Genomic DNA, 57,671 nt, shown 5'->3' on the forward strand with positions numbered 1-57,671 from the left:
TTATCGGCAACTTCACCTGACTGATCAATTTCAACTTGGCGATCTTCAAGTATTACTTCGCGAACGCTTGGCTCTTTTAGGTCCAGTTGAACGTCTGCGTAGAGGTAATGCTCAACATAGATTTGTAGCTTACCGTCTAACTCGTAGAGCGGCCCTGGAATAGTTTGCTCGCTAACGCCATCAATCACTGATTCGTTATGTGAACCGACCGCTGAGCCATCACGGTTAAATTGCGCAGAATAGTCTTTACCCGCCGTGATATGGAATATCGGTGCAGATAAACGTCCTTTATCGCCTTGACGCCACGCCTTATGCATCAAGATTTGAAAGCCCGCATGGTTGCGCAGTTTTTGCGCTTCAGCGTCTAATTGATAGCTTGAACGTGGTAGCATTTGCACGCCTTTGCGAGCGCGATAACTTGCATCACCAAAGCTGCCAACTTTTTCCATGTTGATCTGTGGCAGCGTGTTTGGCCATGACTCAGTTACTTGCTCTGCGTCCACTGCACGTTTAAAAATGATCACTTCAATATCGAACTGTCGTTGTGCCCAACTCGGCAACGACACGAAGAAGAGAAGCAGTGGGATCAGCTTTTTCATTACATCTCCATATACGGGTTTTCATCACCCGGAAATATTTAGTTTTGTTTTGGTAATAAATTTTGCTGGAATTCAGCCAGCATGTCAGTAACAAATTGAATTCTTTGACGCCTATCCACCAATGGTAGCGTAAACTTGAATTTAGTTGGACCTTCCATTGCGAATTTTTGTGGTTGAGACTGCAACAGTGTAACCAAGTAGATCGGATTTATGTCAGCGTCAGGATAGAACTCAATATATCCGCCCTTATCATGCGCTTCAATTTTCTTCACTTTGAGTTTCGCTGCAGCAAGTTTTAGCTCTGCGACAGCGAGTAAGTTCTTGGCTGCATCTGGCAGTAAACCAAAGCGGTCAATCAGTTCCACTTTTAGCCCATCTAGCTCATCTTTATCGGCAACGCTGGCGATTTGTTTATACATCGATAGACGAGTGTTGACGTCTGGGATGTAGTCATCTGGCAGCAACGCCGGGATGCGCATCTCAACTTCAGTTTGCTCACGCAGCAGATCATCAAGTGATGGCTCTTTGCCTTCTTTGAGTGCTTCAACCGCTTGCTCCAACATTTCCATATAAAGGGTGAAACCAACCGATTGAATTTGACCGCTTTGTTCATCACCCAGCAGCTCACCCGCACCGCGGATCTCAAGGTCGTGTGTTGCGAGGGTAAAGCCAGCACCTAAGTCTTCGAGCGAAGCGATGGCATCTAAGCGCTTAATCGCATCTTTGGTCATTGCTTTAGGATGCGGAGTCAGTAAGTAGGCATAAGCTTGGTGGTGTGAGCGACCCACACGACCACGCAACTGGTGCAGTTGAGCCAGACCGAGATGGTCGGCGCGATCCATGATAATGGTGTTGGCCGTTGGAACGTCGATACCAGTCTCAATGATGGTGGTACACACCAGCAAGTTAAAACGCTGGTGGTAGAAATCATTCATCACTTTTTCAAGTTCACGTTCGCGCATTTGGCCGTGAGCAACCGTCACGCGCGCTTCCGGCACCAGTTTTTCCAGATCCGAAGCGACTTTTTCTATCGTTTCCACTTGGTTGTGCAGGAAGTAGACCTGACCACCGCGCATAATTTCACGCAGGATAGCTTCACGCACCACCGCATCTTCACGTTGTCGAACAAAAGTTTTGATCGCGAGACGACGGGCAGGTGGCGTGGCAATAATCGATAAGTCACGCATACCACTCATCGCCATATTGAGCGTGCGTGGGATTGGCGTTGCCGTCAGGGTAAGAATATCGACATCAGCGCGCATCGCTTTCATCTTCTCTTTCTGACGCACGCCAAAGCGGTGTTCTTCATCAACGATCAACAGACCGAGATCTTTAAATTGGATATCGCTGGAAAGTAGCTTATGCGTGCCGACCACCAAGTCCACTTTGCCATCGGCAATATCTTGTAAGACAAGCTTCTGCTCTTTGGCTGTTTTAAAGCGCGATAGTACTTCGACGCGAATTGGTAAATTGGCAAAGCGGTCGCGGAAGTTTTCAAAGTGTTGCTGAGCCAGCAGTGTGGTTGGCACTAAAACCGCCACTTGTTTGCCGTTATCGGTGGCAACAAAAGCCGCGCGCATGGCCACTTCGGTTTTACCAAAGCCAACGTCACCACACACAAGGCGGTCCATAGCTTTGGCTTGGCACATATCCGACAGCACCGCATTAATCGCCATCGATTGGTCATCGGTTTCTTCAAATGGGAAACCGGACTTAAACGTGGCGTATTGACCACGGTCCAGCGCGAACTTGTAACCAGGTTTTAGCTCTCGTTTGGCGTAGACATCTAGAAGCTCGGCTGCGACATCTCGCACTTTTTCTGCTGCTTTGCGGCGAGCTTTCGCCCATGCTTCGCCACCGAGTTTGTGCAGTGGCGCGCTCTCTTCTGCACCGCCAGAGTAGCGGCTGATGAGGTTGAGCGATGCCACAGGTACGTAGAGCTTAGCTTCGTTTTGGTACTCAAGCGTGACGTATTCGGTCGTCATGCCGCCCGCCTCGAGCGTTTGTAGCCCCAAGTAGCGTCCGATACCATGGTCAATGTGTACCACAGGTTGCCCGGGTTTTAGCTCGGCAAGATTGCGGATCACCGCATCGCTATTAGTAGTTTTACGATCTTTACGGCGGCGTTGAATCACGCGATCGCCCAACAGATCGCTTTCACAAATAAAGGCTATCTGTTCATTACCGTATAAAAAACCATGTTCTGCAGCGCCCAGTACTAGGGTGAATTTCTCTTTATGAGTTAGCGCATCACAAAAGCTGGCACACTCAACTGGACGCAGTTTGATGCGTTGCAGTAATTCAAGCAGTGCTTCACGGCGACCTTCCGATTCGACCGAGAAAATGATTTTACCGGTGTAGGTTTCGCTAAACTGACGCAAAGCCGCCATCGGCTCTTTGTTTTGATGTTGAACTTTTAGCTCTGGCAGCGGTGAGATATTTGGGTTAACGCGCCCTTGCTTTTCGCTGACAGGGTCAATTGAAAGCGCAAGTTGTGGCAGCAACTTAAATTGGGCAAATAGCTCATCTTTTTTTAGCCACAGTTCTTCTGGTGGCAGCAACGGGCGCAGTGGGTCCACTTTGCGCTGATCGTAACGATAGTCGACATCCGTTAGGAAAGTATCAATCGCCGCTTCAATATTACCGACGGCCAATAGCTGGGTGTTGTCGGCAATGTAGTCAAACAAAGTTTCTGTGTGATCAAAGAACAACGGCTGCCAGTATTCGATACCCGATGGCCAAGTGCCTTTGCTCACCTGCATGTAAACCGACTCTGGTTCACGGCGCGCTTCAAAGCGCTGGCGCCAACGAATACGAAAATCTTCGATTGCCGCTTCACTTGTAGGGAACTCATGCGCTGGCAAGAGGCGAATTTCGCTCACATCTTCAATCGAACGTTGGTTTTCTGGATCGAAGGTGCGAATTGTATCAATCTCATCATCAAAGAAATCGATACGGAACGGGTCGCGTGAGCCCATAGGGAAGAGGTCGATGATCGAGCCGCGACTCGCATACTCACCTGGACCAAACACTTGGTCGGCGTGACGATAGCCTGACTTTTCTAATTGCAGGCGCAGCTTTTCTAATGAGTAGAGATCGCCCGTTTTCACCATTAAGGTGTGCTGCATCAAGAATTCACGAGGAGACTGGCGCTGCAGCAACGTGCTAATTGGCACTATGGTGATGCCTTCATTTTGTGTCGGCAGTTGATATAAGCGCGCAATACGGTCAGAAATGATTTCTTGGTGTGGTGAAAAATTATCGTACGGCAGTGTTTCCCAGTCAGGGAAAAGGGTGACACTCTGGCTGGAGAATTGTTCGAGTTCTTGTTGTAACTTCAGCGCAGTTTGTGGGTCTGGCGTCGCTAGTAGTGTGTGACCTTGGTGCTGCTCGGCCAGTTCAGCGATCGCGAGTGCTAACGCGGAACCAGGTAAATTACCGACCTGTTTTTTGTCGCCGGCACCGTTAGGATTAACTAGATTAAGTAATGATGGTTTTGACATGTGAATGTTATTTTTCGCGATTTAGTGAGCGCTGGCGTAATAGTTTTTGCTGTTGGTAAAGAGCTGCTTTGATGAGCAAGTCTTGGTCCTGATCGCGCAGCAGATCATATTTGATAGTGACAGTGTATTGGCTATCTTCATCCGTCTTGCTGCAACTAAATACCGAGCCATAGCAATAAATTGCCGAAGCGGGGTGGTCGAGAAACAGCTTCACACGCACTTTTTTCCCTTCGGTAATGGCTTGGTTGCACAGGTAGCTAAATTGGCTTGCACCAAAAGCAACGGTTTGATGTCGATAATCGTGATTGTCTTGCTGCGATAACATAAAGGTTAGCAGAAGATTGAGCTTAGCATTTTGTGTATCGAGTAAAGCGATGACGTGTTTGAAATCGTTGGACTTCAATTCGGCACGTGCCGCGTCGTTGAGTTGATCTAAGGAGCTAAACTCACTCGCCACCAAAAAAGGAGTGGGAATTTCGTCTTCAAATTGGGCGAAAGTTGGGTAAGTGTAATCGTCAGCCAAGGGTTCGACATTGACGGTCAATTGGTGATGAACAGTGAAGTATTCTTGGTCAGACATGAACTTTTCCCTCTATAGATGTTCTGATTATCGTCATACACAGCAACTAATCAAGGTATGTCATTGTTAAATCCTTATTTTAACTGTGAAATGACCATTTAGGACTATCAGCCATCTAAATTAATCGTTACAGTATTCGCAATTAAAAAGTATTGGTCTTTATTATGTTTCATCCAGTGTCGACCTTCATCGGCTTGCGCTACCTAAGGGGGCGATCCGGTGACAGGTTTAGTCGCTTTGTCTCTTATATGTCGACGGCAGGTATTACGATTGGTGTGATGTCACTGATCACCGTTTTATCGGTTATGAACGGTTTTGAATCTCAGCTGAAAGACAAAATTCTCGGCGTCATGCCGCAAGCTATCGTCTCTTCTGTTGATGGTAAAACGCCGCGCAGCGAAAGTGCGCCAGAATTTATTGCCAAGATGTCGACAGCCGGACATCCTGAGCCGATTGTGCAAAGTGAGGCCGTTATTCAAAGCGCGAAACAACTCAGCGCTGGATTGCTGGTGGGGATCAAACCAAGCGACCATGACCCTATCGAGCAACATGTGATAGCGGGCCGCTTGTCTAACCTTAAATCGGGTTCATACCAAGTTTTTGTCGGCAGCACTCTTGCGCGCTCAATGGATATTGGTCCGGGTGACAAAGTGCGCTTGATGGTAACAAGTGCTAGCCAGTTCACGCCGCTTGGGCGTATTCCAAGCCAACGAATTTTTACCGTGGCAGGCATCTACAATACGGGCTCAGATGTTGATGGCCAGTTAATGCTGACTCACATTGATGATGCGGCGCGCTTGATGCGCTTTAACCAACAAACCATGACAGGCTGGCGTTTGTTTTTTGATGACCCATTTGTGGTGGCCGATCTGAGTCAACAACCGTTGCCGCAAGGTTGGCAGTGGCAAGATTGGCGTGATCAGCGCGGAGAGCTGTTCCAAGCGGTGCGCATGGAGAAAAATATGATGGGTCTTATGCTAGGGCTTATCGTTGGTGTGGCAGCGTTTAATATTATTTCTGCACTGATTATGGTGGTGATGGAGAAACAAGCCGAGGTTGCGATTCTTAAGACGCAAGGCATGACCGATCGCCAAGTAATGAGTATTTTTATGGTTCAAGGTGCCAGTAGTGGCATCGTCGGCGCGCTAATTGGTGGCGGGCTCGGTGTGCTGCTTGCTAGCAATCTAAATAGCTTGCTTGAAGCTGCTGGCATTGCGCTGTTTTCTGTCGGTGGTTCTTTACCTGTCGTGATTAACCCGGTGCAAATTCTAGTTGTGATTACGTTGGCTGTGATGCTCAGTCTACTTGCAACTCTGTTTCCTTCTTATCGAGCATCGTCTGTAAAACCTGCTGAGGCATTAAGATATGAGTGATCTACTACAGTGTCATGATGTAACCAAAACCTACCATGAGGGAGCACTGGATACTCAAGTATTAAAAGGCGTCAGCTTCGAGCTAAAACGTGGCGAGTTAGTGTCGATTATCGGCACATCAGGCTCAGGTAAAAGTACACTGTTGCATGTGCTTGGCGCATTAGATGATGCCACCTCAGGTCACGTTACTTTTCTTGGACAAAACTTGGCGCAACTAAGCTCCAACAAACAAGCGAAGTTACGCAATCGTCATCTTGGTTTTGTTTACCAATTTCATCACTTATTGGCGGATTTTAGCGCATTGGAAAATGTGGCAATGCCGCTGTTAATCGGGGGCATGAAGGTTGCGGAAGCGAAGCAAAAAGCGCAGGCGTTGCTCGACAAGGTCGGCTTGTCGCATCGTGTTGACCACCGTCCATCTGAGTTATCTGGTGGCGAGCGCCAACGTGTCGCGATTGCTCGTGCTTTGGTCAATAGCCCAGATCTTGTGTTGGCTGATGAACCTACCGGTAACTTGGACCACAAAACCGCACTGGCGATTTATGATTTGATGCGTGAGCTTAATCGTGAGTCGGGCACAGCATTTTTGGTGGTAACTCATGATGGTGAACTGGCCTCCAAGATGGATCGCCAGCTACACATGCAAGATGGTCTACTTGTGAATGTGGAGGGAGCTTAGTGTTTTCTTCACTATCGCTATTTATCGGCGGTCGATTTAGTCGCGCTAAGCAGCGCAACAAGATGGTTTCGTTTATCTCACTTTCTTCAACACTCGGCATTGCGGTCGGTGTTGCAGTGATCATTATCGGTTTGTCCGCTATGAATGGCTTTGAACGTGAGTTGAAAAACCGAGTGCTGTCAGTGATTGCTCACGGTGAATTTGAAGGTGTGCGCGGTCCGATTGAAAACTGGCATGGAATGATCGACCAACTCGACAAGCACCCACAGATCGAAGCGGCAGCGCCTTACATTAAGTTGACGGCGCTGGCAGAAAAAGGGCAGCAACTGAAAGCCATTGAAGTGAAAGGTGTCGATCCCGCGATGGAATCGAGCATTTCTCATTTGGCGGACTTTATCGAGGGTGACAGTTGGCAAAACTTTCGTGCGGGTGAGAAGCAACTTATTTTGGGGCAAGGGGTCGCAGATCTATTGAAGGTGAAAAAAGGTGACTTTTTAACCTTGATGATCCCATCGACCGGCAGCACTAGCCAGGTGCAAACGCCACGTCGAGTGCGAGTCCAAGTCGCCGGTTTGCTGAAACTAAATGGGCAAATAGACCACAGCTTAGCCCTTGTGCCGCTGCAAGATGCGCAAAATTATGCACGTATTGGCGATCGAGTGACTGGCGTAGCGGTAAAGGTGACGGATGTGCTCAATGCTCGTAACATTGTGCGAGAGGCGGGCAACACGCTCAATGAGTATGTTTATCTGCGCAGTTGGCAGCAGAAGTACGGCTTTTTGCATCGCGATATTCAGTTAGTTCGCACGATTATGTATTTAGTCATGGTATTAGTTATTGGGGTGGCGAGCTTTAATATTGTCTCGACCTTGATGATGGCAGTGAAAGACCGCGCGGCAGAGATTGCGATTTTACGTACCATGGGGGCAACCGATGGCTTGATAAAACGGATATTTGTTTGGCAAGGCGTCTTCTCAGGCGTGCTGGGCAGTGTGGTTGGGAGCGTATTAGGCGTTGCAGTTGCGCTTAACCTCACAAGCTTAATCAAAGGGCTAGAGCAGTTGCTTGACCATCAATTCCTATCTGGTGATATCTACTTCGTTGACTTTTTGCCATCGCAAGTTTTAGTCGAGGATGTCGCTTTGGTGTCGTTGACGGCGATTATCTTGAGTTTACTGGCTACTTGGTACCCTGCTTCACGAGCGAGTCAGCTTAACCCAGCTGCTGTGCTAAGTGCGAAATAGCAAATACATTTTGGAAAACAAAAAAGGACCGCAAGGTCCTTTTTTAATGCTTGTTGATCAAAGCGATTGCGCTGATTTCTGAGCGATTGGTCAAGTTAACCATCGTAATTGGCGACGGTTAGACGAAGCGCTTATCGTGAGAAGCGCGAACGGCGTTGCTGCCAACTGCGCACTACGGAGTAGCGCCATAGCCCTTTGATACCGAAGTAACCCAGCATTGCTGATGTGACACCACAAATCATACAGCCCAGCAGAAATGGGGGACCGATAGTGCTCATTTGATGCAGGATAAAGTCCCACGAGAGTTCAAAATGAAATGGTTGCGGTGGTACGTGCATCACCCAAGCGCCAATCTTATAAGCAAAATAGAACAGCACAGGCATAGTGATCGGGTTGGATACCCAGACCAGTGCAACAGAAAGTGGCAGGTTTACACCACATAAGATAGCCAGACCTGCAGACATGATCATTTGGCTTGGTAACGGAACAAAGGCCATAAACAAACCTACCGCGAATGCACCAGCAGCAGAGCGTCGATTTAGACACCATAGGTTTGGGTTGTAAAGCACGTTGCCAAAAACCTTTAATGCCTTCTGACGTTTTATCACTTCGTGGTCAGGCATAAAGCGTTTGATAAATTTTCTTGGCATAAGGGAATATGACTCTCTTTGTAAATTATTGGACGTTGTCGTCGTTCGCAATACTCATCATAACCACTCCCCACTGGGTAGCGTTGCCGAAGTGGTTTTGGTCAGTTCCATGCCTGATTTGGCTCTTGCTTTGTTTAAAGTTTAGATGGCTAAGATGGGGATGTGGGTTAATTGTTGCACTGCTTGTAATTACAGTGAGAGGCAATTTAATCCACCACCAAATGAACACCCTGTTCAGCGCCGGTTCGGATCTTACCATAAATGCCGAAGTTGGCAGCCTTTTTAAACCAATAACTCATGGCTTTCAAGGGATAGCGATAATTAGATCAATTAATGGTCACGAAATAGATTATTTTTCGCGCCCGCGAGTCTACCTGACCTCGCCTCAGCCCCTAAGACTAGGAGATAAGATAACGGCACAAGTGAAATTAAAGCCAATTATTGGTGTTCTTAATCAAGTCGGTATTGACCGAGAAAAGAGTGCGATAGGGCGTCGAATTGTCGGGAGTGTGGTAGTAAAGACTAGCTCATTTTATCGAGTCAGAAGCGCCTATTCGCTGCGTCAGGAACTTTATTCTCGCGCGGTAAGTTTAACTCATTCCTCCGCTTTTCAGGGGCTGATTTTAGCACTTGGTTTTGGTGAGCGAGGACATCTTGAGCAAGCACGGCAGCATCAGCTACAAACCAGTGGCTTAAGTCATTTGGTGGCGATATCGGGGCTTCACGTTGGGATTGCATTTGGGTTTGGTTATTGGCTTGGTTTTCTGCTTATTCGCCTGAGGTTCAAGCTGGCTCTTTTGCCTTTATTGGTTGGCTTTGCTTGTGCTGCGGGCTACGCATGGTTGGCAGGGTTTAGCTTAACGACCCAACGTGCGCTGATACTCATTTCAATTTTGCTATTGCTGCGCCTCTTCGCTATCCATACCAGCTACCGGTATAAGTGGCTTTTAATGGTCTCTGCGTTACTTTTGTTCGATCCCTTTGCCGTTTACTCAAATAGCTTTTGGCTCTCTGTCATTGCGGTTGCCTTGGTGTTTATTTTACTTGGGCTTTTTTCTACTTATCAGGGTAAAAAGAGTTACAGCAAACTCAAACAGCTCCTTGGCTTACAGATTGGACTGGTGTTACTGATGACTCCAGTTGTTGCGCTGACTTTTCATGGGATTGGGCTTGTCAGTGTTGCGTATAACCTAATTTTTGTGCCTTGGTTTAGTTTCTGGGTTATTCCCTTAATCCTCACAGCTGTGGCTTTGCTCGTTATCACCCCGAGTTTAAGTGCAGCACTGTTTGAGCTGGCAAGTCTGAGTTTAGTGCCATTGGCAAAGGTATTGCCTTTTAGTGAATCACTGTGGCTGCCAATTTCGGCAAGCAGTGCGTGGTGGTTACTTTGTGTCGTTATTGTGTGGCTATGCCGACGCGGTCTCTCGCCTCGTTTTGTTTTATTGCTCAACTGTTCGATCTTAATGTCACTTTCAATGTTGTTCTTGCCAGAGCAAAATAAGTGGCGTTTACATGTGCTTGATGTTGGTCATGGGCTGGCAGCTGTTATCGAGCGCAATGGCAAGGCAACGCTTTTTGATACCGGCGCAAGTTGGGGGAGTGGCGATTATGTATCGTTGGTCGTGATCCCGTTTCTGCGTGCCAATGGCTTGATGCTTGAGCAAGTGATTATCAGTCATTTCGACAACGACCACGCTGGTGGTTTAGCTAGCTTGATGTCAGAGTTTCCGCGCGCAAAGCTGTTTGCAAGTCAAACTGAGGAATTACCAGATATTGCCCGCCAGCCTTGCGTTAAAGGGCAGAGTTGGCAGTGGCAAGAATTAACGTTTGTTGCACTTTGGCCTCCGCAGTTGGTTGAGCGTGCTTACAATCCTCACTCTTGTGTGGTGAGGGTAGAAGCAAGTTACCAGCAGAGTCTGCTACTAACCGGAGATATCGAAGTCATCGCCGAATGGACGCTGACAAGAGAGCCTCAACAACTTAGTGCTTCGGTGGTGCTTGTTCCTCATCATGGTAGTGCGACTTCCTCAATGGCGCGCTTTGTACGTGCCGTAGACCCACATCTCGCTATCGCCTCAAACGCATTTCAAGGGCGCTGGTCGTTGCCCAATGCAGAGGTTAAACAGCGCTATTTAACGCAAGGCGCAAATTGGATGGATACCGGCAATGATGGACAAATCTCAGTGACATTTGATACAGGCATGCCTGCAAACAAATTAGCGGTTGCAGGTCTAAGAGCGACTAAAGGCAAGGCTTGGTATAGGCAGATGCTGCGTAAGCGAGTAGAATAGAAAGAATATTGTAAAAAAGAATAAAGCAATTCTATGTCTCTTGATCAAGATGAAACTACGTGGCAAACCTTTAAACGTTTATGGGTCTACATTCGTGTATACAAATTAGGTTTAGCCGTGGCAGTTGTTGCGCTTGTAATTAATGCTATCGCAGATACCTACATGGTATCGCTGTTAAAACCGTTACTTGATGAGGGTTTCGGTAACGCAGAATCCAATTTTCTCCGTATTTTACCTCTAATTATTTTTGGCATGATGATCGTCCGTGGTTTAAGCGGGTTTGTATCGACCTACTGCCTAAGTTGGGTCTCCGGCAATGTGGTGATGGAGATGCGTCGCAGCATCTTTAACCAATTTATGCATATGCCAGTGGCTTACTTTGATAAAGAATCAACCGGTGGCTTGCTATCGCGTATTACTTACGATTCAGAGCAAGTTGCGGGCGCAACGAGCCGTGCGCTAGTCAGCATTGTGCGTGAAGGTGCCAGCATTATTGGTTTATTGACCCTAATGTTCTGGAACAGTTGGGAGCTATCTTTGGTTCTGATTGTTGTTGCGCCTGTTGTTGCGTGGGCAATCAGCTTTGTTTCTAAGCGTTTTAGAAAAGTATCAAAAAGCATGCAAGATGCGATGGGGCACGTTACCTCATCGGCAGAGCAAATGCTCAAAGGTCATAAGGTTGTTTTAAGCTACGGCGGTCAAGATGTTGAGCGTGTTCGTTTTGAATCAGTCAGCAACCGCATGCGTCAGCAATCAATGAAGCTAGTCGCGGCGCAAGCAATTGCTAACCCAGTGATTCAGCTGATTGCATCAGTTGCTTTGGTGACCGTGCTATTTCTCGCAAGTGTCGATTCAATTCGTGAAACCCTAACTCCAGGTACATTTACCGTAGTGTTCTCAGCGATGTTTGGTTTGATGCGTCCACTAAAAGCGCTGACTAACGTAACCTCAGATTTCCAGCGCGGTATGGCAGCAAGCCAAACCTTGTTTGCTTTGATGGATCTAGAAACTGAGCAAGATAACGGCAAATTTGCTACCGATAGCATCCGTGGTGAAGTTGAAGTTAAAGATGTGACCTTCACTTATGACGGTAAAGAAAAACCAGCGCTGCGCAATGTGTCGTTTACCATTCCACAAGGTAAAACATTGGCTTTGGTAGGTCGTTCTGGTTCAGGTAAGAGTACGATTGCTAATCTATTCAACCGCTTCTACGACGTCGACTCTGGCTCGATTTGTTTAGATGGTCACGATGTGCGCGATTACACCTTAGCAAACTTGCGTAGTCACTTTGCATTGGTATCGCAGAACGTTCATCTGTTTAACGATACGATTGCCAATAACATCGCTTACGCAGCGACAGAGAAGTACAGCCGAGAGCAAATTGAGCGCGCAGCGCGTCTTGCTCATGCGATGGATTTCATTGAGAAGATGGATGATGGTTTAGATACCATGATCGGTGAAAACGGTGCGAGCCTGTCGGGTGGTCAACGTCAACGTATCGCCATTGCGCGTGCATTACTGCGTGATGCACCAGTGCTGATTTTGGATGAGGCGACTTCTGCGCTTGATACTGAGTCAGAGAAAGCGATTCAAGCCGCACTGGATGAGCTACAAAAAGACAAAACTGTACTTGTGATTGCACACCGCTTGTCGACTATTGAGAAAGCGGACCAAATCCTTGTGGTGGATGAAGGTGAGATTATCGAGCGTGGTAACCACCAAGAGCTTATCGCACTACCTGATGGTGCGTACTCTCAATTACACCGTATCCAATTTGGTGCTTAAGCTGTGATTGAAAAAATCTGGTTTGAAAATCATCCATTAAAATACCTGCTGTGGCCGCTGTTGTGGCCACTAAGCAAGTTGTTCGGTCAGATTAGCCGCTCTCGTCGAGCCAGTTACCAGCAGGGCAAAAAAAGTGCCTACCGCGCACCTGTGCCAGTTATCGTAGTGGGTAATATTACCGCAGGTGGTAATGGTAAAACGCCAGTGGTTATCTGGCTGGTGGAGAAGCTACAAGAGTTAGGTTACAAGCCCGGCGTTGTGTCACGTGGCTATGGCGCCAAAGCGCCGAGCTACCCATTAGTTGTTGGGACTGAAACTTCGACAGCCCATTGTGGTGATGAGCCTAAGCTGATTTATAAACGCACCAATGCGCCAGTAGCCGTCGACCCAGTACGAGCGAATGCAGTACAGGCGTTGCTTCCTTTGGGCGTTGATATCATCATTACCGATGATGGTTTGCAGCACTACGCATTAGAACGCGACATTGAATTTGCGGTAGTGGATGGTAAGCGCCGTTTCGGTAATCAGCAACTTATCCCAATGGGGCCACTTCGCGAAGGCGTGGAACGTTTGGCTGAGGTCGATTTTATTATTACCAACGGCGGACAAGCCTTGGAAAATGAAGTCGCGATGACGTTGCAACCAAGTTTGGCAGTAAATTTGAAATCCGGTGAGCAAATGCCAGTAAGCCAATTAAAAGGATTGGTGGCAATGGCTGGAATTGGTCATCCGCCGCGGTTTTTTAATACCTTAGAGCATCTCGGTGCCGATTTGGTTTACAGCCAAGGGTTTGCCGACCACCAAGATTTTGCAGTATCACAATTGGCAGAACTTGCCGCTCGTGGTACACACCTTATTATGACAGAAAAAGATGCGGTGAAATGTGCAGATTATGCAGAAGATAACTGGTGGTACTTGCCAGTGTCGGCGTCATTTTGTGCGCAAGATGAACAACGTATCTTAGAACGAATTAAACAAACAAAGGAACATTATGGATCACCGTCTGCTTGAAATCGTTGCGTGCCCAGTGTGCAAAAGCAAACTGACTTATGACAAAGATAAACAAGAGCTGATTTGTAAGGCAGACCGCCTTGCTTATCCAATTAAAGAAGGTATTCCAGTGCTGCTTGAACCAGAAGCGCGCACTATGAGCATGGATGAGGGCAGATAATGTCGTTTACGGTTGTTATCCCAGCTCGTTACCAGTCAACTCGTTTGCCGGGTAAACCACTGGCTGATATCGCGGGCAAACCTATGATTCAATGGGTTTATGAGCAAGCGATTCAAGCTGGTGCGGATAATGTCATTATCGCTACCGATGATGAGCGTGTCGAACAAGCTGCAAAATCATTTGGCGCGCAGGTTTGCATGACCTCACCAAACCATGAATCGGGTACTGAGCGTTTGGCGGAAGTGGTCAAAGTGATGGGTATTGCTGATGACCACATTATCGTTAACGTGCAAGGCGACGAGCCGCTGATTCCACCGTCAATCATTGCACAAGTGGCTGACAACTTAGCTAATAGCCAAGCACCGATGGCAACACTGGCCGTTGAAATCAGTGATGAAGCGGAAGTATTTAACCCGAATGCAGTGAAAGTACTGACCGATAAAGATGGTTATGCGATGTACTTTAGCCGAGCGACGATTCCATGGGATCGCGATAACTTTGCTAATAACAACACCATTGCCCAGCCTCTACTGCGCCATATCGGTATTTACGCTTACCGCGCTGGCTTTATTAATACTTACATTAACTGGGAGCCAAGTGCTCTAGAGAAGATTGAGTGTTTAGAGCAGCTACGCGTACTTTGGTATGGTGAAAAGATCCATGTGGCAGTTGCGAGCGAAGCACCAGCTGCTGGTGTTGATACGCCGGAAGATCTAGAAGCAGTTCGCGCGATTCTTGGTCATTAATCAGCACGATTAACCGATAGAAAAAAAGCCAGCCTAATGATTTAGGCTGGCTTTTTAGTAACTAGAGTAGATAGGCATATACCAATCGAAGTCAGTCGACTACTTCGTCAGGTATTACTCTAGCTCCTTATCTTTCCCCATCGAAAGGATCCAGATGCAGATGGCGGCAACCACAGCAAAGCCTGACAGAATAATTACAGGCATGGCGCTATAACCGAGAATGTGCCAAATCACTGATTCAAGTGTACTCATTACGCGCTCCTTCTATTGCCAGCCTTCGACACCTTCCATGTCAGGAAGATGGTGTGAGATGCCTTTGTGACAGTCGATACAGGTCTTCTCGCCGTTGGCTAACGCGGTAGAGTGTTGTTTCGCGCCACGTGAACCTTGCTCAGAAAAATCCATGTACTCGAATTCGTGACAATTACGACACTCTAACGAGTCATTCTTCTTCATTCGCGCCCATTCTCGTTCCGCTAAATGACCGCGACGTTCAGCAAACTTCTCCGGAGTATCGATGGTTTTAAGCACGTAGTGGGCAAATAGCTCTTTAGATGCCTGCACTTTACGCACAATCTTATCTGTCCATTCATGGGGTACGTGACAGTCAGAACAGATTGCACGCACACCTGAGCGGTTAGAGTAGTGAATGGTTGGTTTGATTTCTTCCACGATTGGCGCATGGCACCCAGAGCAGAACTCTTCGGTGTTGGTTGCTTCCATACCCGTGTTGAATGCGCCCCAGAATAGAAGACCACCAGCAAAGCCCATAAATAACACCACCCCAACAGCAGCTTTACTTGGGCGAGTTAGTCGCTTCCAAAACGCTTTTAATAATTTCATAGATTAACCTCGTTAACTTAGTGTTCTGTCTACTTGAGCGATTGAACACGTTCGAAATCATTGTCTACTAGTGGTGCCGCCTCAGTTTGAGGTACGTGGCACTGCAAGCAGAAGTAACGTCGTGGGGACATATCCGCTAAAACTGCGTCTTCGCGGTTAACATAGTGAGTTACGCTAATCTTAGTCGCACCCATCTCTTTAGCATTTTTCCAGCTATGGCAAGCCAGACATTTATTGGCATTGAGTGATACTTCGTAATTACGAATCGCATGTGGGATCAATGGTGGCTGATACACATAGCTGCTGTCGACCGAATGCTCTTTAGGATAATCTTTGAATTGGTCTGCTGGACGAGTGTCCTCCAATAAGGTTGCACCGCGCAGTGATTCCAGTCCTCCTGTGCCACCAGGATTGTCTAATTCAGCAAAAACGCTGCCGCTGATGACGGCGCCAATTGCGAATAGGGCAAGCATTAGTTTTTTCATTTTAACTTCTCCGCCGTGTGGCTAAATTCTGATTGTGGTCGCGCTGGGCGCGACCAAGTATTGTGTTAAACGATCTTAGTGATCTTGACCGGACACTTCTTAAAGTCAGTCTGTTTAGACAGCGGGTCAGTCGCATCTAAGATCAGCTTGTTGATCAGAATTCGCGCATCGAAGAACGGAACGAAAACTAGCCCTTGCGGTGGCTTGTTACGACCGCGCGTTTCAACGCGTACACGTACTTCGCCACGTTTGTTTGACAGCAATACTTCTTCGCCGCGGCGAACGTTACGCGCTTTTGCATCATCTGGGTGCATGTAACACACCGCATCAGGAACCGCTTTGTACAGTTCTGGTACGCGACGAGTCATGGTGCCGGTATGCCAGTGTTCGAGAACACGACCGGTACATAGCCACATGTCGAACTCGCTATCAGGCACTTCTGGTGGCGCTTCGTAAGGCGCTGAAATGATCTTCGCTTTACCATCTTTGTTACCGTAGAAGTCCCAGCCAGAACCTACTTTCGCGTATGGGTCTGACCCTTCTTTAAAGCGCCACATGGTTTCTTTACCATCAACCACAGGCCAACGTAGACCACGTACGGTGTGGTAAACATCGTAAGGGGCTAGGTCATGACCATGACCACGACCAAAGGTAGCGTATTCTTCGAACAGACCTTTTTGCACATAGAAGCCAAAGTGGTGCGCATCGTCATTAAGATCTCGCGCTTCTTCTACTGGGAATTTGTCTACGTTACCGTTGCGGTACAGTACGTCGAACATCGTTTTGCCACGTAATTCAGGTGCTTTGGCTAATAGTTCTTCCGGCCACACTTCTTCAATCTTGAAGCGTTTAGAAAACTCCATTAGCTGCCATAAATCTGATTTCGCTTCGCCAACGGTTTCTACTTGTTGGTACCACGCTTGTGTGCGACGCTCTGCGTTACCGTAGGCACCTTCTTTTTCAATCCACATCGCAGTCGGTAGGATTAAGTCAGCAGCTTGCGCAGTCGCGGTTGGGTAAGGATCGGATACAACGATAAAGTTGTCCGGGTTGCGGTAACCTGGCAGACGCTCTTCGTTAATATTTGGACCCGCTTGCAGGTTGTTATTACATTGCACCCAGTAACAGTTCAGTACGCCATCATGCAGCATGCGATCTTGCAGTACCGCGTGGAAGCCTGGTTTTGGTGGAATCGTACCCTCTGGCAGTTTCCAAATTTTTTCTGTGATTTCACGGTGTTTTGGATTTGCTACCACCATATCTGCAGGTAGACGGTGTGCAAAAGTACCCACTTCACGAGCAGTACCGCACGCCGATGGTTGACCTGTCAGCGAGAATGGACTGTTACCTGGAGTGGCGATTTTGCCGGTCAATAAGTGAATGTTGTAAACCAAGTTGTTCATCCATACGCCACGTGTATGCTGGTTCATACCCATGGTCCAAAGTGACATCACTTTAGTGTTTGGATCGGCGTACTGCTTAGCCAGTTCAATTAGTTTTTCTGGTTCGACACCAGATAGCTCCGATGCTTTCTCCACAGTGTATGGCGCAACCGACGCTTTGTATTCTTCAAATGAAATGCTAGTTAGCTTGCCTGAGTTTGCATTTTTCGCCTTCACTTGCAGTGGATTATCATCACGTAAGCCGTAGCCGATATCGACGTCGGCTTGAGTGAAGTTGGTGTGCTTGTTAACAAAGTCCCAATTTACTGCATCGTTTTCGATGATGTAGTTGGCAATAAAGTTAGCAATAGCAAGATCAGATTGTGGTGTGAAAATGTAACCGTGATCTGCCAGTTCAAACGAGCGGTGATAGTAGGTCGACAATACGTTTACTTTCACATGTGGATGGCTTAAACGGCGGTCTGCAATACGCGTCCACAAAACAGGGTGCATCTCTGCCATGTTTGAGCCCCAAAGGACGAAAGCATCGGCATTTTCGAAGTCATCGTAGCAGCCCATTGGCTCATCAATACCGAAAGCGCGCATAAAGCCCACAACCGCTGAAGCCATACAGTGGCGTGCGTTAGGGTCAATGTTGTTTGAACGAAAACCCGCTTTCATAAGTTTTGATGCTGCGTAGCCTTCCATTACGGTCCATTGACCTGAACCAAACATACCAACACTCGTTGGACCTTTCTTCTCTAGCGAGGCTTTCCACTTCTCTGCCATCGTATCGAATGCCACATCCCATGATACAGGAGTGAACTCTCCGTCTTTGTCGTACTTACCATCTTTCATACGCAGCAGAGGCTGAGTGAGACGATCGTGACCGTACATAATCTTCGACAGGAAGTAGCCTTTAATACAGTTTAGGCCTTTGTTAACCGGCGCTTCAGGATCACCCTGTGTCGCAACGACTTTACCATTTTGCGTACCAACTAGAACGGAACAGCCGGTACCACAAAAACGACAAGGCGCCTTGTCCCAAGTGATTTTAGTTTGGTCTGAGCTGGCAATCAGGTTGGTCGCTGAAGCTGGTAGTGTGATACCAGCGACCGCTGCTGCTGATGCCGCTGCGTTTGCTTTCACAAACGCACGTCTTGTCATTTTCATACTTCACCCTCTACTTGGGAATGTTGTGATCCAGTGTTTGCTTGGTCATCGTCTAGGTCTCGCTCGATTTGGTGATAAACCATTACCGTGCTGACGACATGCGCTAAGTTATTTATTTTCTCGATAACGTCGGTAATAAAGCCTTCGCTTTGGGTTTCCAAAACAACGACAATTTTGCCCTCTGGGCTGTCACCGAAGATTTCGGCAGTATCAAATTGTTCGATTTGACTCTTCACGCTCTCTAGGTGCTCGGGCACGACGTGGACAATCAAACTTGATATATGAACTTCATTTCGGGGCATTAGCTGCTCTCTTTTTTCGGCGCGTTACGCGACTTGATTGCTCACATTGATAGATGAAGTCGGGCAGACGGCGACACACGCGCCGCAACCATTACACAGAGTTGTGTCGAGGTTTGGCTGGGCGACTCGCCCAACTTCTAAGCGAAACTGGATCGCCATGCTGTCGCACATTTCTCCACATGAACGACACTCAACATTCTGTTGTGCAAGACATTGTTGATTGATAGCTGCTTTTGCTTGCCAAGGCGTCTCTTGTTGGCTTTTAAACAACGATTCAGGACAGGCATCAGCACATTGATAGCAAAAGGTGCATTCATCAATGGTGAAGTCAACTTGCGGGAAGCCACCATCACCTTTGACAATAATGTTGGTTTCGCAGGCTTTCAGGCACTCGCCGCACTGAGTACAGAGGTCAGTAAATCTTTCAGGCGTCGTTAACCACGGCAAGCGTACAGAATCGTCTTGCGCTGCTTTGCGGGTGAAAAGACGCCTTCTTGAAAGATCGACCATTAAAGAGAATCCACAACGTGGGTTGTATTAAATGACCATTGCCATTAACAACCTTTCATTTATCAATAATTAAATTGTAGGATTTGTCATATTTGTATAAATACCTCCAAGGGGGTATTTAGGGAGGGAGTTTGTTTTAGATCAACTAATTCGATTGGGTTTGATCACATATTGGCGTTGGCGCTAAAATTCAAAACAAAGATAATTTGTCACAAATGGTTTTAACCATTCGAGGTTCGGTTGTTAAAAAGTATTAAAAAGTCGGTAACGGGAACGATTGCGAAGGCATTGTCATTAATTGTGCTGCTTTCAGTGGCGACGATCGGCTACGCGTTTGTGTTGTTGGCTTCGAGTTTAAATGACGCTGAAGCGCTCAACGTGGCAGGCTCAATGCGTATGCAAAGCTATCGACTCGCACACGACATTCAATCGCAATCCAGTGATTTTTCTTCACATATTTTCTTATTTGAGCGTTCAATCTATTCTCCGTCGATGAAAGCGCTGCAAAACTGGGATGTGCCAGAGGATATTACGCAGGACTACTACCAATTGATTATGCGTTGGCACGAGCTTAAAGAAGTGCTGATCAGCGAACAGCGCTCGCAGTACTTGTTGCTAGTTCCTTCGTTTGTTTCTCAAATCGATGCTTTTGTGTTTAAGCTGCAAGGTTTTTCCGAGAAGAAGTTGGTAGAGCTAGCTTGGGTTGGGGTCGTTGGCTTAGGTGGAATACTCGTTACCAGCTTGTTTGTAGTGCTGTTCGTCCGCCGTGAGATCGTTCATCCATTGAGAGCGCTGGTGGTGGCGAGTGAGCAAATTAAATCACGCTCTTTTGATGTTGAGTTGAATGTGGTCAGTGATAATGAGATGGGGATTCTCACTCGAACGTTTAACAATACGGCTAAAGAGTTAGGCAAACTGTACCATGGCTTAGAAAAGGCCGTGAACGAGAAGACTCACAAGTTGCAGCATGCCAATCAGTCTTTACAAGTGCTGTACAAGTCCTCCAGTGAGCTCACAGCATCGAGGATTACTCCGGATAACTTTGCGGCGATCTTGCAGCAAATAGTGAGTATTGAGGGGGTAAGTGCCGTCAAACTCGAAATTGGCGCGGGTGCTGAAAAACCGATGGTGCTCACCAAAGGTGAGTTGGACGAGCAGACCTCGTCGAGTCGAACGCTGACACTGGATGGTCAAGAGTTAGGTACTCTGTACTGGAATTGGTACCTGCCTTGTCCAGATCAAGACTTAATTGATAACTTTGTGCGCATTCTTTCCCGAGCGGTTTACTATAACCAAGCGCAGCGTCAATCTGAGCAATTATTGTTGTTGGAAGAGCGCGCGACGATTGCTCGTGAGTTACATGATTCATTGGCACAATCACTGTCTTATTTGAAAATCCAAGTATCGCTGCTGAAACGGATGATGAAAAAACTTGAGCAAAGTTCAGAACTTGATAAATCCAACGCGATTGTCAGTGATTTAGATTCCGCTTTGTCAGGTGCATACACTCAACTGCGAGAGTTATTAACTACCTTTAGATTATCGATTAAAGAAGGTAACTTTGATACCTCGCTAAAAGAAATGCTAGCTCAGCTTCAGGAACAAACCGAGGCAAATATTGTGCTGACCAATCAGCTTTCATCATTGGAGCTCGATGCCCATGAACAAGTGCATTTGTTACAGCTGATCCGCGAGGCGACCATTAATGCAATCAAACATGCCGATGCGACCAAAATCGAGATCTTTTGTACCGAGAGTAATGATGATGTCACGATCAAAGTGGTTGATGACGGAGTCGGTATTGAAAGCCAAGAAAGCAAGATTAACCACTATGGTTTGTCGATCATGCATGAGCGCGCCAGTCGCTTAAATGGTCAACTAACGATTAAAACCGCTAGCCAACAAGGCTGCGAAATAGAACTAAAATATCCAAGAATAAAGGATAACGACTTTGACACAATGTAGAGTAATGCTGGTCGATGATCACCCGTTGATGCGTCGAGGATTAAGCCAGTTGCTGAGCTTTGAAGATGAATTTGAAGTGATTGCTGAGGCTTCCTCTGGGGCTGAAGCGGTAGCCAAAAACCACGAAGTTGAGCCAGACTTGATCCTGCTCGATTTGAACATGAAGGGTATGTCGGGACTTGATACTCTCAATGCCTTACGTGCGGACAACTGCGATGCGAATATCGTCATTTTGACTGTGTCTGATAGCGCTGCGGATATTGACGCGTTAGTTAAAGCAGGCGCTGATGGTTATCTGCTTAAAGATACCGAGCCAGATGAGTTGATTGAGGTACTAAAAAATAGCCTTAAAGGCGATAAAGCTTACAGCAAAGAAGTAGCGCAATATTTGGCAGAGCGTGAAACGCAAGACGATGTGTTTGATGCCCTGACAGACCGCGAGATGCAGATCTTAAGGCAAGTTGCCAAGGGGTTGAGAAATAAGCAGATTGCTGACAATTTATTTATTTCAGAGTCGACGGTAAAAGTGCATATGAAGAGTTTACTGAAAAAGCTGGTGGTGCCATCTCGCACCGCGGCAACGGTGCTCTATCTTGAGCGTTATGGCGATTTAAAATAAGCAATAAAAAAGGTTCATCACCAGAGAGCGGGGATGAACCTTTAATCTATTCTGAGCGTTTGATGGGATGCTTAGCTAGATACCTGAATCGTAGTTATTGCGCTGCGGACAGGTACCAATAATCTCACGTCGACCGGATTCTTTTACTTCCTCCAGAATGACATCAAAGCCCCACAAACGGTAAAGATGTTTGAGCACCTCATTGTATCCTTCATGAAGTGGAATGCGATCATGCGGCACATATTGCAGTGTCATTGAGCGATCCCCACGTACATCAACATTAAACACCTGGATATTGGGCTCTAAGTTGCTGAGGTTATACTGCGCAGCGAGCTTCTCACGAATGGCCTTATAGCCCATATCATCATGGATATGACTCACCTCAATATAGTTTTTGCGATCATCATCGACGATGGAGAATAGCTTAAAGTCACGGATCAGTTTTGGTGATAAGTACTGACTAATAAAACTCTCGTCTTTAAAGTTGTGCATCGCAAAGTGCACCGCTTCTAACCAATCGCTGCCAGCGAGCTCTGGGAACCACTCTTTATCCTCATCAGTCGGCTCTTCGCAGATGCGGCGAATATCACGAAACATCGCAAAACCCAGTGCGTACGGGTTGATGCCACTAAAGTAAGGGCTGTTATAGGCGGGCTGTGCTACCACGCTAGTGTGACTATGCAAGAATTCTAGGATAAAGCGCTCTGAGACTACGCCCTCATCATAGAGATGATTCAAAATCGTGTAGTGCCAGAATGTTGCCCAGCCCTCATTCATCACTTGTGTCTGCTTTTGCGGATAGAAATATTGGCTGACCTTGCGCACAATGCGCACGATCTCGCGCTGCCAAGACTCAAGCAGTGGCGCATGTTTTTCAATAAAGTAGAGAATGTTCTCTTGCGGCTCTGTTGGGAAGCGCACTTTTTCACATTCTTCTTTATCTGCAGTTTTTGGTACAGTGCGCCACAAGTCGTTTACCTGAGATTGCAAATAGGCTTCACGCTCTTCTTGGCGGCTTTTCTCCTCGGCAATAGAGATTTTTTCAGGGCGTTTGTAACGATCTACGCCATAGTTCATCAGTGCATGGCAAGAGTCGAGCAGTTCTTCGACTTCTGAGACACCATATTTTTCTTCACACTCGGCAATGTATTTTTTGGCGAATAATAGATAATCGATGATTGAACCCGCGTCGGTCCAGGCTTGGAAGAGGTAATTACCTTTAAAGAAGGAGTTATGCCCATAACAGGCATGCGCCATTACCAACGCCTGCATAGTAACTGTGTTTTCTTCCATCAGGTAGGCAATACAGGGATTGGAGTTAATCACAATCTCGTAGGCAAGCCCCATTTGACCATGTTTATAGCCTTGCTCTGTCTGGATGAACTTCTTGCCAAATGACCAATGATTGTAGTTGATTGGCATACCGATACTCGAATAGGCATCCATCATTTGCTCAGAGGTAATCACCTCGATTTGGTTAGGATAGGTATCGAGTTTGTAGTGCTCGGCAACGCGCTTAATTTCAACGTGATAGCGTTCTAGCAAACCAAACGTCCAGTCAGGACCATCAGGCAACAGTTTATCGCTTTTCTTTGTAGTTGATTTTGTTGTCATGGAGCCTCCCTAAGCGTTTTCTTTTTTAAACAGCTCCCTGAACACAGGGAAGATGTCATCAACGCTACGAATATTCTTCATGGCAAAGTTAGAGAAAGAGTTCTCCAGTTTCTCGTACTCATGCCACAAGGTTTGGTGAGAACGTCGGGTGATCTCGATATAGGAGTAATATTGGCATTTAGGCAGTAGACCTTCTTGCAGCAAATCTCTGCAGCGTGGAGAGTCATCAGCCCAGTTATCGCCATCGGAGGCTTGTGCCGCATAAATATTCCACTGACCTACAGGGTATCGGTCAGAGACGATTTCATTCATCAATTTAAGCGCACTAGAAACAATGGTACCGCCTGTCTCTTGTGAATAGAAAAACTCATGTTCGTCGACTTCTTTCGCTTGAGTATGGTGGCGAATAAACACCACTTCGACGTTTTCATACGTGCGAGTTAAGAACAGATAGAGCAACACGTAAAAACGTTTGGCGATATCTTTGGTAGCTTGATCCATCGAGCCTGAGACATCCATTAAGCAAAACATCACAGCTTGGCTGGAAGGAATAGGGCGGCGTTCGTAGTTTTTAAAGCGCAAATCGAAGGTATCGATAAAGGGTACACTATCGATTTTTTTGCGCAGTGATGCGATCTCTTCTTTGAGGCGACGCTCTTCAATCAACTGTGCCGGTTCTTGGTTTTGAATGCGGTTAAGCTCTTCTTCCAATTCATGCATCATGCGGCGTTTGCCCGCTGTCATAGCGGTGCGTCGGGCGAGAGATTGCTGAAGTGATTTAACAATCGCTATATTGGCTGGGTTACCCGCCGTCTGATAACCAGCCCGGTGTGTTTTCCATTCGGTGATCTTGTTAATTTGGGTTTTGTCTAAATTGGGAAGTGCCAAATCTTCGAACAGAATATCCAGATATTCATCTTTGGAAATCTGGAACACAAACTCATCTTGACCTTCGCCATCTGGGCTCGCGTCACCCTCTCCGGTGCCTCCACCGCCGCCGCCACCTTTCGGGCGTTCAATTTTGTCGCCTTGGATAAATTGATCGTTACCCGGATGAACGCGCTCTTTCACCCCGCCTTGACCTTGATGAAAAATTGGCTCGCTAATGTCTTTGTGCGGAATAGAAACGTCTTCACCGGTTTCGGTGTTGGTAATTGAACGGCGGTTAACTGCATCAGCCACCGATTCTTTGATTTTTTCTTTGTGGCGACGAATAAAGCGCTGTCTGTTGACGGCACTTTTGTTCTTGCCATTCAGTCGTCTGTCAATAAATTGCGCCATGAGTCACCCCTTATTTGCTACATACACCCTTGGTGTTTGTATTCATCGCATCCAATCTCCTACCAGAGCGTGTGGCTCTGGTAGGTACTCCATGGGCAATCCCCTGCTAGCAGGAGATTTGTCTGCTGCTATTAAGATGATTTACGTACGCGTAGGTACCATTCCGAAAGCAAGCGTACTTGTTTCTCGGTGTAACCTTTCTCCATCATGCGTGCGACAAAGTCGTCGTGTTTCTTCTGATCTTCCGAAGACGTTTTCGCATTGAAAGAGATAACCGGAAGCAGTTCTTCAGTGTTGGAGAACATTTTCTTCTCGATAACGGTGCGTAATTTCTCATAGCTAGTCCAAACTGGGTTTTGACCATTGTTGTTGGCGCGGGCACGCAGTACAAAGTTAACGATCTCATTACGGAAATCTTTTGGATTGCTAATGCCGGCGGTTTTCTCGATTTTCTCTAGCTCATTGTTAAGTGCAGAGCGATCGAATAGCTGACCGGTTTCTGGATCGCGGTACTCTTGGTCTTGAATCCAGAAATCAGCGTAAGTCACGTAGCGGTCAAAGATGTTTTGTCCGTACTCAGAGTAGGACTCCAAGTATGCGGTTTGAATTTCTTTGCCGATAAACTCGACGTAGCGCGGTACTAGATAACCTTTCAAGAACTCAAGGTACTTGTCAGCGATATCTTGCGGGAACTGTTCACGCTCCACTTGCTGCTCAATCACATAGAACAGGTGTACTGGGTTCGCCGCGACTTCACTTTGATCAAAGTTAAACACGCGCGATAGGATCTTAAACGAGAAGCGGGTAGAGAGACCGGACATACCTTCATCAACACCAGCATAGTCGCGGTACTCTTGGTAGCTTTTCGCTTTTGGATCGGTATCTTTCAAGGTTTCGCCATCATACACGCGCATTTTCGAGAAGATGGACGAATTTTCTGGCTCTTTTAAGCGCGACAGAATGCTGAACTGCGCCAATAAATCGAGAGTGCTTGGTGAGCACGGCGCTTTTGATAGCTCTGAATGATCCAGCAGTTTCTGGTAGATTTTTACTTCTTCAGAAACGCGTAGACAGTAAGGCACTTTGACAATGTAAACACGGTCAAGGAACGCTTCATTGTTCTTGTTGTTACGGAAGGTTTGCCACTCTGATTCATTTGAGTGAGCGAGAATCATACCGTCAAACGGTAGGGCAGAGAGACCTTCAGTACCGTTGTAGTTACCTTCTTGTGTCGCCGTCAGCAATGGGTGCAAGACTTTTATTGGCGCCTTGAACATCTCAACGAATTCCATCAAGCCTTGGTTGGCTTTACATAATGCACCAGAGTAGCTGTATGCATCAGGGTCATCTTGTGAGTAGTGTTCTAGCATACGAATATCGACTTTACCCACTAGTGATGAAATATCTTGGTTGTTTTCATCACCTGGTTCGGTTTTGGCAACTGCAAGTTGATCGAGAATCGATGGACGAACTTTGACCACTTTGAACTTGGAAATATCACCGCCAAATTCATGTAAGCGTTTGGCTGCCCAAGGTGACATGATGGAGCGTAGGTAGCGTTTGTCGATGCCGTATTCTTGCTTGAGTAAATCGCCGTCCTCGTTCATGTCAAACAGACAGAATGGGTGATCGTTCACCGGACTACGTACACCATCGGCAGATAGTACATAAATCGGCTGCTGCTGCATCAATGCCTTGAGCTTTTCTGCTAGCGATGACTTACCGCCCCCTACAGGACCTAGTAAGTATAGGATTTGCTTACGTTCTTCTAGACCTTGCGCAGCATGTTTGAGATAGGAAACGATTTGTTCAATCGCTTCTTCCATGCCGTAAAAGTCTTTGAAAGTCTCGTAGCGTGAAATAACACGGTTGGAAAAAATGCGGCTTAGTCGTGGATCCTGAGCGGTGTCGATCACCTCAGGCTCTCCAATAGCCATCAATAAGCGTTCTGCTGCATTAGCATAAGCGCTCTTGTCATCTTTACACAGTGCTAAGAAATCTTGTAAAGATAACTCCTCATCCTTGGACGCTTCGTAGCGTGCTTGGAAATGGTCGAAAATGCTCATAATGATTTCCCCTCTGAACCTGTCAAACTGACAAACAACTCGCTAAAAATTACACATCCTTCATTAATTAAGACTAGTGGGGATTTCTAATTTTGCTTAAAAAATATGTGTTTATTTGCAAAATTATCGCTTAGTCCTTTACTCCCAATCAGCCTAATGTCTGAAGACAACCTTTTATACGGCTTGGCTCGATGGATAGTTTCAACTGCGTAGAGAATTCAAAAACTTGCCTGTAAAAAAGTCGTTTTGCCACTTTTCTTGCTGGGTTGAATAACAATACGTCATACGTTATCATTTGGTTTGTTTTTGGTGTATTGAATGGGAAAGGTTGTGAAAAATAAGTGGTTGCCTATCGTGGCGTTGATGTTGGGGTGTGGTTCTACGGCGGCACAGGCAAACGTGAGCCAATGGTCCTTGGGTGTTGGTGCTTCCTACTCACCGGCAGTGTATAAAGATACCCCTTCAAATAAAGCCGTTATTCCAGTGATTGGCTATGAAGGTACTCACTTTTTTATGCGTGGTTTTAGTGCCGGTTACCGCTTAAATCCGATCGGCTCGACGCATAATATCGTTTTTCGCGCTGCCTACGATCCGCGTACGCTAAAGCCGGGTGATTCAAATGACCCTGTAATCAGAGAAATGGACAAGCGTGATGCAACCATTTTTGGTGGAGTTAGCTATCAGTTGATCACCATGGTTGGTATGTTTGAAACCACTGCAGGGACTGATATTGGTGGGACTCATAATGGTTTATACGGTGAAGCGGCATGGCGTTTGCCGTTTCGTGGGCGCGGCTGGGGACTAACACCAAGTATCGGCTATTCGTACAATAGCGATAAAATTAACAACCACTTATATGGTGTCAGTGCGGCAGAGGCGCAGCGCGCTGGAATCGAGGCGTTTGATGCAGATTGGGATGGTCAGTATTTTATTGGGCTTTCAGGTTATATGCACCTAACACCAAACTTTCGTGTCGGGGGCGGGGTTCGCTATACCAATCTTGAGGGAGATATTGAGAACAGTCCGCTGATTGAATCTGGCATTAATACCGCGACCAACATTACTTTTGTTTATCTGTTTTAAGTTGGCGTGGTAAGAAAAAAGCTGCTCATGGGAGTAGCTTTTGAACAATTCTATTTTTATTTTTTATCAGACGCTTACGCGTTGAAGATCTGTTTTAGCTCGTTAGCACATAAGTGATATTGGCGTGGGCATTTGCGCCATGTTGCTAACATACGGCGGTATTTTTCCAACATTGGCATTTGCGCGTTGAAGTTATGCTCGCCTTTCTCAAATTGAGGGTAAAGACCTTCAGAATCCACCAAGAAACGTACGTAATGCACTAGCTTACACTCAGTGCCACAGTCAAAACCTAGGAACTGTAGGCGGCGTTGGTCAACGTCTTTACGCTCATGCTCTTCTAACATATTGTTAGATTCTTGCATCGCGTGATACATCTCCATAATGTCGATGATTTCGCGACATTCTTGCTCTTCGATACAACCAAAATCTTTGTTTAGCTCACGCATTTGTAATACATAACCGCGTTCGACGATTGTTTGTAAGCGCTTGTATTTTTGAGCGTTTTCTGGGTCCATCTGTGACATCAGGTAGTACTGGTTAGATAGAATCAAACGTTGAGCGTTTGTCATTTCCATTGGGGTGACCTCGTAAATCTAGTACATCTTTAATGTGCTTAGGTTAGCCTGTTGTTGTGACTTGAAACATGATCTCAACACATGTTTATGAGCAAAAATGAAAACTTTTTACTTATTTTTTGTGATAATGATTATAGATGTAATCACGGTCTGAGAAGGTTCTCAGCCATTCGGGTTTAAACACACTCAACACCGCGACAGCCATACCGTTTAGTAACCCCTCCGGGAAAGCCAGCAGTATGATAAAGATCAGATAATTGTCGACGATGGTAGTCCAATCATGCACATCAGTGAGCAATTGAAATAATCCGGTTGCGACTAGGTGAACACTGCCAGCAAGGGCACCGTTAAAGAAACCAGCGACAAAGATATAAACGAAGATATTGCGCGGAAGATAGCGATAGCTGAGTAGAAAGACAGCATAGCTGATTAAGATAGGGACCAAACAAGACAGCAGTAAATATTGCCCCATCGCGCTAATAGTTAACGAGCCGAACAGACTCAAGCTGAGAGTAATAGGAAAGCAGAGTAGGTAGGCGATACGCCAGCCGTACATCAGGGTTAGGCTAGTTAACGCGAGAAAGTGAATATCGAGACCCTGTTTAACTCCCGCCTCTGCAGACCATAGCAGGAAGAGAGCAAAGCAGGCGGCAAAGGTTAGATGTTGAAAACGACTTTCGCTTTTGAGTTTTGGGTAGAAGTTATCTCGTATGTCGCCAAAGCAAAGCGCAAGGGGCAGGAGGGCAAGTATCCACATCCACAGATTGCTTAGTTCCATTGCGCGCCTCCATTTTGCACTTTGTGTCACTTGGAATTGTTTTTCGCTAAATCGACATTGTCTCTATGCAGATATAGGCGTAACGTTAAGGTAGTCGCCTACAGTTTTTGCTCGTAGGCATTACATCGTTAAGTTCAAGTATGGTTTAACTATGAAAAAATCGATATTGGCGCTACTTTTCGCTTCTTGCTTTCACTATTCAGCGCATGCCTGCACGGGTATCTCGCTTTCAACAACCAACAATGATTATATTCAGGCTCGTACTATTGAATGGGGTCATAGTGACTTAAACAGTAAGTTAATTATCTCGCCGCGTAACTACTCTTACACATCCACTATGCCAGATCAAAAACAGGGCTTAAATTGGCAGAGCAAATATGGCTTTGCAGGCATTTCTGTTAGCGATGACAAATTTATTGCTGAAGGGGTTAACGAAAAAGGTCTTAGTGCCGGGTTATTTTACTTTCGCAACTACGGTTCTTTAGCCGAGTATCAGCCAAATGATCGTGCCAACAACATCACAGATATGGACTTTGTTCGTTGGATGCTTAGTCAGTTTGAAACCGTTGAACAGGTTGAAGCGGCGTTGCATAAAATCAAGATTGTCACGGTTTATTTTGATCAGCAGGGTAACCCTTCACCCACGGCTCACTGGCGCGTCTCTGACAAAAGCGGCAATAGCATTGTGATTGAGATTATGAATCAGGGTGAAATCCACATTCATAAAAACAGCGCTAAGGTGCTGACCAACTCACCAGACTACGCTTGGCAAGTCACCAACCTGAATAACTACATTAACCTGCGTCCGGGTAGCAGCAGCGATCAGCAAATCAATGGGGTCACCGCACGCTCTTTCGGTGTTGGTTCTGCTTTTGTCGGTCTGCCAGGTGATATCTCGCCACCATCACGTTTTGTACGAGCTGCGTTTTACGTTAATACTGCCCCAGAACTGAAAAATGGTCAGCAGGCAGTCTCGCAAGCTTTTCATATCTTGAATAACTTTGATATTCCAATTGGCAGTGAATTTAGTGACAAGAGCCACATTGCAGATTTGCCAAGCGCAACCCAGTGGACCTCGGTGATTGATCAGGGTAACGGTTTACTGTTCTACAAAACCATGCATGACAGTACGATTCGTCGGGTTGATTTAAACCAGCTAGATTTCACTAGCAAGGTTGAGCATAAGCAGCCGCTTGATAGCGGGAAGTTTCATTTTGAGGATGTCGAAATTAACTAATCTTGAAGTTAAATAATTTCGACTTTAGAAAAGCAACAAGGCACTTATTTAAGTGCCTTGTTCAATTTAAATCGTAGTCGAAGTTTGATTAGTACTTAACGTTTGGATGGTACTGCTCAAGAATCGATTTGATGTTTTCCATCGTCTCTTTTGGCGGCGGGTTTACGCCCTCTAGCGGGTATTCAAAGCCTAGCGCTTCCCATTTGTGTGCACCTAGCTTGTGGTATGGCAGTAGCTCAACTTTTTCGATGTTGTCCATGTCTTTAATGAATTCACCCAGCATGTGCGCGGCTTCATCTTCATCGGTGTAACCTGGCACCACTACGTAGCGAATCCAAGTCTTTTGACCTTTCTGATGTAGGTAGCGAGCAAAGTCGAGTACGCGACGGTTAGAAACACCGATAAAGTCTTGGTGAATCTCATCCTTCATATGCTTAAGGTCAAGCATAACCAGATCCGTTACTTCTAGCACTTCATCGACCACGTCGGTGTGCTTACGGATGTAGCCGTTAGTGTCTAGGCAGGTGTGAATACCTTCTGCCTGCGCTGCGCGGAAAAAGTCGCGAACAAACTCCGGTTGCAGCATTGCTTCGCCGCCTGAACAGGTAATGCCACCGCCAGAAGCTTTCATAAAGTGGCGGTAACTTTTTGCTTCGCTGATGATCTCTTCAACGGTCACATCTTTGCCGTCATGCGTATCCCACGTGTCGCGGTTATGACAATATTTACAACGCATTAAGCAGCCTTGAAGGAAGACAATAAAACGAATTCCAGGGCCATCGACAGTGCCACATGATTCAAAAGAATGAATACGACCAATTGTTGACATGAGCTCATCTCTTTAGCAATTATTTGAACGTTATTTTATTACAAATCACCCTGATTAAATAGGGTTATACGTGCTTCTTGACGAATAATTCCATCAAGATATGGCATTCGGCGAATCGTTAGCCGCTCTTAAGTGAGGGCGGGCATCACTACAAGAAAAAGAAGACTGAAAATGATGCATTTGCGTGGTAATCACTTAGGGCTTGTTGATAGTCTGCTGTGCGTATATTGGCACTAAAACTGGCTCCAAATTGATGGTTATACCAAGCAACTCCCATTACAGCACCGGCTTGTGTGTGGTCGAGTGTGATAGGGAAGTTTTGTTCATTTTCGATGCCAGGTCGGTTGCCTTCAAGCGTGATGTCGTTAAAGCGGTACATCAATTCAATGCCAGAATAAAGAAACCAAGCTTGTTTCGCGTTTCCTAGTGCACTAGGACGAAAGTTACGTTCACTATCAATATTTGCCGCGCCGAGGCTCCCCGTTAAATTTTCTCCCCATCTCAGCATCAGCCCTGATGAGATATCGCTGCGTAAATTGCCGCCATTAATCTCACTAATGTTAGAGATTTCAAATTGTGTTGAGTTGCTGCTGGACGCGCGATAGAGAGCATAATGATTGAGATATCCGAGATTAAAGACTAAACCTTCTTCAACCTGATAATCCCAGCCATTGGGGTATTCGGAATTGGTAATATTATGTACAAGACGCTGCGCTTTCGCAGCCAAAGAGTCTTCCCCAACCACGCCGAGCGTGACGTTATAACGTGCAGTGCGCTGAGGTAAAATGGTCAAATAGTTTAATTCACTGTATAGCAGACCGGCATAAGGGCGCTGATTGACCAGTGGTTCTGAGGCAAAAAGGTCGCGCGGGGTATACATTTTTTGCCCTAACATCACTTCGAATTTATCTAAAGATTGGGACGATAAGCTGAGCGAAGTGAGACGGTTGTCTAACGGGAGCTCGGCACTGGTGTAAGAGAGAAAAAGCCCGTTGGTGTATTCGCGGTCGACGCCGAATAGCCCGTCGTTATCAAAGGTAGCGGTTAGGGTAGGTTGGCTTGCAAAGCAAAAATGAGTCGATAACGCGCTAATTAGAACAAAACCACAAGCTGTTTTCATCATGCGCTGCTACCCCCTAGTATCAAGACCAATTGATGGCTTATCTAATTAATAATTATAGGTGCTGGAGCATGCTTATGTATTGATGGGCAAAGCAGAATTGAACTAACTATTGTGGTGAGTTCACAATTTAGTGTCGGACCGAGACAGATGTAAAAAAGCCCCGCTTACGCGAGGCTTTTATCAATCATTCAGCTGAGAATTATAGAGACTCAGTGAAAGTACGTGCGATTACGTCAGCTTGTTGCTCTGCAGTTAGAGAGTTGAAGCGTACAGCGTAACCAGAAACGCGGATTGTTAGCTGAGGGTATTTCTCAGGGTGCTTAACTGCGTCTTCTAGAGTTTCACGGTTAAGAACGTTCACGTTTAGGTGTTGACCGCCTTCGATGCCAGCTTCGTGGTGGAAGTAACCATCCATTAGACCAGCAAGGTTAGCGCGTTGGCTGTCTTCTTCTTTACCTAGTGCGTTTGGAACGATAGAGAAGGTGTAAGAGATACCATCTTTAGCGTGTGCAAACGGTAGTTTACCTACAGAAGTAAGTGAAGCTACAGCACCTTTCTCATCGCGACCGTGCATTGGGTTAGCACCTGGTGCGAATGGAGCGCCTGCGCGACGACCGTCTGGCGTGTTACCAGTCTTCTTACCGTATACCACGTTTGAAGTGATAGTTAGGATAGACTGAGTAGGGATCGCATCACGGTAAGTCTTAAGCTGACGGATCTTGTTCATGAACACTTCAACTAGTTCACAAGCGATGTCATCTACGCGAGCATCGTTGTTACCGAATTTAGGGTAGTCGCCTTCGATTTCGAAGTCGATAGCTACGCCATCTTCGTCACGAACTGGTTTAACTTTCGCGTACTTGATTGCAGATAGAGAGTCAGCTGCAACAGATAGACCTGCGATACCACAAGCCATTGTACGACGAACGTCACGGTCGTGTAGAGCCATTAGTGCAGCTTCGTAGCTGTACTTGTCGTGCATGAAGTGGATGCTGTTTAGTGCAGTCACGTACTGCTTAGCTAGCCAATCCATGAAGTGATCTAGTTTGCCCCAAACGTCATCGAAGTCTAGAGTTTCGTCTAGGATCTTAGGCATCTCTGGACCAACTTGGATCTTAAGTTTCTCATCCACACCGCCGTTGATAACGTATAGAAGAGTCTTAGCAAGGTTAGCGCGAGCACCAAAGAATTGCATGTGTTTACCAATGATCATTGGTGATACACAACATGCGATTGCGTAGTCATCAGACTCGAAGTCTGGACGCATTAGGTCATCGTTTTCGTACTGGATAGATGAAGTATCGATAGATACTTTAGCACAGAAACGTTTGAAGCCGTCAGGTAGCTGCTCAGACCAAAGTACAGTGATGTTTGGCTCTGGAGAAGGACCCATTGTGTATAGAGAGTTTAGGAAACGGAAGTTCGTACGAGTAACTAGTGTACGACCGTCAAGACCCATACCACCCATTGACTCTGTAGCCCAGATTGGGTCGCCAGAGAATAGATCATCGTACTCAGGAGTACGTAGGAAACGAACCATACGTAGTTTCATTACGAAGTGGTCGATCATTTCCTGAGCTTCAACTTCAGTGATCTTACCAGCAGCGATATCACGCTCGATGTAGATGTCTAGGAAAGTCGAAGTACGACCTAGAGACATTGCAGCACCGTTTTGAGACTTAACAGCAGCTAGGTAGCCGAAGTAAGTCCATTGGATAGCTTCTTGTGCAGTTGTAGCTGGACCAGAGATATCGAAACCGTACTTAGCAGCCATAGTTTTCATTTGGCCTAGAGCGCGGTGTTGCTCAGCGATTTCTTCGCGAAGCTGCATAGTCATCTGAAGATCTTCACCGTTCTCAAAACGCTCTTGTAGAGACTTGAATTGAGCCAGTTTGTCTTTCATTAGACGGTCGATACCGTATAGTGCAACACGACGGTAGTCACCGATGATACGACCACGACCGTAAGCATCTGGAAGACCAGTTAGAACACCAGACTTACGACAAGCTAGGATATCAGGAGTGTAGATATCGAAAACGCCAGCGTTGTGAGTTTTGCGGTATTCAGTGTAGATTTTTGAGATTTGAGGATCTAGTTCGCGATCGTACGCTTTGCAAGAGCCTTCAACCATGCGGATACCACCGTTAGGGATGATAGCGCGCTTTAGAGGAGCGTCAGTTTGTAGACCAACGATAGTCTCTAGATCTTTTTCGATGTAGCCTGCATCGTGAGCAGTGATGGTAGAGATAAGGTCAGTATCGAAATCAACTGGTGCGTGAGTTGAGTTCTCAATCTTGATACCTTCCATTACCTTAGCCCAAAGCTTGTTAGTTGCTTCAGTACCTTCAGAAACTAGGAAAGATTCGTCGCCTTCATACGGAGTGTAGTTCTTCTGAATGAAATCACGTACGTTTACTTCGTTTTGCCAATCACCTTGTGCAAAACCTTCCCAAGCTTTAGCAAATTGCTCTGCCATGACATACCTACCTTTTTAGTAGAAAAAACACGTACTGGTTTCGCCGCTGAGCCAGCTATCCTCGGTATGAGGAACAGTACACTCTTATTTAAAATAACAATATGTATAGCCTTTACTGATCGCTGTTTGTAATCGATCAAAAACCTATAGAAATTGTCATTACTCTTTATATGGAATCTTACCAGTTCAAATTCAAGGTTACACTAAAAAATTTTTGAAACCTTAAACTAAATCAACAAATACTAAAATTATTTGATAAAAGGGGCGCGATAATCGCGTCCCCTTCATTTATAGCTCAAAAATTATAGCAGTGCAGGGATACCGAACTGATCTTCAAGCATACCAACAGCAAGCATTGCAACTAGACAGATTACTAGTACGCCTACTGGGATTACGATTTTATCAACAAAGCCTAGACGAGCTGCACGCTCTTTGTCACCAATTAGACCGTTGTTGTCTAGTAGCATGGTTAGTGCCCAAGCTAGTACAGGGTTAACTACCGCAGAACCAAAGATACAGATACCTGCAGCTTGTGAGTCTTTAGAGTCTTTAACCATTTGCATACCCGCTTCTAGTAGAGGCAGAGATACACCTACTAGTAGTGCTACACGCATTACTGGTGGCCATACTGCTACGTCCATTGGGAAACCAAGGATAGCTACTGCCATTACGATTAGACCAAGAAGGATCGCACCACCTGGGATAGGACGCTTAGCGATCGCAGCTGGGATCATGTAAGTACCCCAAGATGAAGTGATGTTACCACCACCTACAGCTGTACCAACCATTTGACGGATAGAACACATAGTCATAGTGTCATCTACGTCCATAAGAACTTTTTCAGTCTTTTTAGGGTAGTTCAGTTCTTGGAAGATACGGTGACCTAGGAAGTCTGGAGACCACATCGCTACTGCAAGGATTGCGAATGGTAGAGACGCGATAAAGTGTTGCATGTTAGGTAGACCTAGCATCCAACCTTCTTCAGTGCTGCCCCACCAGTAAACTGGGTTTAGGTTAGGTAGACCTGTTTCAGTAACGAATTTGATGTCGAAACCAGCGCCAAATGCCAATGCAATTGCAAGACCTGTGAAAGCACACACAGGGATCGCTAGCCAACGCTTGTTCACTTTTGCAAGGTATGCGTAAAGAACGATAGTCACTGCTAGTACGATCAGACCTACGTAACCCATGCTGCCTGCTGCAACTGTGTCAGATTGTAGACCTACTGCCCACTCTTGAATCGAGGTGATTTGGCTCATAGTACCGGTTAGACCTAGGAAGATAAGCAAGCCACCTGCTGTACCTTCGGAGGTAAGGTTAACCAGTTTGGAACCACCTTTTAGGAAACTCAAGATCAGACCGAATACACCGATCAGGATAGCAAGAGCAAGAGGGTGCGCACCCGCTAGCGCGATAGTCGCGATAAGTGGGATCATCGGACCGTGGTTACCCGCAAGGTTTGCCTTCGGGTTAATAAAGCCAGATGCTAGAACACAGAATAGGAATGCAGGGATAAGCATCTCTACACGCGCAACTTCAATCGCAAACTCTTTACCAAGGTTTACGTGATCCCAAGCAGCTGTCAGACCTTCTGCCCAAGACATCATTACTGCTGAGTACATCGCGATGATGCCGATAGTACCCGCAAGAGCTGGAACTAAGTCCTCAAGCTCGAAACGGAAGTCACGACCAGGTAGGTTTAGACCAAAGCGGCGTGGCTTCATGATTTGAAGTTCGTGATCTAGGTAATCGGAACGTGAAGCAAATTCCGATGACGGACGATGCAGCTCGCGATAGCTCTTGTTTTCGATATCCGAATCAGAGTGCGGCTTATTGACTGCGTCTGACATAGATTCCTCATATTAAAAGTTAGTGATTTATTTTAAGTCGCTCGTTTTGTTTTTATTTAAGCGACTGCGTAAAACGTCTGTTCATATACCATTTACATCTTTCGCTGGGGCAGGGTTAACCAAATTTAATCAAATCATGAGCTTGTAAACTCAAGCCCGACAATTTTCTCTGGTACTTGCCTGCAGCTCCAAGCTGCCTAGGTATAGCTTCTTACAAGAAATCCTTTTTGCCCTTTAAGCGGCACGTACTGCATGTGCTTAAGAATAGACGAAGAAGCGGACAAAAAAGCGTCTATTGAGGCTTTTGTCCGTCGGGAGTTTAACGTGCTAACCCTTAAGAGTGATTGATTTAGATCACTTTATGAAAGAATGTGAAAGAAAACTACGCAACCTGGTTAAGGATTGACTGATTTAGGCGCTAAATACTGAAAATAGATTACGAAATGTAACTCAAACCAAACGTAATATTCATCTGTTGAACAAAAATGCAACATAAATTGGAGGCGAATTTGAGGGGCTATCTGTGTTTAATAAATGTTAAGTGAGTCAATTGTCATTTTCGCGACTAACTTCGTCCTATGCATGCAATTAAGTAGCAATAACTATTTTGTGCATTATTAGTCATATAAAGTAGTTATATATTGATTTTGTGTAGGTTAATAATTTGTTGCATGTTTAAGGGGTTAGTGCTAGTTTGATGGCAAATGGAAGGATCCATGCAATCAAGTCGTTAATTATTAAAGGCTTGACCAAGACAAAATTACAGGGAGTAGCAGCGCATGAATGATGTACCAGCGCTAAATATCAATAACTTGCATAAAACTTTCGGTCAAAACGAAGTTCTTAAGGGCATTTCTCTCGAAGCACATAAAGGTGACGTTATCTCCATCATTGGATCGTCTGGTTCAGGAAAGAGTACCTTTTTGCGCTGTATTAACCTCCTTGAAACCCCCACAGAAGGTGAAATTTGGGTCAATGGTGAATTGATCGAAATGAAACACAACCGCCAAGGTGAGGCGGTGCCTGCCAATGAAAAGCAAGTCCAGCGAATCCGTTCTCGTCTGGCGATGGTTTTCCAAGGCTTTAACCTCTGGTCACACTTAACCGTACTACAAAATGTGATCGAAGCCCCAGTTCACGTATTGGGTGTGCCTAAAGCTCAGGCGATTGAAAATGCAGAACTACTGTTAAAGAAGGTTGGGCTGTATGAGCGAAAAGATTACTACCCAGGTCACTTGTCAGGTGGTCAACAACAACGTGCAGCGATTGCTCGTGCCTTAGCGGTTGATCCTGAAGTGATGCTGTTCGATGAGCCAACGTCGGCGCTTGACCCTGAGCTGGTCGGCGAGGTACTTGGCGTAATGCGTGATCTTGCTGAAGAAGGTCGTACCATGTTGGTCGTGACCCACGAAATGGCATTTGCTCGCGACGTATCTAATCACGTGATGTTTCTTCACCAAGGACTAGTTGAAGAGCAGGGCGATCCCGCGAAACTGTTTACCAATCCAGAATCAGAACGATTACAACAATTTATATCGTCAATTTATTAACTGCCTTAACGAGATAATCGCTAGGCAGAGCAACACAACATCAAGTAATACAATTAACTAATAAACACTATAAATCACAGGAGTATGGAAATGAAAAAGTGGTTAGTAGTAGCGGCACTTGCAGCTACAACAGTGACAGGCATGGCACAAGCGAAAGAATGGAAGACGGTTCGTTTTGGTATTGAAGGTGCGTACCCTCCGTTTAGCTGGACAGAAGCGGACGGCTCTCTTAAGGGCTTTGATGTGGATATGGCCAACGCACTGTGTAAAGAGATGGAAGTGAAATGTAAGATCGTCGCGCAAGATTGGGACGGCATTATTCCATCGCTACTGGCTCGTAAATACGATGCGATCATTGCGGCAATGTCGATCACTGAAGAACGTAAAAAGAAAGTCGACTTCACAGGCAAATACGCGCTGATCCCTAACCAATTTATCGCTAAAAAAGGCGCGGGTTTAGATTTTGACAACCTAGACGGCGTGAAAATCGGTGTACAACGTGCAACAACTCACGATAAGTACCTAACGGACAACTACGATAATGTTGAGATTGTTCGTTACGGCTCATTTGATGAAGCTTACCTAGATCTTGCTAACGGTCGTATTGCTGCGGTACTTGGTGATGCATCAGCGCTGGAAGAAGGCGTACTAAATGCCAAAGGCGGTGAAGGTTATGAGTTTGTTGGTCCTTCTCTGACAGATCCGAAATGGTTTGGTGAAGGTTTTGGTATTGCGGTTCGCAAGCAAGACAAAGACCTGACTGAAAAGCTGGATGCAGCTATTCTATCTCTACGTGAAAAAGGCGTTTACCAAGAGATTGCAGCGAAGTACTTCAAGTACGATGTATACGGTCAATAATTAGTTTATTGGCTTAGAGCGACCGTTGACGTGTTCCTAGAGGTAGTCAACGGTCGATTTAGAGTTTAGGGAAAGGAACTCACCTATGCTGGATCTTCAAGGATATGAAGCCTCTATTTTAAAAGGGGCACTGGTCACTATCGAAGTGGCGCTACTATCCCTTTTGCTTGCCGTTGTGTTAGGCATGCTTGGTGCACTGGCTAAGCTTGCTCCTTATCGCTGGGCGCGCGCAATTGCGACTCTTTACACCACTATTATCCGTGGTATCCCAGATTTAGTCTTGATGATGCTGATCTTCTTCGGCGGACAAATTCTATTAAACAACAGCCTTTACTCCATTAATGAGTGGCTCAATGAGTGGTTTACCTCAAGCAACCCAGATCACGAGTGGGTTTCTTATCTGCCGGATTATATCGACGTGAGCCCGTTTATTGCTGGTGTTTTAACTATTGGCTTTATCTTCGGCGCTTATATGGCTGAAACATTTCGCGGTGCCATTATGGCGGTCGACAAAGGCGAATTAGAAGCTGCTAAAGCGTATGGCATGAGTTCTACATTGGCATTCCGTCGAATCTTGTTTCCGCAAATGGTACGTCACGCGTTACCCGGTTTTGGTAATAACTGGTTAGTGCTACTGAAAACGACGGCCTTAGTGTCAATTATCGGTTTAGAAGATATGGTGCGGGTCAGCGCACTGGCTGCGGGCTCCACCAAGATGCCATTTACCTTTTACATGGCAGTGGCAATTATTTTCCTATTTTTCACCAGCGTTTCGACCGGTTTACTCAAGTTAGTTGAGCGCAAGTTCAGTATTCACGCGAGGTAGAAAAATGGATTTTTCATTAATTATCGAAAGCTTCCCCGTTTACCTTGAAGGCTTGTGGACTACGTTTTGGTTGGTTGGTTTAGCTCTGGCCCTTGGCTTGATGGTGGCGATCCCACTCGCTATTGCACGCAATAGCCGTAACTACTTGCTGATGGCGCCAAGCTGGGCGTACATCTACTTCTTCCGTGGCACGCCGCTTTTGGTGCAGCTTTACCTAATTTATTACGGTATGGACCAGTTTTTCCCAGTTAAAGACACCTTATGGGAAAATGCATGGTTCTGCGCTCTAGTCGCATTTGTGTTAAACACCTCTGCCTACACCGCAGAAATCATTCGCGGTGCAATTAACGGTTTGCCCAAAGGCGAAGTCGAGGCAGCCAAAGCGTATGGCATGAGTAAGTTTATGACTTATCGCCGCATTATTTTGCCAAGTGCACTGCGCCGAGCATTACCTGCTTACAGTAATGAAGTGATCTTTATGCTGCACGGCAGCGCGGTGGCCGGTATTGTCACTATCATCGATTTGACGGGCGCAGCTCGTTTGGTGAACTCGCGCTACTACGCGCCATTTGAATCTTTCCTCACCGCAGGCTTGTTCTATATGGCGTTGACGTTCATCATTCTGTGGATATTCAAAAACGCAGAGAAGCGTTTCTTAGCTTATCTCCGACCGTTGTCCTAACACAAAAACAAAGCCCCTCAACAGAGGGGCTTTTACTACATACCTTTTGCTACATACCTCTAAATAGGCTTTGCTGCGCACGGCTAACGGGTAGTTTGTGATTGAGCATTTTGACAAACATCCTGCCAGTAAAATCTTTACTCACTTTATCAATCGCGGCGACTCTCACCACCGTTGAGCGGTGGATCTTCCAGAACTGCTCGGGGTCGAGTTGGCTAAGCAGCTCTTTAAGAGGGGTGCGGATCAAATACTCATTCTCATCGGTATAAATCGAAACGTACTTCTCTTCAGCTTTAAAATAAAGCACATCATTGACCGCGATAAGATGAATATCGTCAGCTTGGCTTGCCTTAAGCCAGCTTAGGTATTGCTCGCGTTTTGGTGTCAATTGGCTGATTTGCGCCAATAGCTGATTAATATCAGGTGCTTGTTGATTACCATTAGAATTTAAACGCTGTTGAAGTTTTTTGCAGCAGCGCTCTAGGCGCTCTTCATTAATCGGCTTGAGCAGATAGTCGACTGCGTTTTGCTCAAAGGCTTGAATTGCGTACTCATCATAAGCGGTAACAAACACCAACAAAGGTTGCTGCGCCAAGCGACTTAACTCTTTAGCGACGGCTAAGCCATCTAATTCTGGCATGCGAATATCGAGAAACACCACATCGGGTTGGTGCTGGGCAATTTTTTCCAATGCTTGCACGCCATCTCCGCACATATCGACAACTTCCAACTCAGACCAAAGGTCGGCGAGGCTGCGATCTAAATGATGGCGCAGTAGGGGTTCGTCGTCGGCGATAATTGCGGTGATCGTCTTCATCGTTGTGGCGTTCCTTTTACTAGCTGGTAACCAATTTTTGTCTGATATCGAGAGGTATTGAGAGTGAAACACAAAACCCACCTTGTTCAGGCTGGGTTACGGCAACGCTACCCCGTTGGTCATAAAGACCTTTGACTCGTTGCTTGATGTTACTTAAACCCACGCCGTGCCCCTTGGTATTTGGCGTGTTGCTGAGCCCAATGCCATTGTCACTGACTCTCACAATCATATTGTCGTTTTCAGCAAAGATTTGTACCGTAATAGCACCGCCTGCCGCTTTGGGCTCAATGCCATGCTGGATTGAGTTTTCCACTAAGGGTTGGATCAGCATTGGCGGCAAAATCGTGTGTTCGAGTGCAGTGTCAACCTCGATGTTAAATTGCAGTCTGTGGTCGAGGCGCACTTTTTGAATCGCCAAGTAAGCTTCCAATTGGCGCACTTCATCAGCGACGGTGGTTTGAGATAAACGGGAGTTTGCCAGCGTGGTGCGCAAAAGTTCGGTGAGCTTATCGAGCATCATGCGCGCTTTCTCGACATCTTGTGACATCAGTGCACTGATATTCGCCAAGGTATTAAATAAAAAGTGCGGTTCAATTTGGCTCTGCATTTGCATTAGTTGGCTGAGGATCAGTGCCTTTTCTTGCTCAGCTTGCTTACGTTTAGTCTCTTCTAATAGTTTATCGGCAATTGCCATTTGTTCTCGGTTGTAGAAATAGTAAAAACACATCCCAGAGAATACGATACCTAGCATCACCACAGGCAGCAGCTCAGACAGATTAGAGCCGAAATAGGTATTGAGCCAGAACCAAGCGTTGAGCGAGCCTAAAACAATCGACATCGTCAGCGACAAGGCTGTTTCGATCATAGAGTGTAGACTGGGGAACACGTTATTAAGAAAAAATGAGGATAGCAGAGCGGAGTAACCATAGCCGAAACTGGTCATGACATGCACATAAGCCTCGCCACCCCAGACCGTATAAGTGGTGACGGCGACGAATAGACAAAACAAGCTGGTAATAATGAAATTGCGCCAACGGGGGCAAATGACTAAATTCGACACGTCCACTAGAATTTTCCTTTAATCGTAAAAGTTAGTGTATGGCTTTGGTTAACCTGGGCGTAAGCAGAATTACTTTTTCCGCTTAAAAATCGTGCAGTGAATTCCAAATCTATTGATAGATCACCGTTATCAATCCATTGATATGTAAGCCATTGTGTCGCAATGACTCCGCCATCTTGTGGAGAGATAAGCAGGTCCAGCTTCGGTGTGACATCGCCAAGCCAAGCCCAACCATCGCCACTTTGCCATTGCAGCCATGTTTGGGTATTCCAGCTCCAGTGCAACATCACGCTGTGCTGGGTCAAATTATAATGGCTTAGCCCTTGCGCATAAGAGGTGGCGATTGGGTAAGTTTGCGCTGATCGTTTTAACCCTTGTCCTTGCTCAATGGCATGCTGCCATTCACTGTCGCTCCATGCGCGGCTGTCATACCAATATTCGCCAATAAAACTATGCCCACTCATTGCGGTATAGGTAAAACCTGCCAATGCCTGCCATGCATCGCCAACTTGGGCAAGCTTAACTGGTGTGAATAGCTGGTTGGGCTGAGCAAATTGCATGCTCTGTTTTTGCCACAACGCTTCAGTGTGAAATTCCCAAGCGAGTGATGGCACTGTCACCCAACTTGCACCAAGCGCACCGCGTCTAACATCGTCATAGTAGGCGATAAACTGATATTCATTATCGCCGTGTAATTGGTAGCGGCGCACGCCAACACCTTGCTGCTGAGTGGCTTGATCAAACTGCTCAACCTTATTGTCAGTCCAGTGGGAATTGGTATAGAGCAGCGACCATTCACCAGTGGCATCAAAGGAAGAAAGTGCGGCGACCATCGCACCTTCTTCAACGCTAAGCCCAATGGGGTTTTGCCGATACGGCTTAAACATATCCAGTGGGCGGTAAGCATAGCTGACGCCATAGTCTAGGCGAATTTTTCCTAGCGAGAGATCGTAGCTCTGCGTGCCGAGTTCAACGCCACCTTGCCAAGCCAGTTCGCGCACAATCAGTTGTGAATCGCTCTCTTCAAACCAAGTGTGGTTATCGGATTGGTAGAGATCTTGGCTATAGAGGGTGCCGATCCCGCTCCAGTTTTGGTATGCAAATTCAACATCAAGCAAGGCGTCCAACTGGGAACGCTGCTCAGTGCTTGGTTCAATAAAAGCACTGCTGGTGAACTGTTTCTGACTTGCCGATACTGCCCAATCCCAATTTAAATAGGTCTCTTGTGCTTGCGATAGTACCGGGCTAGCGGCGAGTAGGGCGCCAAAAAACAGGCGTTGCATAGCTACAGCTCCGTGGTGTTATTGCGTGCTAAAAAGCTTGGGTTGTAATACTTATCAGCTAATTGCCAAGGCTCAATCGATTGGTACTCAATCACGGTTTTTTTGCTGCTATGAATAGCATCAAACAAGCTCATTGCAGTTACTGCGAGCTGGTTATTGCGCACACCTCGGATGAAAAAAGCTTGTTTAGCCAGTTTGCCTGAGCGGAGATACAAATCTGCTTTGATTGGAAAGCCGGTACCTTCTTCTAACCAAAGGTCAATTTTTTGATAGCTCGCGCTGCTGGTTTTCGCCTCTAACTCAAGCTGATGAGTAGGGTATGACAGATCATTGTCATCGGTTACTTGGGTATCTTTGACCCAAGTGCCGACGTAATCTTGGCTCCAAGTCAGTGAGCTAATATCACCAACCGATGCTTCACCAAGTAACTTTTGCATTGGCGTAATGCGAATAGGGCGGCGGCTCTTTGGCATTTGTAGCCAAAAGTTATCTTGCAGCATTAGCATTTTTTGCCCAGCTTCGACTGCGGATTTAAACACCACTAATGACTCGCCATCAGGGCGCGAGTACACATGGTAGTGGCGGGTTTTGGTGAGCTCGCCAGTCTCAAATAGAGAGACAACTGAAACTACCTTGGCGGCATCTTCGCCGAGACGATAGTCGTCCGCTTTTTCCAGCAATTGACTGACATCCAAAGGGGTGAGCGCGGCAATAGCTGGCGTGGCAACAAGGGTAAGCAAACAGCTGAGCTTGATAGCGCGAGTGAACAGTTTAGTTAGGTAATGTTTAAACATGAATCAATGCCTCAGTGATGGGTTTGTTTACGCCTTTGCGCGCTGAAATAAACGCAGCAATTAAGCAGATGGTTATCACGCCCGCTGATGCTACGATGGCGAGTTCAGCTGAAAAATAAATCGTCAATGGGTAGCCTTGGCTCATCCCCGGAGGTGGTGGCATTTGGATATCCGCGAGCATCAAAAACAGCGTGAGCAGTGCGGCGCTAGCGGAGCCAATTAGGCTACCTATAAGAGCCATGAGCCCAGCTTCACGTGAGAAACCAGCGATGATTTCAGCAGGGTAGCTGCCTAGCGCTGACAAAGTCCCTATCTCACGTGTTCTTTCCGTGACAGACATCGTCATGGTGTTAAACAGAGAAACAAACACCACCATCGCCATAATTGCGCCAATGATGCCAAAGATACGGTCATATAGGCTTTTCACGTTTTGGTAGTAGAATGCACGCTCGTACCAAGGTGTCAGCTGCATGCTTTGCGTTTGGCTTTCAATCAGTGTTGCGATTTCACTTTGTGCTTGTTCGGTTTGCTCAAGCTCAAAAAGAAACACTGAAATGGTGCTGATCTTGTCGCTTACTAGTAGCTCTTGGGCGCTATTGATGTGAATGTAGAGTTGACGTTTATCCATCTCGGGAACACCCGTTGAATAGGTGCCGCGCACTTTGAAATCGTAAGCGTTGAGCGCGCCTTCGCTGGTGGTTGCTAGCAATGTAACCCAGTCGCCAATGCCGACATTTAAGTTACGCGCCAAATCATTACCTAGCATCACTTCTGGCTCTGTGGCGTCGTAGCGTGGCGAGCGAATATTGGAAAGGGTTTTCCCTTGTTCCATATTAAGGAACGGTCCTTTCATATCGAATTCGCGGTCATTGACACCGCGACCGATGAAAATCGCCGACTTGTTACCATTAGAGATCAAACCAGTAAAATCAATGCTTGGCTGCGCGCCGCGCACCATCTCGTTTGCCATCAATTGATTAATCAGTGGTTGTGGATTGTCTAAGCCATTGGCAAGGGGCATCTCTTCATCTTTGCTAAAGTAATCTGGCGTTGAAATAACCAAATGACCAATATCGCGCGCAGTGGCTTGTTTTAAGCTGTCATAGGTATACAGCCCAAATCCGCCAGTGCTGGTTAATGCAAACACCGTGATTGCCACAATCAAAACTGATAACGAGGTGCGACGTTGATTACGTCTTAGGTTAAGCCATGCCAAACGCATCGAATTTGGCAGGATGGCGTGGATTAACTTGCCCATGAAATCACCTCGTTGTTTGATTGATAGTGATTGAGTTTGCCGTCAAGCAACTCAATGGTGCGATCGCAACGACTTGCCATGCGCGCATCATGAGTGGCAACGATAAAGGTGGTATTGGTCTCCGCGCCTAGGCGGTGCATGATATCGATGACCAGATTGGCGGTTTTGCTATCTAAGCTCGCGGTAGGCTCATCGGCGATCACTAGGGCAGGTTTGTGCACGAGCGCACGAGCGATGGCTACGCGCTGCTGCTGCCCGCCGGACAGATTGTCGGGTAAATGATGGAGATAATCGCCAAGACCAACCGTTTCTAGCATTTCGCTTGCCAGCACTTGCTGCTGAGTCTTGCTTACACCGTTTAGCATCAGAGGATAAGCGACATTTTCTAGCGCGCTCATCACAGGCACCAAGTTAAAGCGTTGGAAGATAAAGCCAAATTGTGAGCGACGAACTTGTGCCGCTTGCTTTGCATTTTTTGGTAGCGGAGCGCCATTAAGTTGAATGCTACCTTGATAGTCCATGTCTAACAGACCAAGAATGTTAAGTAGGGTGCTTTTCCCACTGCCAGATGGTCCACACAGTGCCACCATTTCCCCAGACGAGATTTCGCCTGATACATCACTCAGCGCGGGTACGGTTTGCCCGCCAAACTGGTAGTGACGCTGGATATGCTTGAAATTGATCATCTCGTCACCTTAGCCTTGTTGAGCAAGCATGGCCTGCGCAGCTTGGGTTTGCGCGTGGTTCACATCAAGTTCAATCATCACTTCTAACCATGCTTTGGCTTGTGCGAGATCTTCTGCACGGAGCGCTGCTTCGATACCTGTGCGATAAACCCAAGCGCTGGCTGCGAAAGGTTGATGGGCGAAGTCCGGTTGATTAAGTAGTTCGATATACAGGTCGTAACCGCGCTCAAAATGGTTAAACAGATCAGGTAGAGAGGTATAAGTGACTGCTGCCATTGCCTGCGCAAGGTAGGCTTCAGGCAGACCTTGAATACGTTCTTGTTGGTTAATGTCTTGCGGCAACGAATCAATCAAAGCGATACCTTTGGCAATGGTTGCGAGACCTTGCTCGGTATATTTCATCTTGTTCCAAGGCATAAATGCATCGCGACCTTGCAGTGTTTCTGTGCTGCCTAAGTACACAAGGCTTAGCGGTTTAGCACCTTGCTCTTCAATTAACGCATTCAATTGACCATAGACGGTATCGACTAGCGCGCTATCGCCATCTGCGGCTTGGTTGTAAGCGGACAAAATTTCAGGCGTTGGGTTGGCGTAAACATTGAAGCTAGTCAGTGCAGTGACAACAGCACCCGCAAGTAGAGTTTTAACTGATTTCATGGCTCAAATTCCTTTTCTCTAGTTGAATGCACTCAGAATATGAGTATTGCGAGCGCGTTGCATGACGATGCGATGAATGGTTAATGTGCGCGATAAATGGTCAAAGCATGGGATGAATGGTTGGCAATTAACGACCAATGGTTAGTTAGGCGAGGGATTGGCGGTAAAGCCTGAAAATTGCTCGTTCGGGCGATAAAAGGAACGCTTTTTGCTATCGCAAACGTTTGGTTGTTTGAAATTAAAACGCTGATTTTTTGTGGATATTCTCACACATCTATAAGTAAACGTTTGCGTCAAATAAACATGTGTTTATATTGCAAACAATTGTTTGGTTGTGCAGTAGTTGCACCCGGTGAAATGAGGTCACAATGACAGAGCGGGAAAACGAGATTTTAGCGCTAATAAAGCAAGATCCGATGATTGCGCAGCAAACACTGGCTGATAAGTTAGGTTTAAGCCGCAGTGCAGTCGCGGGGCATATTATGAACCTAACTCGTAAAGGCTTTATTCAAGGCAAGGGTTATGTGATTGCCCCAGAGCGTTATGCCGTTGTGATTGGCGGAGCGAACATGGATCTCTGCGGTCGTTCTAACGATGAGCTGGTGCTGGGTGATTCTAACCCCGGCTCATTGACCAGTAGCGCAGGAGGTGTTGGACGCAATATCGCAGACAACCTAGGGCGCTTAGGTAGCCAAGTGCAATTTATCGGTGCGATCGGCGACGATAAATGGGGTGAGCAACTCAAGCAAGCTTGCCAACTGGCAAACGTCGGCGTTGATCACTGCGTGACTGTTACGGGCGCAACAACCAGTAGCTATCTCTCGATTCATGGTCCTGATGGCGAAATGCAAATTGCATTGAATGATATGGCGTTAATTGAGCAACTCAACAGCGAAACGTTAGCAGCTCGTGATGGCGTGTTAAGCCGCTGCGGCGCTTTAGTGCTGGATGCCAACTTGTCGGAAAGCGCGTTGGATTACTTGTTTAGTGTCCATAGTGATAAGCCTATTTTTGTTGACCCGGTCTCTTCGGTAAAAGCGCATAAACTGCTGCCATACCTCGGTCGAATCCACACCTTAAAACCAAACAAAATCGAAGCGGAACTGCTTTCTGGGATCAAAATCGACAGCCTAGAACAGCTACCAGAAGTAGCCAATGCGCTGCACGACAAAGGCGTGAAGCAACTTCTGATCAGTTTGGGAAGCCAAGGCGCATTCTCAAGCACCGCGACAGAACAACGATTTATTCCCGCTTCTGCGACCCAAGTTAACAACGTAACTGGTGCAGGAGATGCCTTAATGGCTGGTCTTGCTCATGGTTATATGAGCCAGTGGTCATGGCAACAAAGCGTCGACTTTGCCCTTGCGGCAGCATGCTTGGCGCTTAAAGCAGAAAAAACTATTAACGCAACGATGTCTGAACATGCTGTTCAACGTTTATTAGAGGAAAGCTCCCCATGTTAGAGAATTACGTAGATATTCAACCTGAAGTTGCAGAGGCACTTGTTAACAACCGTCCTGTTGTGGCTCTCGAGTCGACAATCATTTCACACGGTATGCCTTACCCGCGCAACGTTGAAACTGCGTTGTTGGTTGAGCAAACTATTCGTGACCAAGGCGCAATTCCTGCGACTATCGCAATTATTGGTGGTCGTTTGAAAGTGGGTCTAGATGAAGCGCAAATCCGTCACCTAGGTCAAGCTGGCACAGCAGTAACGAAAGTAAGCCGTCGTGACATTCCATTTATGGTGGCGGGCAAAAAAGATGGTGCAACTACAGTAGCAGCAACAATGATTATTGCTGAAATGGCAGGCATCAAAGTGTTTGCAACGGGCGGCATCGGTGGCGTTCACCGTGGCGCGCAAGAGACCTTTGATATCTCTGCGGACCTACAAGAACTGGCTAACACTAACGTTGCCGTAGTGTGCGCGGGTGCTAAATCGATTCTAGATCTTGCACTAACTCGCGAATACCTAGAGACGCAAGGCGTGCCAGTGATTGGTTACCAAACGGACAGCTTACCTGCGTTCTACACGCGTGAAAGTGAGCATGGCATTGATTACCGCCTAGACAGCGCAGATGAAATCGCAGTTGCACTAAAAGCGAAATGGGAAATGGGTCTAAAAGGTGGCGTGGTTATCGCTAACCCAATTCCACATGAGTTTGCTATGGCACCGCAAGTGATCACTGAAGCGATTGAAACCGCACTTAAAGAAGCAGAAGAGCAGGGCATCTTCGGTAAAGAATCAACACCATTCCTACTGGCTCGCGTATGTGAGCTAACTGGTGGTAACAGCCTAGATTCAAACATCCAGCTTGTGTTAAACAACGCACGTCTTGGCGCAAACATTGCCAAACAATACTACGCGTAATTACTCAACGCGATAACTTAAAGCCGAGACTGCTGTTCTCGGCTTTTTTGTGCCTAATGAGATCAAAGAAGTGTTATCCAGCTCATCACGTTGCTGCTGGTCTGTGGTAGCATCGCTACAAATTAATACCGAGGCTTACAACAATGTCGTCAGATTTTTACGGAAGCAGCGCGGCGTATAAACGCAAAGAGAGCGATTATCGTGAACGCGCACTGAAACTTTACCCTTGGGTTTGTGGTAGTTGCGCACGTGAGTTTGTTTACTCTAACTTGCGCGAGCTAACCGTGCATCACAAAGATCACGATCACACCAATAACCCAGCCGATGGCAGTAACTGGGAACTGCTTTGCTTATATTGCCACGACCATGAGCACAGTAAGTACCTAGAGCATGATCGCTACGGCAGCGAAATTAAGCCTGGTCAAGATGAGCATGTCGCGGCAACGCACAACCCGTTTGCAGATCTAGCGGCGATGATGAAAAAGGGCAAGTAATTAGCGCTTGCAATAAATGGAATGAGAGACCCAGCGTGTTGTGCGCTGGGTCTTTTTTGTCTTAAATAGTGTCATTTACTTCTGCACAGAATTTATTCCTAGCAGACATAACAGGTCTAAGCCGCTAGAGACAACACTTAACCTCACACTTTACGTGGTTCATCCAAAACAATAAAAATGCTATTGTGACGAGCTAAATTTTTAGGGGGTATTTCAATGTCGAATTTACTAACAAAGCTACGAAAAGCAGTGATTGATAGTTTAGATTTTCGCGCTCGGATGTGGGTGGTACATGTCTATACTGGGCAATTGAAAGGGGAATCTTTTGTCGTTAATGAAGACTCTTTTTCTACCCCATTACAGTGGATGCAACGTAAAGGCTACAACGACTTAATGCTAAAGCAGGTTGAAGCGATGAAGTGTTCTCAAATCTTGGAGTTCGATTTGGGCGACATTCAACATCAACTGATGCGAGTGAAATAATCGTGGGTAACTTTCCATTCAGCCAACTTTCAGGTAAACACAGCGACTAACGAGACGGTCGCTAGTAAGCGTCCGTAATTGATGCTGAATTTGCGTATTTGGCACCCACAAATTTCTATTACGATCTTCCTCGATAGTGATAACATCTCCGCCCCAGAATTGCAGAGAATCAAGGTATTTTAGAAAATGTTTATCCATCATGTTAATGGCATCGACTGGTTGGTGATTACCGCTTTTGAAGAACTGAAAACGATGTTTATCGAAGATGCCGGTAAGATCCCTTCGTGCTTCTCTGTCACCAGTGAACTGAGCCTAATTGATCAAGCTAAGCGCACCTATGGCTATTTGCCTAAACTCAGAGGCGTAGTGACCGATACTGGTACCTATCAAAGTCAGGATCTCGAAGAGGATTTGAATCCACAGCTTGCCTGCTTAGTTGAGGGGCGTGGGCGCGTGTTTATCTATTACGGTGGCTTTGTTGCTTTTGTGGATGATGAGCAAACGTTTATTACTCGATTGGATTGAAAGTTGTTTAGAAAGTAGAAGTATCTGTCGTTTCTATTTTGGTTGTTTTGGTTGTTTGGGTTTGTCTCGCTTAAGACTTTGCCACATTTCTTTTACCGCTTCGTAAGCGAGCCAATTACTCTTTGTCTTGCCAAAGAGTAATCAGAAAGGCGCTTTTGTATGACTGGTGCTATCCGGTCGGTTTTAGGCGTTCCCGACGCCGAAAACCTAAAAATTCGTCCTGAATTTTTACCTAGTGTTGTGGTTATATGAGGTAGGGCGTTTTTGGACATTTTTGAGTTTTGGCAACGGGCTAATTTCTACCCTATCGAAGAGTGTTATCGTCTCAATACCGTAACTACCACCGTCTCTCTTGCCGGTCACCGTGACAGAAAATAGATAGATTAACCTCCATCTACCACTATATGTGGACGATTCATTTTATGCAGAATGTTGCCATAAACCGAATCATAACACCTCTAGTAGGAGAGCAATTTGAATGCACAACTACACAACGCAAGTTGATCTGTTTCGGGTTACTCGAAATCTGATTCCAAATAAATATCGTATTTTTATGGATTTTACTAAATTTTGAACCTATTTCTAAAGCCAAGCACTATCAGAAAAATTAGCAAGCTGGAAATTAGTGAGGACACTAAAAAAATGAGATTTATAACCTCCATGTTGCACTTACTAAAAATTGGATTTAGGACTAAGCAATTTGCTTCTTGACACGGAAGGTATACTGCATTGATTAGGTCTGAACGTATTTCTCTAGATTCTGGTATAAAACTAAAAATTGAAGTAAGTGAAATCAGGAGAGATTTAAAGATGATACCATTATCATATTCAAGTGATGGATTGTAACTTGTAATAAAAGTAAATAAAAAAATTGAAGTAAAGATTAATAGTAGCCATAAAAGTGGACGCTTTATACTTAGACCATAATCCGAAAATGCAGAAAATAAATAATCAGGAATTAACTGCAAACCTCTTACCTGATGGTGCCGTCTAGCCTTCATTTCAAGGACATGAAACTTAATAGTGTTTTGATGATCTTTATTTGACTCATAAATTTCCTTAATTTTACCTAATCGTTCCCACTCACAATCATCGGGAAAGTGGTGTTTATTAAAAATAATTAAAAACTTCTTTTTTATAGGCTGTACACGGAAATTATTCATGGAAATATGATTTTTAATGTATGTTCCTGTTAAATCGGGAGTTCTAGTAAATGTCCCTCTAATGTCTAGTTCTCTATCTATAATACAGTCCTTCAGAGAGATGAGGCTATTAATTTCCACGCCTTTTAGAGCAATGCTTACCCCACCATTAAAGTCGATTCTATTACAAAACAAGCTCCCAGACAGACCATGAGTGGATGAAAATACAAAACGACCACCAATCTTAGAATTTGTTATTGAAATAGTATTGCATTCATTTTTTTTGAGAGAAATTTTAAATAAATACTCTCTTATTATAAATTTGTTAATAATTACTTTATCAGCATGTATTGTTAGTTGTTCGAATAATAGTTCACCTTCACCAAACTCAATATCATCCATTTCTAACACTTTAGACTTAATGGTAACTCCTGTGAAATCAGCACCTAACCCGATAGTGAGTCGTTTCAATGTCATACCAAGTTCAAAAGCATCAAATACAGCATGCATGAATAGTAATTGACCATTACAAATCTTATTTCCGGTAAATGTGAAAGCTCCGCCAGATAACTCACTCAATGAAAAGTCCACTGTGCTTGAAAGGAATCTGTTTTCTGAAAAATCTATATTACAGTTGATAAACTTAGAATTGCAAAAGGAGGTCCTATCTCCCTTGAACGTGCAACTAGAAAATCTGACAGTTGTTCTTGTTTTGCTTTCTTCAGAACCAAAACTAGCATCTTCAAACGAAGTCCCCTCAGGAAATATGCAGTTGATAAATTTACAACCATCAGGAAAAGATTTCCCACAGAATTTGACGTTACGATCAGAAAAATCGATGTTTTCATATACAACAGAGCCTGAGGTTAAATCTGGGGCCTGATGTATCTTTTCTTTTGCTATATGTGTAGGGTCTGTTTTGCTCTTACTCTTCATAAAAAGTCTCAATTCTGAAAAGGGATAAATGTGACAAAAAGCAAGTAAATTCGCGAAGTTATAAGTTATGTTAATTTAGCGGAAACATAGGGTATGTCAATGAAGCATTTTAGAGATATTACAAGTTACCACGCAATTGGGCGCGTTTTGGATAAAAATATCAAGTACGATTCAGATGTTATTGATTTCTACAATTTTCTGTCTCAATTGATTTTCTGCGACGAAATTCGCGTATCATCTGAGCTCGGTCCAGATGAAATAAAGTCCGGGACTAAGCGAACAATAGAAAAGCTCAAAAGTTGGGGAGTTGATAAGTCCATTCTTGTTGAACTTGAATACCCTGACGATGAAGAAATGTTTGCTAAACAGCAAAAAGAAATTGCAAAGTTGATTTACAATGATTGGGCTCCAAATCGCGGCAACATTATACTTCCTGGACCTCCAAGGCTAGAATCAAATGCTGCTAGGGAATCTAAGTTTCCTACTGGGTATGTGGAAATTTTGGAGCAAACAGTTAAAATTCTGGAAGATACCCTTGTAGCTCAAAAGCAAGTTGATAATCTGGACCACATACTTACGCAATCAAAAGCTGATGCAGACGTTAGTTACTTAGTCGGACTGATTTTTTCATACGAACCACTTACTAAGCTTTTGACGACACACTTTCAAAATCAGAGGCCAACTAAAGAGCAGCTTTTAGATTTTGTGTCGAAAACTAGAAATAAGTTTAATGCCTATTGGTCTATGCTCAATGATTTGCATTTCTCGTCTTCTCATGCTCGGTCGATGTCTAGCTTGGCATTAGAGAACTCATTACATCAGGTAGGTGGTGGAGTTAACGCTTTAGAGACGAGTGAAAGTGCGACATTCAAAGTTCCTAGTGCAGTACATTTACTTTTATCTCAGTTTGGCAATGAACCCGAGGAAATTGTAAAACGAACCTTGGCTTTACGAGGTCACCTTTCAGAGTTTAGGCGAAAAAATTTGAGTAACATTTCGGTCTCAGACGTAGGTGATAATTATAAAAATGACGAATTTCGAGAAATAGAGTATGTATACAGGGATATTAAAAATATAATTTCTGAGCAAAGTCAGAGTCGTTTTTTTGATATTAACAGATTTGATTTGAATATAGGAACTTTAAATTATTGTTATACTGAATATGCTAACGAGAGTTACCATAATCCGGGATTCCTTCAAAAGATTATAAGTAATGTAAAGGATAAGCGAGAAAATAATAAGAAAGGAAATTACTTTATACAAGATTTAAGCATCATGATATCTCAGCAAGATGATTACTTCAAAAGAGAAGTGGCCATTAAGGTTAAAGAGTTTCGAAAACACAACAGTAAAGTTGAAATTATTTTACCATGATGTAATCGATACCTGTTTTTTTTGCTATTTCTTGATCATATTCACTATCACCAAAGTAAATTACTTCATTTTTAGGTGTAGAACCTATAATTCTTTTTAAGAAATTCATTTTTGAATCTTGCTCTATGGTTGTAGAGTTAATTACTCCGCTCAATTCTATCTCACATATAGAGAATTTTTTCATTGTACAACTTTCCCAGTTACCGGTGAGAAATACTATCTCCTTTTTCTCTTTTTTTGCTTTTTCTAAATAGATTTCTCCGGTAGAGTTCCTCTCCCAATAGGTACTTTCTATAAAATTATTCATTTCTTTCTCAATGAGTTCGTATACATTTTTCTTTGTTTTTGTATCTAGTTGCTTAGCATTCAGGTTAAAACAAGATGCATAAGTACGATCTGGGTAGGCTGATAAGTTTCTATCAGATTTTATTTTTAGTAGAGAATCCATCATGTCGAAAAAAACTGTTGACTCACCCTCAACAGTTTTTATTAATGTTCCATCTACATCGAAGACAGTGATCTTTTTGTTCGAAAGATCTAGGGTTGATGCTTTATAATTGATGTTTTTTTCTTTCATTAGAATGCCCTCAAGCGCTACATTGATAACCTTAACATATTTGCCGAATTGTTGTTAACCGATACAGTTAAATGCTAGTATCAAATGTGAATTTGATTGGTTTGCCTCTTGTTGGGTTCAAATGATTTTAGGGGCAGTATTCATCAGTTTTTATAGAGAGAGTAACTCTTAGTATGGGTACAAAAGTAGATGACTTGATAATAAATGCAAAAGATTCCGTAAATGAATTATTGAAGTTCGATCAACAAGCTATTGACAATATTATCAAAGCAATGACTCAGGTGATCTATTCCAATGGGCTTTGTTGCTTAATTCGATGAGAAGACATGGTAGCCCCATATTGTTCAGTTCTTAAACAACATACTGAGTTTCAGGCATACCTAGCCCTGTAAGCTTGTTCAGCGCTTTGATCATAGCGTAAGTCTCACCAACTTGAGCGTTGTAGTCCCTCAGGCTTAATTTCCCACCTAACAACTGTTTTACCCGATACATTGCTGTCTCTGAGAGCGAGCGCTTATGATAACCATGCCGCTTTTTCCATTTCTTGTTCGAGCCGTAGAGCTTCTGGCAACCCACTGCTAAGTTGCGAGGATGTCCTCGTTCCCAGAAGGCTGCCCCTTCTAGTGGCGGAATGAGCGGAACAGCTCGCTTGAGCCGTATGGCATCATGGCAATTCCTTGTGTCATAAGCACCATCGCCTGATATCTCAATGATTTTACGACGTGTCTGCTTAAGCAAGTTGGGAAGTACTTCGGCATCGGTTACGTTAGATAAGCTCAGCTCTGCTGCGACTATTTCGTGGGTGCTAGTATCTACTGCGATATGCAGCTTGCGCCAAACCCTACGCTTCCCGTCAGTACCATGCTTCTTGACCTTCCATTCGCCTTCGCCATAAACCTTGAGGCCAGTGGCATCAATGGCTAGGTGTTGTATCGCACCTCTGGTTTTAGTTTTAAATGAAACCTCAACTTCCTTAGCTCGACGGCTTATACAGGTGTAGTGGGGACAAACTAGCGGGATGTTAGCCAGCTTAAATACCGAGTCTAGAAATCCTTGCAGTGCTCTCAACGGCATAGAGAATATGCGTTTCACCATCAGTGCAGTAGTAATGGCTAAGTCGCTGAATTGGCGAGGTCTGCTGCGCTTACCTTGTTTGTTTTGCTTCCACTCGGCTATCGCTTCCTCATCAATCCAAAAGGTCAGAGAACCACGGTTTATTAAGGCTTTGTTGTACTGCGTCCAGTTAGTTGTTTTGTAACGAGGTTTAGGCATGAGGCTACGACGATTAATGGGTGTAGCCGATCAGATCGTAGCTTCTTGATTTAGTTCCATCGATTTAAGCAACAAAGCCACATAACAGCAGAGCACTTCTTTAACGTTAAAAGGATAGCGTATAAGCTTGATGTTCCGAAGTTTCAAAAGAGCGGGCTAGAAAATGACTTATCCAACTAGAATTTTACGTACACCAGATGTCTATTGTGGGGTGAATAGTTTTCATAAGTTACCTCAAATTCTTAAACAAATTCAGGCAACAAGCGTACTTTTTATTACGGGCTCCAGTAGTGTCCAGTCCGGCGCTCTAAAAAAGATCACAGAACTTCTCAAAGAAAATGATATCTTTTCTTACTGTTATTCAAAGGTACTTGCTGAGCCTACGATTGAACAGCTTGAAGATATGCTAAAGGAGTGCCGAGAGTATAACGTACAAGCAGTTGTCGGTTTAGGGGGAGGGAGTGCTGTAGACGCTGCTAAAGTTGCTGCGGCTCTATTTACCAATAGAGGTTCGGTTTGCGATTACATAGGAATTGATACCATAGTAAATGTTCCCCTTCCAATCATAGCGGTGCCAACTACTGCTGGAACCGGGAGTGAGACGACCCAGATATCTATTGTTACTGATAATAACCAGCAGTTAAAAAGGGCGATAGTATCAGAAAAGATAATTCCTAATTTTGCTGTTTTAGATCCAAGCCTTACTCTGACCAAACCTCCTAAACTGACAGCAGCAACTGGCATGGATGCATTGATACATGCTCTAGAGGCTTATGTTGCCAGAAACGCCTCTGTTTACTCAGATACATTTGCTCTTAAAGCAATAGAATTGATCAGCCGTAACATTCTAACAGCATACCGTGAAGGTAGTAATATAAAAGCTAGGGAGAATATGCTTTTAGGCAGCTATATGGCTGGTATAGCTTTTGCTAATGCAGGAGTTGGTGCTGTACATGCATTTGCTTACCCTCTAGGTGGTATGTATGGCATTCCTCATGGAATTGCAAATAGCGTTATGTTGCCAACATTAATGCGCTTTAATATTGTAGGTAGTGAAGAACGTTTTGCCATTCTAGCTTCAAAGCTAACAGGAGATGAAAATACCTCTCCTAGCGATAGTGTTGCGTACGTAAGCTTTCTGTGTAAAGAGTTAGACATACCATCAGGACTAAAGGAGCTCGGAATTTGTAGGAGCTCACTTGATGATTTAGCAA

52 protein-coding genes (2 of these 52 cut by a window edge) are annotated in these 57,671 nt (G+C 45.4%); 23 read left to right on the forward strand and 29 right to left on the reverse strand.

Going from position 1 to position 57,671, the window contains the following annotated elements; genetic code table 11:
* The 3 genes in view from DPF93_RS14865 to DPF93_RS14875 are tightly spaced (at most 38 nt apart) and all read right to left on the reverse strand, a layout consistent with a single transcriptional unit that may run on beyond the window.
* Nucleotides 1-599: the 5' portion of a peptidoglycan binding protein CsiV gene (locus DPF93_RS14865; protein ID WP_114766913.1), read on the reverse strand. The gene continues 169 nt to the left of window position 1, outside the view; only the first 599 of its 768 coding nucleotides appear in the window; its start codon is at nt 597-599; its stop codon lies off the left edge, out of view.
* A gap of 38 nt (nt 600-637) precedes the next feature.
* Nucleotides 638-4,102, reverse strand: coding sequence for a transcription-repair coupling factor (gene mfd, locus DPF93_RS14870; protein ID WP_114766914.1), 3,465 nt, complete (start codon nt 4,100-4,102; stop codon nt 638-640).
* Between the two features lie 7 nt (nt 4,103-4,109).
* Entirely contained in the window at nt 4,110-4,682 is a 573-nt protein-coding gene (locus tag DPF93_RS14875) for a PilZ domain-containing protein (protein ID WP_114766915.1), read from the reverse strand.
* Between the two features lie 164 nt (nt 4,683-4,846).
* Between DPF93_RS14875 and lolC the strand changes: the two genes are divergently transcribed.
* Genes lolC through lolE form a run of 3 tightly spaced genes read left to right on the forward strand, consistent with a single transcriptional unit; the run spans nt 4,847 to nt 7,978 of the window.
* Nucleotides 4,847-6,055: a lipoprotein-releasing ABC transporter permease subunit LolC gene (lolC, locus tag DPF93_RS14880; RefSeq protein WP_164675375.1), complete on the forward strand. Its 1,209-nt coding sequence runs from the start codon at nt 4,847-4,849 to the stop codon at nt 6,053-6,055.
* On the forward strand, nt 6,048-6,734 hold the full coding sequence (gene lolD, locus DPF93_RS14885; RefSeq protein WP_114766917.1) for a lipoprotein-releasing ABC transporter ATP-binding protein LolD: 687 nt from the start codon (nt 6,048-6,050) through the stop codon (nt 6,732-6,734). Before lolC ends, lolD begins: the two co-directional genes overlap by 8 nt.
* Nucleotides 6,734-7,978, forward strand: coding sequence for a lipoprotein-releasing ABC transporter permease subunit LolE (lolE, locus tag DPF93_RS14890; protein WP_114766918.1), 1,245 nt, complete (start codon nt 6,734-6,736; stop codon nt 7,976-7,978). The genes lolD and lolE overlap by 1 nt, the downstream gene beginning before the upstream one ends.
* A gap of 131 nt (nt 7,979-8,109) precedes the next feature.
* Here lolE and DPF93_RS14895 read toward each other — a convergent pair whose 3' ends face one another.
* Nucleotides 8,110-8,628, reverse strand: a complete 519-nt coding sequence (locus tag DPF93_RS14895) for a DUF2062 domain-containing protein (protein WP_114766919.1) — start codon at nt 8,626-8,628, stop codon at nt 8,110-8,112.
* A 221-nt stretch (nt 8,629-8,849) separates the two neighbouring features.
* Here DPF93_RS14895 and DPF93_RS14900 point away from each other — a divergent pair, with 221 nt between their 5' ends.
* Genes DPF93_RS14900 through kdsB form a run of 5 tightly spaced genes read left to right on the forward strand, consistent with a single transcriptional unit; the run spans nt 8,850 to nt 14,621 of the window.
* On the forward strand, nt 8,850-10,919 hold the full coding sequence (locus DPF93_RS14900; protein WP_114766920.1) for a DNA internalization-related competence protein ComEC/Rec2: 2,070 nt from the start codon (nt 8,850-8,852) through the stop codon (nt 10,917-10,919).
* A gap of 33 nt (nt 10,920-10,952) precedes the next feature.
* A complete protein-coding gene (gene msbA / locus DPF93_RS14905; protein ID WP_114766921.1) occupies nt 10,953-12,704 on the forward strand; it encodes a lipid A ABC transporter ATP-binding protein/permease MsbA in 1,752 nt (583 codons plus the stop codon).
* A 3-nt stretch (nt 12,705-12,707) separates the two neighbouring features.
* The gene (gene lpxK / locus DPF93_RS14910; RefSeq protein WP_114766922.1) at nt 12,708-13,715 is read left to right on the forward strand and encodes a tetraacyldisaccharide 4'-kinase; all 1,008 of its coding nucleotides are present in this window, start codon (nt 12,708-12,710) and stop codon (nt 13,713-13,715) included.
* Complete coding sequence (locus tag DPF93_RS14915) at nt 13,696-13,875, forward strand: Trm112 family protein (protein ID WP_075648630.1); 180 nt, start codon at nt 13,696-13,698, stop codon at nt 13,873-13,875. Before lpxK ends, DPF93_RS14915 begins: the two co-directional genes overlap by 20 nt.
* Nucleotides 13,875-14,621, forward strand: a complete 747-nt coding sequence (gene kdsB / locus DPF93_RS14920; RefSeq protein ID WP_114766923.1) for a 3-deoxy-manno-octulosonate cytidylyltransferase — start codon at nt 13,875-13,877, stop codon at nt 14,619-14,621. Before DPF93_RS14915 ends, kdsB begins: the two co-directional genes overlap by 1 nt.
* Before the next feature lie 114 nt (nt 14,622-14,735).
* Here kdsB and DPF93_RS14925 read toward each other — a convergent pair whose 3' ends face one another.
* The 6 genes from DPF93_RS14925 to napF all read right to left on the reverse strand — a co-directional run bounded on the left by DPF93_RS14925 (nt 14,736) and on the right by napF (nt 19,316).
* Complete coding sequence (locus DPF93_RS14925) at nt 14,736-14,873, reverse strand: TIGR02808 family protein (RefSeq protein WP_075648628.1); 138 nt, start codon at nt 14,871-14,873, stop codon at nt 14,736-14,738.
* Between the two features lie 12 nt (nt 14,874-14,885).
* The gene (locus tag DPF93_RS14930) at nt 14,886-15,464 is read right to left on the reverse strand and encodes a NapC/NirT family cytochrome c (RefSeq protein WP_075648627.1); all 579 of its coding nucleotides are present in this window, start codon (nt 15,462-15,464) and stop codon (nt 14,886-14,888) included.
* A gap of 29 nt (nt 15,465-15,493) precedes the next feature.
* Nucleotides 15,494-15,949 carry a nitrate reductase cytochrome c-type subunit gene (locus DPF93_RS14935; protein ID WP_114766924.1) on the reverse strand — a complete coding sequence of 152 codons (456 nt, stop codon included), beginning with the start codon at nt 15,947-15,949 and terminating at the stop codon, nt 15,494-15,496.
* A 65-nt stretch (nt 15,950-16,014) separates the two neighbouring features.
* On the reverse strand, nt 16,015-18,504 hold the full coding sequence (gene napA / locus DPF93_RS14940; RefSeq protein ID WP_114766925.1) for a periplasmic nitrate reductase subunit alpha: 2,490 nt from the start codon (nt 18,502-18,504) through the stop codon (nt 16,015-16,017).
* Nucleotides 18,501-18,806: a chaperone NapD gene (locus DPF93_RS14945; RefSeq protein ID WP_114766926.1), complete on the reverse strand. Its 306-nt coding sequence runs from the start codon at nt 18,804-18,806 to the stop codon at nt 18,501-18,503. The genes napA and DPF93_RS14945 overlap by 4 nt, the downstream gene beginning before the upstream one ends.
* A 24-nt stretch (nt 18,807-18,830) precedes the next feature.
* The gene (napF, locus tag DPF93_RS14950) at nt 18,831-19,316 is read right to left on the reverse strand and encodes a ferredoxin-type protein NapF (protein WP_114766927.1); all 486 of its coding nucleotides are present in this window, start codon (nt 19,314-19,316) and stop codon (nt 18,831-18,833) included.
* A gap of 240 nt (nt 19,317-19,556) precedes the next feature.
* Between napF and narQ the strand changes: the two genes are divergently transcribed.
* Both narQ and DPF93_RS14960 read left to right on the forward strand, forming a co-directional pair.
* Entirely contained in the window at nt 19,557-21,281 is a 1,725-nt protein-coding gene (gene narQ / locus DPF93_RS14955) for a nitrate/nitrite two-component system sensor histidine kinase NarQ (protein ID WP_114766928.1), read from the forward strand.
* Nucleotides 21,268-21,900, forward strand: coding sequence for a response regulator (locus DPF93_RS14960; protein ID WP_114766929.1), 633 nt, complete (start codon nt 21,268-21,270; stop codon nt 21,898-21,900). Before narQ ends, DPF93_RS14960 begins: the two co-directional genes overlap by 14 nt.
* Nucleotides 21,901-21,975: 75 nt before the next feature.
* Here DPF93_RS14960 and DPF93_RS14965 read toward each other — a convergent pair whose 3' ends face one another.
* The 3 genes from DPF93_RS14965 to DPF93_RS14975 form a co-directional block, all read right to left on the reverse strand.
* Entirely contained in the window at nt 21,976-23,514 is a 1,539-nt protein-coding gene (locus DPF93_RS14965; protein ID WP_114766930.1) for a SpoVR family protein, read from the reverse strand.
* A gap of 9 nt (nt 23,515-23,523) precedes the next feature.
* A complete protein-coding gene (locus DPF93_RS14970; RefSeq protein WP_114766931.1) occupies nt 23,524-24,795 on the reverse strand; it encodes a YeaH/YhbH family protein in 1,272 nt (423 codons plus the stop codon).
* Nucleotides 24,796-24,926: 131 nt separating this feature from the next.
* Nucleotides 24,927-26,861, reverse strand: coding sequence for a PrkA family serine protein kinase (locus DPF93_RS14975; RefSeq protein ID WP_114766932.1), 1,935 nt, complete (start codon nt 26,859-26,861; stop codon nt 24,927-24,929).
* Nucleotides 26,862-27,191: 330 nt separating this feature from the next.
* Here DPF93_RS14975 and DPF93_RS14980 point away from each other — a divergent pair, with 330 nt between their 5' ends.
* Entirely contained in the window at nt 27,192-27,944 is a 753-nt protein-coding gene (locus DPF93_RS14980) for a MipA/OmpV family protein (protein WP_425275309.1), read from the forward strand.
* A 74-nt stretch (nt 27,945-28,018) separates the two neighbouring features.
* Here the strand turns inward: DPF93_RS14980 and DPF93_RS14985 are convergent, their stop codons facing one another.
* Nucleotides 28,019-28,519 carry a YfbU family protein gene (locus DPF93_RS14985; RefSeq protein WP_114766933.1) on the reverse strand — a complete coding sequence of 167 codons (501 nt, stop codon included), beginning with the start codon at nt 28,517-28,519 and terminating at the stop codon, nt 28,019-28,021.
* A 112-nt stretch (nt 28,520-28,631) separates the two neighbouring features.
* Nucleotides 28,632-29,297: an energy-coupling factor ABC transporter permease gene (locus tag DPF93_RS14990; RefSeq protein WP_114766934.1), complete on the reverse strand. Its 666-nt coding sequence runs from the start codon at nt 29,295-29,297 to the stop codon at nt 28,632-28,634.
* Between the two features lie 151 nt (nt 29,298-29,448).
* On the opposite strand from DPF93_RS14990, the gene DPF93_RS14995 reads away from it, so the two are divergent.
* Nucleotides 29,449-30,534, forward strand: a complete 1,086-nt coding sequence (locus DPF93_RS14995) for a linear amide C-N hydrolase (RefSeq protein WP_114766935.1) — start codon at nt 29,449-29,451, stop codon at nt 30,532-30,534.
* 88 nt (nt 30,535-30,622) lie between these two features.
* On the opposite strand, the gene pflA is transcribed toward DPF93_RS14995, so the two are convergent.
* The 4 genes from pflA to DPF93_RS15015 form a co-directional block, all read right to left on the reverse strand.
* A complete protein-coding gene (gene pflA / locus DPF93_RS15000; protein WP_114766936.1) occupies nt 30,623-31,363 on the reverse strand; it encodes a pyruvate formate lyase 1-activating protein in 741 nt (246 codons plus the stop codon).
* Between the two features lie 148 nt (nt 31,364-31,511).
* Nucleotides 31,512-32,486, reverse strand: a complete 975-nt coding sequence (locus DPF93_RS15005; RefSeq protein WP_341866798.1) for a lipid A deacylase LpxR family protein — start codon at nt 32,484-32,486, stop codon at nt 31,512-31,514.
* 199 nt (nt 32,487-32,685) lie between these two features.
* Complete coding sequence (gene pflB / locus DPF93_RS15010; RefSeq protein WP_114766938.1) at nt 32,686-34,962, reverse strand: formate C-acetyltransferase; 2,277 nt, start codon at nt 34,960-34,962, stop codon at nt 32,686-32,688.
* 302 nt (nt 34,963-35,264) lie between these two features.
* Entirely contained in the window at nt 35,265-36,812 is a 1,548-nt protein-coding gene (locus tag DPF93_RS15015; protein ID WP_114766939.1) for a DUF3360 family protein, read from the reverse strand.
* Nucleotides 36,813-37,591: 779 nt separating this feature from the next.
* On the opposite strand from DPF93_RS15015, the gene DPF93_RS15020 reads away from it, so the two are divergent.
* The 4 genes from DPF93_RS15020 (at nt 37,592) to DPF93_RS15035 (ending at nt 40,728) form a co-directional block, all read left to right on the forward strand.
* Entirely contained in the window at nt 37,592-38,362 is a 771-nt protein-coding gene (locus DPF93_RS15020) for an ABC transporter ATP-binding protein (RefSeq protein WP_114766940.1), read from the forward strand.
* A 90-nt stretch (nt 38,363-38,452) separates the two neighbouring features.
* Nucleotides 38,453-39,220: an ABC transporter substrate-binding protein gene (locus tag DPF93_RS15025; RefSeq protein WP_114766941.1), complete on the forward strand. Its 768-nt coding sequence runs from the start codon at nt 38,453-38,455 to the stop codon at nt 39,218-39,220.
* An 85-nt stretch (nt 39,221-39,305) separates the two neighbouring features.
* Complete coding sequence (locus DPF93_RS15030; RefSeq protein WP_114766942.1) at nt 39,306-40,046, forward strand: ABC transporter permease; 741 nt, start codon at nt 39,306-39,308, stop codon at nt 40,044-40,046.
* Between the two features lie 4 nt (nt 40,047-40,050).
* Nucleotides 40,051-40,728 carry an ABC transporter permease gene (locus tag DPF93_RS15035; RefSeq protein WP_114766943.1) on the forward strand — a complete coding sequence of 226 codons (678 nt, stop codon included), beginning with the start codon at nt 40,051-40,053 and terminating at the stop codon, nt 40,726-40,728.
* A 49-nt stretch (nt 40,729-40,777) separates the two neighbouring features.
* Here DPF93_RS15035 and DPF93_RS15040 read toward each other — a convergent pair whose 3' ends face one another.
* The 7 genes from DPF93_RS15040 to DPF93_RS15070 are packed head-to-tail and all read right to left on the reverse strand — an operon-like array spanning nt 40,778 to nt 47,283.
* Nucleotides 40,778-41,545 (reverse strand): LytR/AlgR family response regulator transcription factor, encoded by a 768-nt coding sequence (locus DPF93_RS15040; RefSeq protein WP_114766944.1) that lies wholly within the window; start codon nt 41,543-41,545, stop codon nt 40,778-40,780.
* A gap of 19 nt (nt 41,546-41,564) precedes the next feature.
* Nucleotides 41,565-42,611, reverse strand: coding sequence for a sensor histidine kinase (locus DPF93_RS15045; protein WP_114766945.1), 1,047 nt, complete (start codon nt 42,609-42,611; stop codon nt 41,565-41,567).
* Nucleotides 42,611-43,888 carry a hypothetical protein gene (locus DPF93_RS15050; RefSeq protein WP_114766946.1) on the reverse strand — a complete coding sequence of 426 codons (1,278 nt, stop codon included), beginning with the start codon at nt 43,886-43,888 and terminating at the stop codon, nt 42,611-42,613. The genes DPF93_RS15045 and DPF93_RS15050 overlap by 1 nt, the downstream gene beginning before the upstream one ends.
* 2 nt (nt 43,889-43,890) lie before the next feature.
* On the reverse strand, nt 43,891-44,682 hold the full coding sequence (locus DPF93_RS15055; RefSeq protein ID WP_114766947.1) for an outer membrane lipoprotein-sorting protein: 792 nt from the start codon (nt 44,680-44,682) through the stop codon (nt 43,891-43,893).
* Nucleotides 44,675-45,940, reverse strand: coding sequence for an ABC transporter permease (locus tag DPF93_RS15060; protein WP_114766948.1), 1,266 nt, complete (start codon nt 45,938-45,940; stop codon nt 44,675-44,677). The genes DPF93_RS15055 and DPF93_RS15060 overlap by 8 nt, the downstream gene beginning before the upstream one ends.
* Entirely contained in the window at nt 45,928-46,626 is a 699-nt protein-coding gene (locus DPF93_RS15065; protein WP_114766949.1) for an ABC transporter ATP-binding protein, read from the reverse strand. The genes DPF93_RS15060 and DPF93_RS15065 overlap by 13 nt, the downstream gene beginning before the upstream one ends.
* 9 nt (nt 46,627-46,635) lie before the next feature.
* Nucleotides 46,636-47,283, reverse strand: coding sequence for a hypothetical protein (locus DPF93_RS15070; protein WP_114766950.1), 648 nt, complete (start codon nt 47,281-47,283; stop codon nt 46,636-46,638).
* Nucleotides 47,284-47,651: 368 nt separating this feature from the next.
* On the opposite strand from DPF93_RS15070, the gene DPF93_RS15075 reads away from it, so the two are divergent.
* From DPF93_RS15075 to DPF93_RS15095, 5 genes are all read left to right on the forward strand, one after another.
* Nucleotides 47,652-48,746 (forward strand): PfkB family carbohydrate kinase, encoded by a 1,095-nt coding sequence (locus tag DPF93_RS15075; protein ID WP_114766951.1) that lies wholly within the window; start codon nt 47,652-47,654, stop codon nt 48,744-48,746.
* The gene (locus DPF93_RS15080) at nt 48,740-49,654 is read left to right on the forward strand and encodes a pseudouridine-5'-phosphate glycosidase (protein WP_114766952.1); all 915 of its coding nucleotides are present in this window, start codon (nt 48,740-48,742) and stop codon (nt 49,652-49,654) included. Before DPF93_RS15075 ends, DPF93_RS15080 begins: the two co-directional genes overlap by 7 nt.
* Nucleotides 49,655-49,797: 143 nt before the next feature.
* Nucleotides 49,798-50,148, forward strand: coding sequence for a YajD family HNH nuclease (locus tag DPF93_RS15085; protein ID WP_114766953.1), 351 nt, complete (start codon nt 49,798-49,800; stop codon nt 50,146-50,148).
* A gap of 216 nt (nt 50,149-50,364) precedes the next feature.
* Entirely contained in the window at nt 50,365-50,631 is a 267-nt protein-coding gene (locus tag DPF93_RS15090; protein WP_114766954.1) for a hypothetical protein, read from the forward strand.
* A 186-nt stretch (nt 50,632-50,817) separates the two neighbouring features.
* Nucleotides 50,818-51,156, forward strand: a complete 339-nt coding sequence (locus tag DPF93_RS15095; protein ID WP_114766955.1) for a cytosolic protein — start codon at nt 50,818-50,820, stop codon at nt 51,154-51,156.
* 563 nt (nt 51,157-51,719) lie between these two features.
* Here the strand turns inward: DPF93_RS15095 and DPF93_RS15100 are convergent.
* Complete coding sequence (locus DPF93_RS15100) at nt 51,720-53,234, reverse strand: hypothetical protein (RefSeq protein WP_114766956.1); 1,515 nt, start codon at nt 53,232-53,234, stop codon at nt 51,720-51,722.
* 93 nt (nt 53,235-53,327) lie between these two features.
* On the opposite strand from DPF93_RS15100, the gene DPF93_RS15105 reads away from it, so the two are divergent.
* Nucleotides 53,328-54,608, forward strand: coding sequence for a hypothetical protein (locus DPF93_RS15105; RefSeq protein WP_123777554.1), 1,281 nt, complete (start codon nt 53,328-53,330; stop codon nt 54,606-54,608).
* On the opposite strand, the gene DPF93_RS15110 is transcribed toward DPF93_RS15105, so the two are convergent.
* Nucleotides 54,595-55,185 carry an HAD hydrolase-like protein gene (locus tag DPF93_RS15110; RefSeq protein WP_114766958.1) on the reverse strand — a complete coding sequence of 197 codons (591 nt, stop codon included), beginning with the start codon at nt 55,183-55,185 and terminating at the stop codon, nt 54,595-54,597. The genes DPF93_RS15105 and DPF93_RS15110 overlap by 14 nt on opposite strands.
* Nucleotides 55,186-55,536: 351 nt before the next feature.
* Nucleotides 55,537-56,457 carry an IS5 family transposase gene (locus DPF93_RS15115; RefSeq protein WP_114766959.1) on the reverse strand — a complete coding sequence of 307 codons (921 nt, stop codon included), beginning with the start codon at nt 56,455-56,457 and terminating at the stop codon, nt 55,537-55,539.
* A gap of 163 nt (nt 56,458-56,620) precedes the next feature.
* Here DPF93_RS15115 and DPF93_RS15120 point away from each other — a divergent pair, with 163 nt between their 5' ends.
* Nucleotides 56,621-57,671, forward strand: partial view of an iron-containing alcohol dehydrogenase gene (locus tag DPF93_RS15120; protein WP_114766960.1) — the 5' portion only. The gene runs 92 nt beyond the window's last position; the window shows 1,051 of its 1,143 coding nt (coding positions 1-1,051); it begins with the start codon at nt 56,621-56,623; its stop codon lies off the right edge, out of view.

The sequence above is a fragment of the Vibrio rhodolitus genome, from assembly GCF_003350325.1.
Lineage (GTDB): Bacteria > Pseudomonadota > Gammaproteobacteria > Enterobacterales > Vibrionaceae > Vibrio > Vibrio rhodolitus.

What these genes read in the sequence shown, in the direction of transcription:
- pflA (WP_114766936.1), bottom strand. Translation starts at nt 31,363, where the DNA reads ATGTCAACAATTGGTCGTATTCATTCTTTTGAATCATGTGGCACTGTC.
- DPF93_RS15075 (WP_114766951.1), top strand. Translation starts at nt 47,652, where the DNA reads ATGACAGAGCGGGAAAACGAGATTTTAGCGCTAATAAAGCAAGATCCG.
- DPF93_RS15060 (WP_114766948.1), bottom strand. Translation starts at nt 45,940, where the DNA reads ATGGGCAAGTTAATCCACGCCATCCTGCCAAATTCGATGCGTTTGGCA.
- DPF93_RS15080 (WP_114766952.1), top strand. Translation starts at nt 48,740, where the DNA reads ATGTTAGAGAATTACGTAGATATTCAACCTGAAGTTGCAGAGGCACTT.
- DPF93_RS15055 (WP_114766947.1), bottom strand. Translation starts at nt 44,682, where the DNA reads ATGTTTAAACATTACCTAACTAAACTGTTCACTCGCGCTATCAAGCTC.
- DPF93_RS15040 (WP_114766944.1), bottom strand. Translation starts at nt 41,545, where the DNA reads ATGAAGACGATCACCGCAATTATCGCCGACGACGAACCCCTACTGCGC.
- DPF93_RS15100 (WP_114766956.1), bottom strand. Translation starts at nt 53,234, where the DNA reads ATGAAGAGTAAGAGCAAAACAGACCCTACACATATAGCAAAAGAAAAG.
- lolD (WP_114766917.1), top strand. Translation starts at nt 6,048, where the DNA reads ATGAGTGATCTACTACAGTGTCATGATGTAACCAAAACCTACCATGAG.
- DPF93_RS14985 (WP_114766933.1), bottom strand. Translation starts at nt 28,519, where the DNA reads ATGGAAATGACAAACGCTCAACGTTTGATTCTATCTAACCAGTACTAC.
- kdsB (WP_114766923.1), top strand. Translation starts at nt 13,875, where the DNA reads ATGTCGTTTACGGTTGTTATCCCAGCTCGTTACCAGTCAACTCGTTTG.
- DPF93_RS14895 (WP_114766919.1), bottom strand. Translation starts at nt 8,628, where the DNA reads ATGCCAAGAAAATTTATCAAACGCTTTATGCCTGACCACGAAGTGATA.
- DPF93_RS15085 (WP_114766953.1), top strand. Translation starts at nt 49,798, where the DNA reads ATGTCGTCAGATTTTTACGGAAGCAGCGCGGCGTATAAACGCAAAGAG.
- DPF93_RS14990 (WP_114766934.1), bottom strand. Translation starts at nt 29,297, where the DNA reads ATGGAACTAAGCAATCTGTGGATGTGGATACTTGCCCTCCTGCCCCTT.
- DPF93_RS14875 (WP_114766915.1), bottom strand. Translation starts at nt 4,682, where the DNA reads ATGTCTGACCAAGAATACTTCACTGTTCATCACCAATTGACCGTCAAT.
- DPF93_RS15070 (WP_114766950.1), bottom strand. Translation starts at nt 47,283, where the DNA reads ATGAAATCAGTTAAAACTCTACTTGCGGGTGCTGTTGTCACTGCACTG.
- msbA (WP_114766921.1), top strand. Translation starts at nt 10,953, where the DNA reads ATGTCTCTTGATCAAGATGAAACTACGTGGCAAACCTTTAAACGTTTA.
- DPF93_RS14900 (WP_114766920.1), top strand. Translation starts at nt 8,850, where the DNA reads ATGAACACCCTGTTCAGCGCCGGTTCGGATCTTACCATAAATGCCGAA.
- DPF93_RS14995 (WP_114766935.1), top strand. Translation starts at nt 29,449, where the DNA reads ATGAAAAAATCGATATTGGCGCTACTTTTCGCTTCTTGCTTTCACTAT.
- DPF93_RS15065 (WP_114766949.1), bottom strand. Translation starts at nt 46,626, where the DNA reads ATGATCAATTTCAAGCATATCCAGCGTCACTACCAGTTTGGCGGGCAA.
- DPF93_RS14935 (WP_114766924.1), bottom strand. Translation starts at nt 15,949, where the DNA reads ATGAAAAAACTAATGCTTGCCCTATTCGCAATTGGCGCCGTCATCAGC.
- DPF93_RS14975 (WP_114766932.1), bottom strand. Translation starts at nt 26,861, where the DNA reads ATGAGCATTTTCGACCATTTCCAAGCACGCTACGAAGCGTCCAAGGAT.
- DPF93_RS14915 (WP_075648630.1), top strand. Translation starts at nt 13,696, where the DNA reads ATGGATCACCGTCTGCTTGAAATCGTTGCGTGCCCAGTGTGCAAAAGC.
- DPF93_RS15090 (WP_114766954.1), top strand. Translation starts at nt 50,365, where the DNA reads ATGTCGAATTTACTAACAAAGCTACGAAAAGCAGTGATTGATAGTTTA.
- DPF93_RS15105 (WP_123777554.1), top strand. Translation starts at nt 53,328, where the DNA reads ATGTCAATGAAGCATTTTAGAGATATTACAAGTTACCACGCAATTGGG.
- napA (WP_114766925.1), bottom strand. Translation starts at nt 18,504, where the DNA reads ATGAAAATGACAAGACGTGCGTTTGTGAAAGCAAACGCAGCGGCATCA.
- DPF93_RS14925 (WP_075648628.1), bottom strand. Translation starts at nt 14,873, where the DNA reads ATGAGTACACTTGAATCAGTGATTTGGCACATTCTCGGTTATAGCGCC.
- pflB (WP_114766938.1), bottom strand. Translation starts at nt 34,962, where the DNA reads ATGGCAGAGCAATTTGCTAAAGCTTGGGAAGGTTTTGCACAAGGTGAT.
- DPF93_RS14930 (WP_075648627.1), bottom strand. Translation starts at nt 15,464, where the DNA reads ATGAAATTATTAAAAGCGTTTTGGAAGCGACTAACTCGCCCAAGTAAA.
- DPF93_RS14970 (WP_114766931.1), bottom strand. Translation starts at nt 24,795, where the DNA reads ATGGCGCAATTTATTGACAGACGACTGAATGGCAAGAACAAAAGTGCC.
- mfd (WP_114766914.1), bottom strand. Translation starts at nt 4,102, where the DNA reads ATGTCAAAACCATCATTACTTAATCTAGTTAATCCTAACGGTGCCGGC.
- DPF93_RS15025 (WP_114766941.1), top strand. Translation starts at nt 38,453, where the DNA reads ATGAAAAAGTGGTTAGTAGTAGCGGCACTTGCAGCTACAACAGTGACA.
- DPF93_RS15095 (WP_114766955.1), top strand. Translation starts at nt 50,818, where the DNA reads ATGTTTATCCATCATGTTAATGGCATCGACTGGTTGGTGATTACCGCT.
- DPF93_RS15115 (WP_114766959.1), bottom strand. Translation starts at nt 56,457, where the DNA reads ATGCCTAAACCTCGTTACAAAACAACTAACTGGACGCAGTACAACAAA.
- lolC (WP_164675375.1), top strand. Translation starts at nt 4,847, where the DNA reads ATGTTTCATCCAGTGTCGACCTTCATCGGCTTGCGCTACCTAAGGGGG.
- napF (WP_114766927.1), bottom strand. Translation starts at nt 19,316, where the DNA reads ATGGTCGATCTTTCAAGAAGGCGTCTTTTCACCCGCAAAGCAGCGCAA.
- DPF93_RS14945 (WP_114766926.1), bottom strand. Translation starts at nt 18,806, where the DNA reads ATGCCCCGAAATGAAGTTCATATATCAAGTTTGATTGTCCACGTCGTG.
- DPF93_RS15020 (WP_114766940.1), top strand. Translation starts at nt 37,592, where the DNA reads ATGAATGATGTACCAGCGCTAAATATCAATAACTTGCATAAAACTTTC.
- DPF93_RS15015 (WP_114766939.1), bottom strand. Translation starts at nt 36,812, where the DNA reads ATGTCAGACGCAGTCAATAAGCCGCACTCTGATTCGGATATCGAAAAC.
- DPF93_RS15005 (WP_341866798.1), bottom strand. Translation starts at nt 32,486, where the DNA reads ATGATGAAAACAGCTTGTGGTTTTGTTCTAATTAGCGCGTTATCGACT.
- DPF93_RS14965 (WP_114766930.1), bottom strand. Translation starts at nt 23,514, where the DNA reads ATGACAACAAAATCAACTACAAAGAAAAGCGATAAACTGTTGCCTGAT.
- DPF93_RS15035 (WP_114766943.1), top strand. Translation starts at nt 40,051, where the DNA reads ATGGATTTTTCATTAATTATCGAAAGCTTCCCCGTTTACCTTGAAGGC.
- DPF93_RS15110 (WP_114766958.1), bottom strand. Translation starts at nt 55,185, where the DNA reads ATGAAAGAAAAAAACATCAATTATAAAGCATCAACCCTAGATCTTTCG.
- DPF93_RS15050 (WP_114766946.1), bottom strand. Translation starts at nt 43,888, where the DNA reads ATGCAACGCCTGTTTTTTGGCGCCCTACTCGCCGCTAGCCCGGTACTA.
- DPF93_RS15030 (WP_114766942.1), top strand. Translation starts at nt 39,306, where the DNA reads ATGCTGGATCTTCAAGGATATGAAGCCTCTATTTTAAAAGGGGCACTG.